At 60.6% G+C, this 57,671-nt stretch carries 45 protein-coding genes (2 of these 45 cut by a window edge); 31 read left to right on the top strand and 14 right to left on the bottom strand.

The window, feature by feature from the left end:
- On the bottom strand, positions 1–96 hold the start of the coding sequence (gene mscL, locus ACYVGC_RS10860; protein ID WP_460583852.1) for an MscL family protein. The gene continues 336 nt to the left of window position 1, outside the view; only the first 96 of its 432 coding nucleotides appear in the window; the start codon lies at positions 94–96; its stop codon lies off the left edge, out of view.
- A 267-nt stretch (positions 97–363) separates the two neighbouring features.
- Here mscL and ACYVGC_RS10855 point away from each other — a divergent pair, with 267 nt between their 5' ends.
- The 15 genes from ACYVGC_RS10855 (at position 364) to ACYVGC_RS10785 (ending at position 26,238) form a co-directional block, all read left to right on the top strand.
- On the top strand, positions 364–1,158 hold the full coding sequence (locus ACYVGC_RS10855) for an enoyl-CoA hydratase/isomerase family protein (protein WP_460583851.1): 795 nt from the start codon (positions 364–366) through the stop codon (positions 1,156–1,158).
- Positions 1,159–1,249: 91 nt separating this feature from the next.
- Positions 1,250–2,764, top strand: a complete 1,515-nt coding sequence (locus ACYVGC_RS10850) for a lipopolysaccharide biosynthesis protein (RefSeq protein WP_460583850.1) — start codon at positions 1,250–1,252, stop codon at positions 2,762–2,764.
- Between the two features lie 462 nt (positions 2,765–3,226).
- A complete protein-coding gene (locus tag ACYVGC_RS10845; protein WP_460583849.1) occupies positions 3,227–3,529 on the top strand; it encodes a Sec-independent protein translocase subunit TatA/TatB in 303 nt (100 codons plus the stop codon).
- A 42-nt stretch (positions 3,530–3,571) separates the two neighbouring features.
- On the top strand, positions 3,572–4,063 hold the full coding sequence (locus ACYVGC_RS10840) for a Sec-independent protein translocase subunit TatA/TatB (protein ID WP_460583848.1): 492 nt from the start codon (positions 3,572–3,574) through the stop codon (positions 4,061–4,063).
- Positions 4,064–4,075: 12 nt separating this feature from the next.
- A complete protein-coding gene (gene gatA / locus ACYVGC_RS10835) occupies positions 4,076–5,512 on the top strand; it encodes an amidase (RefSeq protein ID WP_460583847.1) in 1,437 nt (478 codons plus the stop codon).
- Between the two features lie 115 nt (positions 5,513–5,627).
- On the top strand, positions 5,628–7,841 hold the full coding sequence (locus tag ACYVGC_RS10830; protein ID WP_460583846.1) for a lytic transglycosylase domain-containing protein: 2,214 nt from the start codon (positions 5,628–5,630) through the stop codon (positions 7,839–7,841).
- Positions 7,842–8,000: 159 nt separating this feature from the next.
- Positions 8,001–10,262, top strand: coding sequence for an NADP-dependent malic enzyme (locus tag ACYVGC_RS10825; RefSeq protein WP_460583845.1), 2,262 nt, complete (start codon positions 8,001–8,003; stop codon positions 10,260–10,262).
- A gap of 674 nt (positions 10,263–10,936) precedes the next feature.
- Positions 10,937–11,104, top strand: a complete 168-nt coding sequence (locus tag ACYVGC_RS10820; RefSeq protein ID WP_460583844.1) for a hypothetical protein — start codon at positions 10,937–10,939, stop codon at positions 11,102–11,104.
- Positions 11,105–11,215: 111 nt separating this feature from the next.
- Entirely contained in the window at positions 11,216–11,743 is a 528-nt protein-coding gene (locus ACYVGC_RS10815; protein ID WP_460583843.1) for a Riean_0653 family protein, read from the top strand.
- Between the two features lie 27 nt (positions 11,744–11,770).
- On the top strand, positions 11,771–13,474 hold the full coding sequence (locus tag ACYVGC_RS10810) for a lipase family protein (protein WP_460583842.1): 1,704 nt from the start codon (positions 11,771–11,773) through the stop codon (positions 13,472–13,474).
- Positions 13,475–13,872: 398 nt separating this feature from the next.
- The gene (locus tag ACYVGC_RS10805; RefSeq protein WP_460583841.1) at positions 13,873–14,964 is read left to right on the top strand and encodes a T9SS type A sorting domain-containing protein; all 1,092 of its coding nucleotides are present in this window, start codon (positions 13,873–13,875) and stop codon (positions 14,962–14,964) included.
- 275 nt (positions 14,965–15,239) lie between these two features.
- The gene (gene ruvA, locus ACYVGC_RS10800; protein ID WP_283566107.1) at positions 15,240–15,845 is read left to right on the top strand and encodes a Holliday junction branch migration protein RuvA; all 606 of its coding nucleotides are present in this window, start codon (positions 15,240–15,242) and stop codon (positions 15,843–15,845) included.
- Between the two features lie 183 nt (positions 15,846–16,028).
- Positions 16,029–23,828 (top strand): T9SS outer membrane translocon Sov/SprA, encoded by a 7,800-nt coding sequence (sov, locus tag ACYVGC_RS10795; RefSeq protein ID WP_460583840.1) that lies wholly within the window; start codon positions 16,029–16,031, stop codon positions 23,826–23,828.
- A gap of 156 nt (positions 23,829–23,984) precedes the next feature.
- A complete protein-coding gene (gene gcvH, locus ACYVGC_RS10790) occupies positions 23,985–24,365 on the top strand; it encodes a glycine cleavage system protein H (protein WP_460583839.1) in 381 nt (126 codons plus the stop codon).
- A gap of 151 nt (positions 24,366–24,516) precedes the next feature.
- Positions 24,517–26,238 carry a VanZ family protein gene (locus ACYVGC_RS10785; protein ID WP_460583838.1) on the top strand — a complete coding sequence of 574 codons (1,722 nt, stop codon included), beginning with the start codon at positions 24,517–24,519 and terminating at the stop codon, positions 26,236–26,238.
- 157 nt (positions 26,239–26,395) lie between these two features.
- Here the strand turns inward: ACYVGC_RS10785 and ACYVGC_RS10780 are convergent, their stop codons facing one another.
- On the bottom strand, positions 26,396–26,938 hold the full coding sequence (locus ACYVGC_RS10780) for a hypothetical protein (protein WP_460583837.1): 543 nt from the start codon (positions 26,936–26,938) through the stop codon (positions 26,396–26,398).
- A 323-nt stretch (positions 26,939–27,261) separates the two neighbouring features.
- Positions 27,262–28,170 (bottom strand): YicC family protein, encoded by a 909-nt coding sequence (locus ACYVGC_RS10775; protein ID WP_460583836.1) that lies wholly within the window; start codon positions 28,168–28,170, stop codon positions 27,262–27,264.
- Between the two features lie 541 nt (positions 28,171–28,711).
- Here ACYVGC_RS10775 and ACYVGC_RS10770 point away from each other — a divergent pair.
- From ACYVGC_RS10770 to ACYVGC_RS10750, 5 genes are all read left to right on the top strand, one after another.
- Complete coding sequence (locus ACYVGC_RS10770) at positions 28,712–32,140, top strand: TonB-dependent receptor (protein WP_460583835.1); 3,429 nt, start codon at positions 28,712–28,714, stop codon at positions 32,138–32,140.
- 86 nt (positions 32,141–32,226) lie between these two features.
- A complete protein-coding gene (locus tag ACYVGC_RS10765; protein WP_460583834.1) occupies positions 32,227–33,465 on the top strand; it encodes a glycosyltransferase in 1,239 nt (412 codons plus the stop codon).
- Complete coding sequence (locus tag ACYVGC_RS10760; protein WP_460583833.1) at positions 33,462–34,058, top strand: hypothetical protein; 597 nt, start codon at positions 33,462–33,464, stop codon at positions 34,056–34,058. Before ACYVGC_RS10765 ends, ACYVGC_RS10760 begins: the two co-directional genes overlap by 4 nt.
- A 217-nt stretch (positions 34,059–34,275) precedes the next feature.
- Positions 34,276–35,094 carry an alpha/beta fold hydrolase gene (locus ACYVGC_RS10755; protein WP_460583832.1) on the top strand — a complete coding sequence of 273 codons (819 nt, stop codon included), beginning with the start codon at positions 34,276–34,278 and terminating at the stop codon, positions 35,092–35,094.
- Positions 35,095–35,150: 56 nt separating this feature from the next.
- Positions 35,151–35,855 (top strand): SAM-dependent methyltransferase, encoded by a 705-nt coding sequence (locus tag ACYVGC_RS10750; RefSeq protein ID WP_460583831.1) that lies wholly within the window; start codon positions 35,151–35,153, stop codon positions 35,853–35,855.
- A 78-nt stretch (positions 35,856–35,933) separates the two neighbouring features.
- Here ACYVGC_RS10750 and ACYVGC_RS10745 read toward each other — a convergent pair whose 3' ends face one another.
- On the bottom strand, positions 35,934–36,656 hold the full coding sequence (locus tag ACYVGC_RS10745) for a head GIN domain-containing protein (RefSeq protein ID WP_460583830.1): 723 nt from the start codon (positions 36,654–36,656) through the stop codon (positions 35,934–35,936).
- Between the two features lie 71 nt (positions 36,657–36,727).
- Positions 36,728–37,429 carry a head GIN domain-containing protein gene (locus tag ACYVGC_RS10740; protein ID WP_460583829.1) on the bottom strand — a complete coding sequence of 234 codons (702 nt, stop codon included), beginning with the start codon at positions 37,427–37,429 and terminating at the stop codon, positions 36,728–36,730.
- A 262-nt stretch (positions 37,430–37,691) separates the two neighbouring features.
- On the opposite strand from ACYVGC_RS10740, the gene ACYVGC_RS10735 reads away from it, so the two are divergent.
- On the top strand, positions 37,692–38,078 hold the full coding sequence (locus ACYVGC_RS10735) for a hypothetical protein (RefSeq protein ID WP_460583828.1): 387 nt from the start codon (positions 37,692–37,694) through the stop codon (positions 38,076–38,078).
- Between the two features lie 31 nt (positions 38,079–38,109).
- On the opposite strand, the gene ACYVGC_RS10730 is transcribed toward ACYVGC_RS10735, so the two are convergent.
- Positions 38,110–38,808, bottom strand: coding sequence for a sugar transferase (locus ACYVGC_RS10730; protein ID WP_460583827.1), 699 nt, complete (start codon positions 38,806–38,808; stop codon positions 38,110–38,112).
- Between the two features lie 65 nt (positions 38,809–38,873).
- Between ACYVGC_RS10730 and ispE the strand changes: the two genes are divergently transcribed.
- Positions 38,874–39,698, top strand: coding sequence for a 4-(cytidine 5'-diphospho)-2-C-methyl-D-erythritol kinase (gene ispE, locus ACYVGC_RS10725; RefSeq protein ID WP_460583826.1), 825 nt, complete (start codon positions 38,874–38,876; stop codon positions 39,696–39,698).
- Positions 39,699–39,705: 7 nt separating this feature from the next.
- Here the strand turns inward: ispE and ACYVGC_RS10720 are convergent, their stop codons facing one another.
- From ACYVGC_RS10720 to tgt, 4 genes are all read right to left on the bottom strand, one after another.
- Positions 39,706–40,638, bottom strand: a complete 933-nt coding sequence (locus tag ACYVGC_RS10720) for a DMT family transporter (RefSeq protein WP_460583825.1) — start codon at positions 40,636–40,638, stop codon at positions 39,706–39,708.
- Between the two features lie 114 nt (positions 40,639–40,752).
- Positions 40,753–41,832 (bottom strand): LptF/LptG family permease, encoded by a 1,080-nt coding sequence (locus ACYVGC_RS10715; protein ID WP_460583824.1) that lies wholly within the window; start codon positions 41,830–41,832, stop codon positions 40,753–40,755.
- A 154-nt stretch (positions 41,833–41,986) separates the two neighbouring features.
- Entirely contained in the window at positions 41,987–42,271 is a 285-nt protein-coding gene (locus ACYVGC_RS10710; RefSeq protein WP_460583823.1) for a GIY-YIG nuclease family protein, read from the bottom strand.
- 130 nt (positions 42,272–42,401) lie between these two features.
- The gene (tgt, locus tag ACYVGC_RS10705; protein WP_460583822.1) at positions 42,402–43,532 is read right to left on the bottom strand and encodes a tRNA guanosine(34) transglycosylase Tgt; all 1,131 of its coding nucleotides are present in this window, start codon (positions 43,530–43,532) and stop codon (positions 42,402–42,404) included.
- A gap of 42 nt (positions 43,533–43,574) precedes the next feature.
- On the opposite strand from tgt, the gene ACYVGC_RS10700 reads away from it, so the two are divergent.
- From ACYVGC_RS10700 to rsmG, 3 genes are all read left to right on the top strand, one after another.
- On the top strand, positions 43,575–44,732 hold the full coding sequence (locus ACYVGC_RS10700; protein ID WP_460583821.1) for a glycosyltransferase: 1,158 nt from the start codon (positions 43,575–43,577) through the stop codon (positions 44,730–44,732).
- On the top strand, positions 44,723–45,346 hold the full coding sequence (locus ACYVGC_RS10695) for an RNA polymerase sigma factor (RefSeq protein WP_283566074.1): 624 nt from the start codon (positions 44,723–44,725) through the stop codon (positions 45,344–45,346). The genes ACYVGC_RS10700 and ACYVGC_RS10695 overlap by 10 nt, the downstream gene beginning before the upstream one ends.
- A gap of 145 nt (positions 45,347–45,491) precedes the next feature.
- On the top strand, positions 45,492–46,106 hold the full coding sequence (gene rsmG / locus ACYVGC_RS10690; protein ID WP_460583820.1) for a 16S rRNA (guanine(527)-N(7))-methyltransferase RsmG: 615 nt from the start codon (positions 45,492–45,494) through the stop codon (positions 46,104–46,106).
- Between the two features lie 361 nt (positions 46,107–46,467).
- Here rsmG and ACYVGC_RS10685 read toward each other — a convergent pair whose 3' ends face one another.
- Positions 46,468–47,268, bottom strand: coding sequence for a mechanosensitive ion channel family protein (locus ACYVGC_RS10685; RefSeq protein ID WP_460583819.1), 801 nt, complete (start codon positions 47,266–47,268; stop codon positions 46,468–46,470).
- Positions 47,269–47,573: 305 nt separating this feature from the next.
- Between ACYVGC_RS10685 and ACYVGC_RS10680 the strand changes: the two genes are divergently transcribed.
- Entirely contained in the window at positions 47,574–48,983 is a 1,410-nt protein-coding gene (locus ACYVGC_RS10680) for an ArnT family glycosyltransferase (RefSeq protein WP_460583818.1), read from the top strand.
- A gap of 21 nt (positions 48,984–49,004) precedes the next feature.
- On the opposite strand, the gene ACYVGC_RS10675 is transcribed toward ACYVGC_RS10680, so the two are convergent.
- Positions 49,005–51,065 (bottom strand): peptidylprolyl isomerase, encoded by a 2,061-nt coding sequence (locus tag ACYVGC_RS10675; RefSeq protein ID WP_460583817.1) that lies wholly within the window; start codon positions 51,063–51,065, stop codon positions 49,005–49,007.
- A gap of 66 nt (positions 51,066–51,131) precedes the next feature.
- Between ACYVGC_RS10675 and ACYVGC_RS10670 the strand changes: the two genes are divergently transcribed.
- Together ACYVGC_RS10670 and ACYVGC_RS10665 are read left to right on the top strand one after the other, a co-directional pair.
- Positions 51,132–52,379, top strand: coding sequence for an S-adenosylmethionine:tRNA ribosyltransferase-isomerase (locus ACYVGC_RS10670; RefSeq protein WP_460583816.1), 1,248 nt, complete (start codon positions 51,132–51,134; stop codon positions 52,377–52,379).
- Between the two features lie 128 nt (positions 52,380–52,507).
- Positions 52,508–52,786 carry a hypothetical protein gene (locus ACYVGC_RS10665; protein WP_460583815.1) on the top strand — a complete coding sequence of 93 codons (279 nt, stop codon included), beginning with the start codon at positions 52,508–52,510 and terminating at the stop codon, positions 52,784–52,786.
- Positions 52,787–52,867: 81 nt separating this feature from the next.
- Here ACYVGC_RS10665 and ACYVGC_RS10660 read toward each other — a convergent pair whose 3' ends face one another.
- On the bottom strand, positions 52,868–53,116 hold the full coding sequence (locus tag ACYVGC_RS10660; RefSeq protein WP_460583814.1) for a hypothetical protein: 249 nt from the start codon (positions 53,114–53,116) through the stop codon (positions 52,868–52,870).
- Between the two features lie 232 nt (positions 53,117–53,348).
- Here ACYVGC_RS10660 and ACYVGC_RS10655 point away from each other — a divergent pair, with 232 nt between their 5' ends.
- From ACYVGC_RS10655 to ACYVGC_RS10645, 3 genes are all read left to right on the top strand, one after another.
- On the top strand, positions 53,349–54,665 hold the full coding sequence (locus ACYVGC_RS10655) for an ammonium transporter (RefSeq protein WP_460583813.1): 1,317 nt from the start codon (positions 53,349–53,351) through the stop codon (positions 54,663–54,665).
- 36 nt (positions 54,666–54,701) lie between these two features.
- Complete coding sequence (locus tag ACYVGC_RS10650) at positions 54,702–55,400, top strand: acetyltransferase (RefSeq protein ID WP_460583812.1); 699 nt, start codon at positions 54,702–54,704, stop codon at positions 55,398–55,400.
- 74 nt (positions 55,401–55,474) lie between these two features.
- Complete coding sequence (locus ACYVGC_RS10645) at positions 55,475–56,611, top strand: DegT/DnrJ/EryC1/StrS family aminotransferase (protein WP_460583811.1); 1,137 nt, start codon at positions 55,475–55,477, stop codon at positions 56,609–56,611.
- A 105-nt stretch (positions 56,612–56,716) separates the two neighbouring features.
- Here the strand turns inward: ACYVGC_RS10645 and ACYVGC_RS10640 are convergent, their stop codons facing one another.
- Positions 56,717–57,671, bottom strand: partial view of an alkaline phosphatase gene (locus ACYVGC_RS10640; protein WP_460583810.1) — the end only. It continues 1,121 nt past the right edge of the window; 955 of the gene's 2,076 nt are visible here — the last part of the coding sequence; its start codon lies beyond the right edge, outside the window; its stop codon occupies positions 56,717–56,719.

Below are 57,671 nucleotides of genomic sequence, written 5' to 3'. Positions count from 1 at the left end.
AATTTTGCCGAAGGCCCCGCCAATAATTACGCCGACTGCCAAGTCGAGAACATTTCCCTTGGAAATAAACTCCTTGAATTCAGAGACAAAGCCCATAGTGAGTATGTGAAAAAGTATAGAATAGGGTGTGATGAGAGTAGACGATGAACTTAGGTCCTGCCAAGCCGTGCTTTCGATTTACACGGTCAGGCTATCCTAAGTGACTGTTACAAAGTTTGATGTAATATGCTAGCATTTTTTTATTTTTCGTCCAAAAGGTCAATTTAAAACCTGAATGTGGCTACTAAGCGGTTTAAATATCGCAGGCTACCGGCGGGCGTACCTTTGGCAACCGGCTTTCTTGCCCACCCTTTCCTGCTCGCAATGGCTACTTCGTTCGAAAACCTACTCTATGACCTGGATGCTGCTTCCGGCATTCTGACCATCACCCTCAACCGGCCTACCAAGCTCAATGCGCTGAACGCGGCGACTATTGCTGAGTTGGGCCAAGCTATTGACCAGGCGAGGGCCGATGAGGCCGTGCGGGGTATCCTACTCACGGGTAGCGGCGAAAAAGCCTTCGTGGCCGGGGCTGATATTGCAGAGCTGGCTGCCCTTGATGGCCCCGGTGCCCAGGACGCCGCCGCGCGGGGCCAAGCGGTGTTCCGCCGCTTCGAAACCAGCCCCAAGCCCGTAGTGGCGGCCGTAAATGGCTTCGCCTTGGGCGGTGGCTGCGAGCTAGCCATGGCCTGCCACCTGCGCGTGGCTTCCGAAAATGCTCGTTTCGGCCAGCCCGAAGTGAACCTAGGCTTGCTGCCCGGCTACGGGGGCACCCAGCGCCTGGTGCAGCTGGTGGGTAAGGGCAAGGCCTTGGAACTGCTACTCACGGCCGACCAGGTGAAGGCCGACGAAGCCCTGCGCCTGGGACTAGCCAACCATGTGGTGCCTCAAGGCGAGCTTATCATTTTTTGCAAATCTTTGCTAATCAAGATTATAAGCAAAGCTCCAATTGCCATCGGGCTCACCATAGACTGCGTCAATACCTTCTTCGAGGAGGGTGGTACGGCCGGCTTTACGGCCGAAGCAGCTGCTTTTGGGAAAGCCTTCGGTACGGCCGACTTTAAGGAAGGCACAGCGGCTTTTCTGGAGAAGCGCCCGGCAGTATTTACAGGAAATTAAGAGTAATGAGCTAGTAATCGACAAACAGTCAGCCTTTAACCGCCTGTTTATCAATTGCTAGCTCGTAGTTTTTAATTTAGAATTGAGCTAAATGAGTATTGCAAAGAAGCTGGCTTCCCAAACTGCCATCTACGGCGTTAGTAGCATTGTGGGGCGGGTGCTGAGCTACCTGCTGGTGCCGATATATACGGGCCACTTCGCAGCGGCCGAGTACGGTATCGTGACGGGGTTGTATGCCTACGTGTCGTTTCTAAACGTGGTATTTACCTACGGGCTCGAAACCACTTTTTTTCGCTTTGCCAACCGGCCGGGCGAAGACCGCCGCGAACTCTACAACCGCACCCTGAGCTTGCTACTGCTCAGCAGCGTGGCGCTTACGGCCTTGCTTATGCTGCTGGCCCGGCCCCTGCTGGCGCTGTTGCACCTGCCACCCGGCCACGAGGAGTACGCTTTGTGGATAGCCCTGATTTTGGGGCTCGATGCGGTGGCAGCACTACCATTTGCCCGCCTGCGGCTGGAAAACAAGGCCCGCAAATTTGCCGCTATTCGCCTCACTAACATATTGTTGTACGTGGGGCTCAATCTGTTTTTTGTGGTGCTGTGCCCGGCGGTGGTGCAGAGCGCGGCCGGTAGCCTGCTGGCTTCGCTGAAGCCGTTGGTGGCCGTAGTGTACAACCCCAGCCTGGGGGTAGGCTACGTGTTTTTGGCTAACTTGGCGGCCTCGGCGCTTACGCTGCTTTTGCTGGGCCACGAACTACTGGACTTTCGCTTTCGGTGGCCTAATCTCAACTTTTTGCGGCCGTTGCTGGCCTACGCCTTGCCCCTGATGCTGATGGGCCTGGCGGGCATGGTAAACGAAACGCTCGACCGCATCTTGCTCCCGGCCTGGCTGCCGCAGGGCTTCTACCCCGGCCAGAGCCGGCTGGCGGCGGTGGGCGTGTACGGGGCGTGCTACAAGCTCAGCATCTTTATGTCGCTGATAATTCAGGCATTTCGCTACGCGGCAGAGCCGTTTTTCTTTTCCCAAAGCACCGAGAAAAACTCACCGGCTACGTTTGCCTTGGTGCTCAAATGGTTTACGCTGTGCTGCGCGTTTATTTTTGTCGGTATCAGCCTGAATTTGAGCTGGATAGGGCCGCTTTTTTTGCGGCGGCCCGAGTATCTGGCGGGGTTGGGCGTGGTGCCTATCTTGCTGCTGGCTAACCTGTTTTTGGGGGTATACTATAATTTATCGGTCTGGTTTAAGCTCACCGACAAGACGTATTTTGGCACCTACATTGGGGCGGCGGGAGCGGTGCTCACCATTGCCCTCAACTTTGTGCTGATTCCGATAATGGGCTACTTGGGCAGCGCCTGGGCCACGCTAGCCTGCTACTTCCTGATGGCAGCGCTGTGCTGGTGGCTGGGCGAGCGGCACTTCCCGGTGCCTTACCCGGTGAAGCGGCTACTGCTGTGGCTACTGGGTGCGGTGCTGCTAGTGGGGCTGGGCCAGGCCGGTGGACAGCGGCTGCCCCAAGCAGTTGGCTACGCGCTGGGGCTGGGCCTGCCACTGGCCTACGCCGGGTTAATATATGCGGTAGAAGGCCGACGTAAAATGGCGGTATAAGGCAGAAAAAAAGCATCGAACAGAATTCGATGCCTTTCTGAGCTATGAAAACAAACTTAGCCAACTTCCTCTACCCCGGCAACCTGCACGAGCAGTATTGCCTGGGTTAAGGCTGCTAACCGATGCAAAGGTGCATCAGGTATGGGGTAAGTGCCAACGATTTTTCGCTGAATGCACAGCTTATGGGTCTTAACAGTGCCTTAACCTCGCTAATGCAGAATTGGTAATTTCGGAAAAGGGCATCAAAATCTGAAAATCCGGGTTTATCTCTTTGCGCTTGCACTAGACGCCTTAGCGGCGTTAGGCAGCAATAACGATACCTTTGCCCGTCCAAAGCTGCGGCTATTACGTATCTTCGTTCTCATCACCCTATGCGGCTGCCAGGCCGTTCTACCCATGCTACTAACCACGCTTTTTCTGTTTCTCGGTAACCCCAGAACCATCATATTCATCATTTTCGTTTTGGTACTATTCTTCGGAGCCAAGCGGATTCCGGAGTTGTTCCGGGGTGTGGGGCAGGGCGTACGTGAGTTTAAGGATGCTACTAATAACGTGGAGCAGCCGGCCAACCCGAACCACAACCAGCAGCCGGGCTACAACCAGCCCAATGGCTTTCCTAATCAGCAGGGCTACCCCAACCAGCAGAATCAGGCTTATAATAACCAGCAGGCATATCCCCAGCAGCCCCAGCCCTACAATCAGCCCCAACCGGGTCAGATTCCGCCAACTCCGTATAACAACCCTACTAATACGCCGGCCAGCTAGGTAGCCCGCACGTTTTATTTCTCGCTTTTATTTTTCGTACTCATGCAATCTTCCCTGCTTTTTCTAGGCGACATCGGCGGCTCCGAGCTGATTTTGATAATGGTCGTTATTCTTATATTCTTCGGTGCCAACAAGATACCTGAATTGGCACGGGGCCTGGGTAAGGGCATTCGCGAGTTTAAGGATGCCAGCAGTGAGATTCGGAACGAGTTTGAGCGCGCTGGCCAGCCCAACGCCAACCAGAACTACAATCCTAACCAAGCTTACAATCCGAACCAAGGCCAGGGCTACAACCCAAACCAGGGTCAGGGTTACAACCCGAACCAGCCGCAAAACCAAGACTACTCGCAGCAGCCGGCCCCGTACCAGCCCGCGCCCACTTCGGGCGACTATGTGGCCCCAGTAGCTGACTATACTGCGCCGGCTGCCGTAGATTTGCCCACGGCGGCCCAGCCCACTTTCCACCAGAGCACACCCATTCCGCCCACCACGGATGGCGTACCCGGTACGCGGCCCCGCCTCGACCAGCCATAAACCGACCAAGATTTGAAACCTCTTTTTTCTTCCCTTTCGGAAATTCAGCGCGAGCTGGCGGCGGGCACCACGTCCTGCCGCCAGCTCGTTGAGTATTACCTCGATAACATTGAGCAGCGCAACGCCGAACTCAATGTTTTCCTGGAAATATGGGCCGATGAGGCTCGCCAGCAAGCCATTGCCGTGGACGAAAAGATGGCCCAGGGCACGGCGGGTAAACTTGCCGGCATGGTCATTGGCCTCAAGGATGTACTGGCCTACCAAGGCCATGCCCTGCAAAGCAGCAGCCGCATTCTCGACGGGTTTAAGTCGCTCTTCACCGGCACGGCCGTGCAGCGACTACTGGCGGAAGACGCCATTTTCATTGGCCGCCAAAACTGCGACGAGTTTGCCATGGGCGGCTCGAACGAAAACTCGGCTTTTGGGCCGGTGCGCAACGCTCAGGACCCCAGCCGGGTGCCGGGCGGGTCATCGGGCGGGTCGGCCGTGGCGGTGCAGGCCGATATGTGCCTGGCTTCCATTGGCTCCGATACGGGCGGCTCGGTGCGGCAACCAGCGGCGTTTTGTGGCGTGGTAGGGCTAAAGCCCACCTACTCGCGCATTTCGCGCTACGGGCTGGTGGCGTTCGCCTCGTCGTTTGACCAGATTGGGCCGATTACGCACTCGGTGGAGGATGCTGCCCGCTTGCTGGAGGTGATGGCTGGGGCCGATAACTTTGACAGTACGGCTAGTCGGCAACCGGTGCCAGCTTACAGCGAATTACTGGCCCCGGCCGCGCAATACCGCATTGGCTACCTCGCCAACGCGATTGACCGCGACGGCTTGCAGCCCGAGGTGCACACGGCTCTGGAAAACACGCTGGCTACGCTGCGTAGCCATGGGCACGTAGTGGAAGCCGTGGACTTCCCGCTGCTGGAGGAGATGATTCCAACGTATTACATCCTCACCACGGCTGAAGCCAGCTCCAACCTGTCGCGCTTCGATGGCGTGAAATATGGTTTCCGGGCGCCTGATGTAACGGACCTGGAATCGCTCTATAAAAAGACGCGGGCGCAGGGTTTCGGCCCCGAGGTGCAGCGGCGTATCATGCTGGGTACCTTTGTGTTGAGTGCTAGCTACTACGATGCGTACTATACTAAGGCCCAACGCGTGCGCCGGCTAATCAAGGAGAAAACCGATGAACTGCTGCGCCAGTACGATTTCCTGGTGCTGCCCACCACGCCCACCACGGCATTTAAGATTGGTGAGAAACAAGACCCAGTTTCTATGTACCTGGCCGACATTTTCACGGTGCAGGCTTCGTTGGCCGGCGTGCCCGCCATTTCGATACCCGCCGGGGTTGATAAGGAGGGAATGCCCATTGGCTTGCAGATTATGAGCGGCGCTTTCCGGGAGGCTGATTTACTGGCTTTTGCCAACACATTGACCTTGGCGGAGGCAGCCAACTAGGTTAGCAGCGGCTTTAGCATTGGGCGAGGCGCGCAACGGTACCGGCTACGCAGCCGTACTGTTGCGCGCCTCGTTTCGTTTAGATTGTTCAGTAATTGCGATTTACCTTAGCCATATGAAAGCTTTACACCAACTACCGGCCTCTTCAACTCCCTCGCGCAAGCCGCGACTGGTGCGGCGGCTGTTGGTGTTGGCCCTGACTTTGGGGAGCCTGCCGGCCGTGGCTCAGCGCGGGCACCACCGCCGCGAGGCAACCCCGCAGCCTAATCTCATTCCGGGCGATACTATTCAGCAAGTAGTGGAACTGCCGGCGGCTACGCTCGACTCGCTAGCTGCCGAACCGCTGACCGAGCCCGCCGTGGACTCGGCCCGGCTGGTGTGGCTGCAAACGCCGGCCACGCTGTATGAAACCGTAGGGGACCGCATGGGCTGCATCGAAACGCAGGCCCCGCACCAGTTCAACGCCGCGGTGCTAGCCTACGTGCGGCTGTTTACCGAGCGGCAGCGCGGCTATACGCAGCGCGTGCTGGAGCGCGAGCAGTTTTACTTTCCTACGTTTGAGAAGTACCTGGCGCAGTACAACTTACCTGCTGAGCTGAAGTATCTGGCCGTAGTAGAATCAGCGCTGATACCCACGGCCAAGTCGCCGGTGGGAGCTGTGGGTCTGTGGCAGTTTATGCCCCCCACCGCCGGCGACCTGCGCCTCAAGCGCGATGAGTGGGTGGATGAGCGGATGCACCCCGAAAAAGCGACTGAGGCGGCCTGCAAGCACCTGCGCTACCTCTACGGCGTGTTTCACGACTGGGAGCTGGTGCTGGCCGCCTACAACTGGGGCGCGGGCAACATGCAGCGCGTGATGCGCAAAACCGGCAAGAAGAATTTCTGGGAGCTGTACCCGCACCTGCCGGCCGAGACGCGCAATTACGTGCCCACCTTCACGGCCATCATGTACGCCATGAAGTATGCGCCCGCGCACAGCCTCAACGACCCCACGCTGCGCTACCAGATATACGAGCAGCTCGATACGCTGGGCGTGCGTGGCCAGGCTTTTGACCTGCGCCGCCTCAGCCGCGCCCTGGGCTACACCGACTCACTCACCATGGGCCGCTACAACCCCGAGGTGCGCCACGGCAGCCTGCCCGCCGGCTACCGGCCCTACGTGCTGCGCTACCCCAGCACCGCCCGCGAGCGCCTGGCCGACGTAGACCGCGCCACGCTACTAGCTTACTGCCAGCCGCTGAGCGACTTACCCCAGGAACTGCCCACGCGGCTGGTGGGGCTACCCGGTGCGGCTTGGCCCACACCAGGCGGCGCGCTGGCGGCGGGCAGTGCGCAGCCAGCCACCGGCAACGCGGCCCCGCGCTACCGGCGCGTGTACTACACCGTGCGCCGCGGCCAGACTATTGCCACGGTAGCCGAAAAATTTGATGTGAGCCCGGCCCAAGTGCGGCGCTGGAACGAGCTGCCCAAGCAAGCCACCGTGAAGCCCGGCCGCGAACTGCTGGTACTCGTACCAATACCGCCAACGGCGGCTCCCGCAGCTACGGTAGCCGTAGCCATGCCCGCAATACCGCGCCACGCCGCGCCCGCCGACAGCGCCTTGGTGGCCCTGGCCAATGCCAACGCCCGCTACGCCCGCGAGGCCCAGGCCAGCGCCTTGCGCGAAGCCGACCAGGCCAAGGAATTGCTGCGCGCCCAGCGGCAGCAGGCTGCCCGCGTGGCGGCCCAGCAGCAGCGGACCATTTTCCAGGCAGCGGCGCTGGCTAAGGCTGCCGCGAAGGAGGAAAAAGCGGCGCAACTGGCGGCGACCGCAAACGCCGCTGCCGTTGTAGAAGATGTTGCTATTAGTACTGACTCTGTTCGTGCTGCCGAGCCGGTGCAGCGACGCCGAAGCAAGCCTTTGCCTATCAATACATTGGCTTTTCAGGAGGCTACTAAGGCGGGAGCGGCTGGGTCAAAGGGCGAAACTTACACCGTGCGGTTTGGCGACAACCTGAGCGCGCTGGCCCACGACCGCGGCACCACCGTGGCGCAGGTGCAGGAGTGGAACCACCTGGCCTCTGAAACCCTGGTGGCCGGCCAGCGGCTGCGCTTTAGCGCGCCCACCCCCGATGCGGTAGCCACCCACGCGCCGCGCCCCCGCGCCGCCGAGCGGGAGCGGGCCGAGCAGCTGCATTTCAGCACGCACACGGTGCAGCCCGGCGACACGCTCTACAACATCTCGCAACGCTTCAAGGTGAGCGTGCAGGAGCTGCAGCGCCTCAACCACCTGCCTTCGGATAAGGTGAAGCTCAAGCTGGGCCAGAAGCTAGTGGTGCAGGCCAGCTAGCAGCGACGCTGAGTAACCTGAAAAAGGTTATTCCATAAAGTACTTGTAGTCAATATAATAAAGATATTGGCAAAGCTGAAAACGGGGGTCCGCAAGGGGTAATCCGGCTTTTTAGCCGGAACTTGCCGCTTCGCGCCAGACAACCAGCTGCCAATTCCCATGCTCAAAATCAACAGAGAAGACGCCCTCGCTTACCACGAACAAAGCCCCCAGGGCAAAATCGAAGTGGTGCCCACCAAGCCCGTAAGCACCCAGCTCGACCTAGCGCTGGCCTACTCGCCGGGCGTGGCCGAGCCGTGCAAGGAAATCGCCAAAAACCCCGACGACGTGTACAAGTACACCGCCAAGGGCAACCTGGTGGCCGTTATCTCGAACGGTACGGCGGTATTGGGCCTGGGCAACATTGGCCCCGCCGCCAGCAAGCCCGTGATGGAGGGCAAAGGCGTGTTGTTCAAGAAGTTCGCGGGCATCGACTGCTTCGATATTGAGATTGACGCCACCGACCCCGACGAGTTTATTCGCATCGTGAAGGCGCTGGAGCCCACGTTTGGCGGTATCAACCTGGAGGACATTAAGGCTCCCGAGTGCTTCCGCATCGAAACGGAGCTGCGGAAGCTGATGAACATTCCGCTGATGCACGACGACCAGCACGGCACGGCCATCATTACGGCGGCGGCGCTGCTGAATGCGCTGGAAGTGGTAGGCAAAAAAATCAGTGAAATCAAGCTGGTGGTGAGCGGAGCGGGCGCGGCGGCCATCTCCTGCCTGCGGCTGTACCTGTCACTGGGTTTACAGAAAGAAAACCTGCTGGTCTTTGATAAAGACGGCATTATTAACCCCACCCGTACCGACCTGGCCGACATGCAGATGCAGTTTGCCACCGAGCAGGCAGTTACTACGATGCGCGAGGCGCTGACCGGGGCCGACGTGTTCCTGGGCCTGTCGGCGGCCAACGTGCTGCCCGCCGAGTTTCTTTTGGGCATGGCCGATAACCCCATCGTGTTTGCCCTGGCCAACCCCGACCCCGAAATTGCCTACGACGTGGCCATGGGCACCCGGCCCGACCTCATCATGGCCACCGGCCGCTCGGACCACCCCAACCAGGTGAACAACGTGCTCGGCTTTCCCTACATTTTTCGGGGCGCGCTCGACGTGCGGGCCACCGAGATAAATGAGGCCATGAAGCTGGCCGCCGTGCACGCCCTGGCCGAGCTGAGCAAGGAGGCCGTGCCCGATATCGTGAACAACGCCTACGGCGACAACACGCTGGCTTTTGGTCGCAACTACCTCATCCCCAAGCCCCTGGACCCACGGCTAATTACCAGCATTTCGCCGGCCGTGGCGCGGGCCGCCATGGAAAGCGGCGTAGCCCGCAAGCCCATCGAAGACTGGACGGCCTATGAAGACGAGCTACGCGCCCGCCTGGGCCTCGACCGCAAGCTGATGAACCGCATCACCTCGGCGGCCCGCACCGCCCCCAAGCGCGTGGTGTTTGCCGAGGCCGACAACTACAAGATTCTCAAGGCCGCGCAGCTCGTGCGCGACGAGGGTATCGCGCACCCGATTTTGCTGGGGCAGCACGCCCGCATTCAGGCCATCGCCACGGCGAACAACCTCGACCTGGAAGGCTGCGAGATAATTGATATTCTAGAGGATAGTGAGCGGCGCAACGAGTACGCCGAACTGCTGTATCAGAAGCGGCAGCGCCGAGGCACCACCCTCTACGAGGGCAAGCGCCTGCTGCGCGAGCGCAACTACTACGCGGCCATGATGGTGGAAACCGGCGCGGCCGACGCCTGCATCACCGGCCTCACCAAAGACTACGGCAAGAGCCTCATTCCGGCGCTGCAAGTAATCGGGCCGGCCGAGGGCGTGCGGCGCGTGTCGTCGATGTACATTATCCAGCACAAGAAAGGCCCGTATTTCTTCGCCGATACCACGGTAAATATCGACCCCACGGCCGAGGAAATGGTGGAGATTATCGGCCTAACGGCGCAGGCGGTGCGCTTTTTCGATGCCGAGCCGCGGGTAGCCGTTATCAGCTACTCCAACTTTGGCTCAAACAGCGGGGTGCTGCCCGACAAAACCCGCCGCGCCACCGAGTTGGCCAAGCAACGCTACCCCGACCTACTGCTCGACGGCGAAATGCAGGCCAACGTGGCCCTCAACCCGCAGCTGCTGCAAGAAAACTACGGCTTCTCGCCGCTGGCCGAAAAAGGCGCCAACACCCTGATTTTCCCCAACGTAGAGTCGGGCAACATTGCTTACAAAGTAATGCAGGAAATTGGCGGGGCCGAGGTAATCGGGCCGGTGCTGATGGGCATGCGCAAGCCGGTGCACATTTTGCAGCTCGGCGCCAGCGTGCGCGACATCGTGAACATGACCGCCATTGCGGTGGTCGAAGCCCAGCGCGGTAGCTAGGGATAGCCAGGACCACGGCGAAAGCCTTATTTACCCTATTGTTTGATTAGCAAGCACTTAAAAGCCCGGTCTGTCGACCGGGCTTTTTTTGTTGGCCAAATGGTAGTGAAGCAAGCCAGGCGGCTTTGGAGAGTGAAACGCACGAAGCCTAGCAAGCCCAGACTCAACAGTAAATAATATTGGTTTAACTATTTGTAAATCAATAATTTATAAATCAAATCGCATCTTTCGCACAGTCATAAGCCGACTAAATTTTATAGCAGCTCTAAAGTCCTGATTTCAACAACCTTTTTCGGTAGTGGTGGGGTTGCCAAAGGCGTTTTTAAGCTTCTTAGAGTACGGTTAATAAGAATTATAAAGTCAGGTTTCAGCATATTTAGGATTGCGCTGACCAATCTCATATTCTACGTTTGCTTTTGCTAGTCATTCAGCACGTTGAGAATATTAGCTGGCTTTACTACTTGATTACCAGCGTAAAGCAACTTAGACGCTACGGTTGGTCGCTGCTAAGGATAAAAAAATATGGCACCCAAATTCAGTGGGGGTGCTACTCTTTTTGTGCATTCCTTAAACCATTAACTATTCCTCCACCATGCGCCTACCCTCTACCTGCCTTACACAGGGCCGCTTCGATAAAAACGCTAATCCTGCCTCCACCTTTTCCCTTTTCCCGCATGAAACACCTCTTTACCTACCTACTGAGCCTGCTGCTTTTGGCCCACGCCGCCCGTGCCCAAAGCACCGACCCCGTGCGCCAAAAGCTCAACAACCTATTTGCCGACTTTGATAAAAGCCAGGTGCCCACCGGCCGCCTCCTCGAAGCCGCCGTGCCCCTGGCCTAACTGCGTGGGCTCGGTAAATTAATTATTATTAACTGATTTTCAGAGAGATACTATTTAGTTTCACTGAAAAATCATTTCATTTGATAATCGATACTCTTTTACTTTTCCATCATGAAACATTTCCTAACGCTAGTACTGCCCCTGGCTCTCCTGCTTGGCTGCAAAAAGAATGACCCTGACCCCGCTAGCCAACTGCCCCCCGCTACCCAAACCGGGGCTAATCAAGTAGGCTGCCTGATTAATGGCCAACCGTGGGCGCCCGTCGGTGGCGGCACATCCAAAAACTTCTTCATTGATTACGACCCCACACTAGGAAGTGGAATATTTGCTCTATCAGCTTACCGATATACTGGGAAAGCTACAGGGGACGAGTATTTAGTAATTTTTGCTAATCCTTTTAAGAGCGCAGGTTCCTATAATCTTGGTGACCCACTTATTACTAGGGCAAGCTTTGATAATCTAAAAGTGGGATGCAATTACAATAGTCGAGATGCAGGCACCTACTGTCGCGGCACCCTTACTATCACCCGGCTGGATACGCAGGCTCGCATCATCTCCGGCACCTTCAATTTCACTATTGCTACGCCCGGCTGCGACACGCTCAAGGTCACCCAAGGCCGCTTTGACAAGCAACTCTAACCCTTTTCACCTTTTTCCTTTTCCCGCATGAAACACTTCTTCTTTTTGGCCCTGCTCCTGCTCACACAGCTAGGGCTGGCCCAGGCGCAAACTCCCGATGGCATGCGGGTGCAGCTCAACCAGGTCTTTGCTAATGTTGATAAAAGCCAGGTGCCCAGCGGCTACCTCGACGAATATGGTGAGCAGCTGCTAGGGCTGCACCCCTACAACGGCGTGCTCACCGACAGCAACCGCACAGATATGGAAGTGTTCCGCTACCTGCGGGCCACCATCTTTTCGGCGCGCGTCACGGGTATCGATACGCTGCCGGGCTTGCCCGAACTGAACCGCCGCCTCGATGCCCGGCGACAGAACGTGGCGGGCGCGCCCAACCCCATCGCGGTGCAGTACATGAGCTACGACCGCATCCGGCCCGATGCGCTCCAATACAACCTGCTGCAAGTACAAAACAACCAGGTATTTGACGTAGCCGGCCGCTCGCAAAGCCCCTACCAGGCCGCCACGCTCTTTGCGGCGGCTCCACTCTACGCCGTGTCTCGCACGGGTACCGCTTCGTTTGTGTTTGCCCGCAACCTCTACCTGACCAATAATCCCAGCAAGAGCCTAATCGGGCTTTACCTGGATTTTGACGATGGCCAGGGCTACGTGCCGGCCGCCTGGGACCAGCCCATTACGGCCACCTACACTAGCCCCGGCCACAAGCACATTCGGGTCAGAGTAGCATATAGTAATTTCGGCGTAATCTCACCTGACCCTGAGCCGCCAACTCCTGGCCCTGAGCTACCTACCCAACGCGTGGGCATTGCTCCTATCTCGCTTGGCTTCAGCCTCGAAAGTCACTTCGACCTGAATGTATTGGAGGGCGCGGCTACGGCTGCCCGCTATGCCCCCACCAACGATATCGTCAGGACCTTTACCTCGCCCACCAATGCCCACAGCGGGGCACTCGTGTCGGTGCGCTACGGCCAGGGGCATACCAGCCTGGTCAAGCCGCTCATCATGGTGGAGCAATACAATATCGCCTCCATTCTGGAAGAAGAGGCCCCGGAACTGCTACCGTGCGATAATGGGAACAATACGATTCAAAGCTTTTTAGACAGAATTAATCTTGTTGATTTTGATGGGAACAGAGGCAACTTCAACGATGCCCTGCACGACATCGGCCAATATGACCTTGTATACATCGACTTCAAGCGCAACACGGATGACCTGCGGCGCAACGCAGTGCTGTTTCAGGAAGTGGTGCGCTGGGTGAACGACCTAAAGGCGCAGGCAGGCAGCACGCAGCAAAACGTGGTAATGGGCCAGTCGATGGGCGGGTTGATTTCGCGTTATGGCCTGGCCCAGATGGTGCGCAACCATGAAGACCCGCAGACCCGCCTGCTGGTGCTGCACGACAGCCCCCAGCGCGGAGCCTACAACCCGGTCGGCACGCAATCGCTCACGCGGGCCTGCGACGTACCAGGTATTCTGGGTATCTGGCGGGTGGCAGACATTAGCTCTTCGGCCAAGGCGGCGCTCCGGGTATTGAATGAACCCGGCTCGCAGCAGCTCTCCATCCTCAATGCCTATGACCCACGGGGCGGCATCCGGCCCGACCCATTTTTGAATGGTCAGTATCGGCAAGTGGTAGATTTTTCTCCCACCGACCCCGTGCAGCCAGTCTATTCCATCATCGCCACCAGCGACGGCTCGCAGTGCGGGCGGCCTCAGAATACCCCACAGGCGTGACTATCGCTACCACTAACGTTGATTTGTTTCTGCGGCCATTGTCTTATTTACCTGGTCCTCTGGGCTGGTTAAGTAATTTCAATATCAAAGGTGATGGGGCTGCTTATGGGTTGCCCGCCTATGGACAACAGGCCGTGGTGAGTCGGCTGCGCGTGTATTTGCAGTATAACCTCTGCATCGGATTTGGGCCATTTAAAGCGTGCATTCCACTTGTTGACATAAATTTTATCAACGAATCGGCCACTTCACCACCCAATACCTTACCCTATGAAACGCTGCCGGGTGGATATGTTAATCCGCACGAAAATCAAGCCTGCTCTCCGCCAACTGACTACTACGTTCCTTTCCTGTTTAGAGCTTATACCAGTACCTCGCTCTATGATGGCAACCTCTGCTTTGTGCCCACCTACAGTGCTTTAGATGTAGAAACCGTAACATCAGCCACTGCTTACGCCCGGTATGTTAATAACGTTACTGATAGTCCAAGTCCCTCGCGGGTACTAAGCTACATAGCTCAGGAAAATGTCAATGGCACTGGCACCCAGTTCAACCAACCACACCTTCGCTTCACGGCTCGCAACAGCGAGTGGATATACAACCAAATGCAGGGCCTGCCCCCGGCCAGCAACTACTGCTCCACAGAGTGCCTGCCGCTGACCATCAACTCTTCCCTGCCTACCGGCCAGCGCCTGTGCGCCGGCAACTCCATCACGCTCACTATTCCGGGCCTGGCGACCGGCACGATGGTTAACTGGACCACTGCCCCTGCGGGCTTTTTCACCACTACCTCGGGCTCGGGGCCTACGTTTACCACAACGGCCACCGCGGGCGGAGCCGGCACCGGCACTATTACGGCTACTGTCGGGCCGTGCAATAACACGGTGTCCGTGAACGTGCCCGTGGGGGCGGGCGAGCCCAGTGGCCGCTACGTAGTTGGGGCTTACTTCAGCGGCGCTGGCACGCCCTTGCAAACTAATAACCCAGCGGGACCCGACAAGGTGAATATTATTGTGGATGCGCCCTATAATTTCACTTTTACGGCTAGCCCGTCTTCCGTATCCGTCACGGCGTTGGGCGGCGGCCAGGCTTCGTTCTACATGCCGGCCGGTGGGGGCGGCGTCACCATTACGGCCACGGCTATCAATGCTACCAGCGGCTGCGGGGTGGTGGGACACTGGACCTTCTTTCCGGCTCCCTACCACATGGTTGTTACGCCCAACCCCGCCAGCACGGAACTGACGGTTTGGACCACTGACCCAGCTAGTTCCGCAGCGCCAGCAGCCCGCACGGCGGCGGCCATGTCCTCAACGGCCGACCCGGTGCCTTTCGATGCCGACCTGTACAATGCGTTCGGCAAGAAGGTGAAGACCAAGCGTAGCGAACGGGGCAAGGCCGTGCTCGACGTGCGCGACCTGCCAGCAGGGCTCTACGTGATGCGCGTCGGCCAAGGAAAAAACGCACTGAGTGAGAACATTCAGATTACGCACTAGCCAAGTGTAAGCAGCGTTATTCAACCGGTGCTTCGGCTAAGGAGGCCCGCTACCCCCAAAGTAGCGGGCCTCCTTGGTTACTATTACTAATTATGGGCCTGCCTTTATTTTAGCCTTGCCTCAAATGATGACCAAACAAAAGAAAAGCTGATTACCAACGGCCCAGCGCGCCGCCCGTGGCAGCAACATGGCTTTCTCATTAAGCCGGGCCGGAGTAGATTTGAAGTAGCAAGCGGAAACACTCACCTGAAAATTTCGCTACGCTCACTGCTTTTATGATTGCATACCTCGACGGTAAACTTGCCTATAAAGACCCTACCCAGGCCATTATTGACACCAATGGTGTGGGCTACGAGGTAAAAATTTCGCTGGCCACCTACTCTAAGCTGCCCATTGAACTGGAGAAAGTGAAGGTATACACGTACCAGCACGTGAAGGAAGACGGCCAAACGCTCTACGGCTTCCTCGACCCCAATGAGAAGGCGCTGTTCCTGCACCTGATATCGGTATCGGGCATTGGGCCGGGCACGGGCATTAACATGGTGAGCAGCATGGGCGTGGGCGAAATCCGCCAAGCCATTGTGAATGAGGACGTGCGGGCCATCCAGAGTATCAAGGGCGTGGGGCCTAAAACCGCCCAGCGCGTGATACTGGAGCTGAAGGACAAGCTGCGCAAAGACGAACTGCTGGCCAAAGCTGGGGTGGACACCGTGCCGCTGGCCCGCCAGCACAATACGCAGCGCCAAGAGGCGTTGCAAGCATTAGTCATGCTGGGGTTTGCCCGTGCCGCCGCTGAGAAAAATCTGGACCAGATTCAGCATAAGCATGGCAACGACCTGAGCGTGGAAGAACTCATTAAGTTTGCCCTGAAGTCACACTAGGCAGCGGCGGGCAAGGAGGGCGGGCACCGGCGGCTATGCAGCGGGCGGGCCCTACCTTCTGGTTCTGTTGTGCGCCCGGTGGGCTGCCTGCTAACGTGCGCCTACCCAGTGGGGTAGCTGCTTTGCTTTTCCTGCTTAAATCCGGCTCCCCGTGTTGCCACGGCTGCCGCACCTGCTATCTGCTTGAAGTCTCTACTGTCTGCTGGTTCTAAAATCGTTACTCCTGGGGCGCTGCTGGCAGCGGCCATGGTATCGTCGGTGCTGATGGCGGCCGTGTGGGCGGCCCCGGCGGGGGCAGCCGGCCGCCGCTATCCGGCTGCGTGGTCTACGTGGGTTGCCCGGCTGGGGTTACCGCAACAAGGCGTGCCTGGCCAAACTACCCCCGGCGATACCGGCCGCTACCGGCCCAGCCGCCGCCCGCGCCTGCGCACCGTGCGCGACCGCCAGGGCAGCCGCTTTTCGCCCACCGGCCGGCGCTCGCCGCTCATTTTGCCGCTGCCTAAGACCGTGCAGCTGAAGGTGACGCCCGACGACAGCCTCAAAAACTATGATGTGCGCGAAACCGTGGGCGGCAACGTGGACTACCGCAGCCCCACCGTGATTTCGCAGGAGGAGCTGCTCAAGTTTCAGGAGCGGCAGGCCATCAACGACTACTACCGCCAGAAGGCGATGGGTGGCGTGGCCGGCGCGCCCACCGCGCCGGGCAGCGCCCAGGCCCAGCGCCTGATTCCGAAAATATACCTCGGGCCCATTGCCGACCGCATTTTTGGCGGCTCCTACATTGATATCCGGCCCGCGGGCTCACTCACGCTCAAGGCGGGGGCCAAGTACAACGTGAACCGCAACCCCGCCCTCACGCTGCGCCAGCAGAGCGTGGGCGACTTCATTTTTGAGCAAAACATGAACCTGAGCCTGAGCGGCCAGGTGGGTACCAAGCTCAAGCTCACGTTCAACTACGACACCAAGGCGGCGTTCGACTTCGACAACCAGATGAAGTTTGACTACGCCGGGCAGCCCACCGACATCCTGCGCAAGCTGGACCTGGGCAATGTGAGCATGCCCCTGAACAACTCGCTGATAACGGGCGGCTCCAACCTGTTCGGCATCAAGACGCAGCTGCAATTTGGGCGGCTGGGTGTGACGGCGGTGGCCGCCACGCTGCGCGGCTCGCAAGACGAGGTGCGGGTACAGAACGGCGCCCAGAGCCGCACGTTTGAGCTGAAAGCCAGCCAGTACGAGCGCGACCGGCACTACTTTTTGTCGCAGTTTTTCCGCGACCGCTACGACCAGGCCCTGCGCGGGCTGCCCACGGTGCAGAGTGGCTTCGAGATTCGGCGCCTCGAGGTGTGGGTGACCAACGATAACCGCACCACCGACAACCTGCGCAACGTGGTGTCGCTGATGGACCTGGGCGAGCCGCGCCTGGACCGCCTCTACCGGCCGCAGTTTTACAACCCCAGCAGCGGGGCCAATGCCTCGACCCCAGCCAAAAACCAGGTCAACTACCTCTACCAGTCGCTGACGGGCGGCGGCGGCGCGGCGCGCGATAACTTACAGGTGGAAAGCTACTTAGCCAACCTACCCACGCCCGGCGGTACCGTGCCGATGGTGAAAAGCTTGGACTACGAGCGCCTGCGCGCCCGCAAGCTCGACCCGCGCGAGTACACCTTCAACGCCCAGCTTGGCTACGTGAACCTGAACACGGCCCTGCTGCCCGACCAGGTGCTGGCCGTGAGCTACGAGTACCTCTACAACGGCAAGCCCTACACCGTGGGCGAAACCCAGACTGAGTACCAGGGGGCCCAGGCCGACCAGGTTATCTTCCTGAAGATGCTGAAGGCCACCAACCCCGGCGTGAACACGGCCGACCCCGGCGTGAACCCCAGCAACCCTAACCTGCTGACCCGCAACACGCCAACCTGGGATTTGATGATGAAAAACATCTATCCTCTGAACACCTCGCAGATAAACCGCGACAACTTCCAGCTCCAGCTCATCTACAAGGATGACATCACGGGGGTGGACCTGATTTCGCTGAAGGAGGGCGTGCGGGTGCAGAATGTGCCGCTGATTCAGGTGCTGGGGCTGGACCGGGTGAATGCCAACAACGACCGCAACGCCGACGGCAACTTCGACTTTTTCCCGGGTATCACCATTGACCCCGAGCTGGGCAAAATCATTTTCCCCAGCGTGCAGCCGTTTGGCTCGTACCTGGCCGCGCAGTTTGATACGCTGGGCGTCAATGCCGCTAATGAGCGGGCGCTGGCTCAGAAGTACGTGTACCGCGCCCTGTACAACCAGACGCAGAGCGACGCCCAGCAGCAGCAGGTGAAGGACAAGTTTTTCCTGCGCGGCCGCTACCAGGGCACCAGCACCGACGAGATTACGCTGCCCGGCATTGGGGTGGCGCAGGGTTCGGTGAAGGTGTATGCGGGTAGCACCTTGCTGACCGAAGGCGTTGACTACCAAGTATTTTACGACCAGGCCAAGGTCAAGATTCTCAACCCGGCCTACCTCAACTCGGCCAATGAGCTGCGGGTGGCTTTTGAGAAAAACGCCCTGGTGCAGGTGCAGCCGCGCAAGCTGGTGGGCACCCGCCTGGACTACGCCCTCAACAAGGACGTGATTCTGGGGGCCACGGCCATGCACATCCTGGAAAACCAGGCCCCCGGCATCAACCGCGTGAATATCGGCGACGAGCCGGCCAACAACACCATTCTGGGGGCCGATATCAGCCTGCGCAAAGACAGCCGCGTGCTCACCAAGCTGGTGGACCGCCTCCCCTTTTTGGCGACTAAGGAAATATCGACGGTGGCCTTCACTGGCGAGGTGGCCAAGCTCATTGCGGGCCGCTCGCAGCTGGGCCGCGGCGAAAACGGCGTGAGCTACCTCGACGACTTCGAGAACGCCCGCACGCCCTACACGCTGGGCGGGCTGGCCGCTATTCCGGCGTGGCGGCTGGCGGCTACGCCCTCCCCCATTTTGGGCAGCACCAGCAACGGCCTCGACAACGGCTACCGCCGCGCCAAGCTGGCCTGGTACACCGTCGACCAGAGCTACTACACCAACGGCCCCAACGTGCCGGCCGGCATTGCGGCCGCTACGCTCCAAAACCACTACACGCGGGGCATTCCGCGCAACGAGGTGTTCCCCAACAAGGACCTGGGCGCTACCGGCAACGGCTTCGAGTACACCTTCGACATGGCATACTACCCCGAGGAGCGGGGCCCGTACAACTACACGCCTAATATTCAGGCCAATGGCCGCTTGTTTTCGCCGGGGGCGGGCCTGCCCGACAACAAATTTGCCGGCATTTCGCGGGGCATCACCTTTGATACCGACTTCGACAACTCCAACGTGGAGTACCTGGAATTTTGGCTGCTCGACCCCTTTATTACGGGGGCCAACAGCCTGACGAGCGCCCTCAATGCCGACCCTACCAACCCGCGCCAATATACCGACGACACCAAGGGCGGCGACCTCATCCTCAACCTGGGCAACGTGAGCGAGGACGTGCTGCGCGACCAGGGCCAGCACGAGTTTGAGAACGGCCTGCCGCTGCCCGGCGACCCGGCCGGCAGCACCAACCAGACGGTGTGGGGCAACGTGACGACGCAGCAGTTTTTGCTTGATGCCTTTAATGCCGCGCCCGGCGCGCGCGCCAGCCAGGATATTGGCCTCGACGGCCTGACCGATACCCAGGAGCAGCTGTTTTTCAATGCCATTCCGGGCTACGGCGCGTTGGCCGACCCCTCAAACGACGACTTCCGCCACCACCTCGACCCGAGCTTTAACGCCAACAACACCCAGATTCTGGGGCGCTACAAAGACTACGACAATTACGACGGCAACTCGCCCGAAAACTCGCAGCTCAGCTCCACGGCCTACCCCGACAAGGAGGACCTGAACCGCGACAACGTGATTCAGACCACCGAGCAGTATTACGAGTACCCCATCCACCTGGTGCCCGGCCAGCTGAATATCGGCCAGAACTACATCACCGATAAGGTGACCACCCAGGTGGTGCCTACCGGCACGGGCGCGGGCTCCAGCAACGGCGAGCCCGTGACCTGGTATCAGTTCCGCATTCCCATTCGCACGCCGCAGCGGGTGGAAGGCAATGGCGGCCAGCCCTTTGGCTTCAAGAACATTCGCTTTATGCGCATGTACATGACCAACTGGCAGCAGCCGGTGGTGCTGCGCCTGGTGCAGCCCCAGTTTGTGGCCAACCAGTGGCGCCAGTACCTGAGCCGCATCGTGGACCCCAACATTCAGGTGCCCGGCATCGGCACGGCTACCGATGCTGATGCGTTTGCCATTTCGACGGTGAGCGTGGAGGAAAACGGCCCCTCGGTGGCTACCACCACCGGCACCATCCCCTACGTGGTGCCGCCCAACATCACCCGCGATGTAGAGTATGGCTCCACGGCCGTGTCGCGCCAGCAAAACGAGCAGAGCCTGCGCCTGACCGTAACTAACCTGCGCGATGGCTACGCCAAGGCTGGCTATAAGAATTTAACTACCAATCTGTTGCGCTACAAGCGTCTGCGGATGTACTTCCACGCCGAATCGACCGACCCGCGCATCCGCACGGGCGATGCGCGTGCCTTTATTCGCATCGGTACCGACTACAGCCAGAATTACTACGAGTACTCGCTGCCGCTCACGTTCACCCTGGCGGGCAGCGCCGACGCGGCCACCCAGCTCGGCGTGTGGCCTGAAGCCAATAATATCGACGTGGCCCTGCAGGACTTTATCGATGCTAAAGCCGCCCGCAACCTGGCCATTACCAATCGGGTGCCAGGCGTGAGCTACACCGTGGCTTACCCCTACCCGCTGGCCAACGGCGCGGTTATAAACATCCTCGGCAACCCCGACTTTTCGCAGGTGCAGGGCGCGATGATTGGCATCCTGAACCCCGCCAAAACGCTGACCGACGTGAACGACGACGGCAGCCCCAAAACCGTGACGCTGTGGGCCGATGAGCTGCGGGTGTTTGACTTCGACAGCCAGGGTGGCTGGGCCGCCAACGCCCGCCTCAACGTGAAGCTGGCCGACCTGGCCAACATCACGGCCACCGGCTCGTTTATCGGCGTGGGCTTCGGGGGCTTGCAGGACAAGGCCCAGCAGCGCTCGACCAGCGACGTGCTGCGCGGCGACCTCAACGCCACGGTGGCGGCCGAGAAGTTCTTGCCCACCCAGCTGCGCCTGAAGGTGCCCGTGCTGGTGCAGGCCGGCCGCCAAACCATTACGCCGCAGTATGACCCCCTCGACCCCGACACCAAGCTGGAGCAGAGCCTGCTGAAGTTTCAGAACAACCCCGGCGCGGCCGCCGAATACAAAAAGCTGGTGGTGGACCGCACCACCACGCGCAGCATTTCGGTGCTGAACGTGCGCAAGGACCGTGCCCCCACCCAAACCAAGCAGCACCCCTGGGACATTGAGAACGTGGCCGTGAGCTACGCCATCACCGAGCGCCTGCACACCGACATCAACACCCAGCGCGACTACACGCAGTCGTACACCGCGGCCCTAGCCTACCTCTACCAAACGCAGCCGCGCAACTACACGCCCTTCGCCAGCTTCAAGGCCCTGGATAATCCGTACCTCAAAATTTTCCAGCAAATCAACTTTACGCCTCTGCCCTCGCGCTTCTCGTTCCGCACCGACCTCGACCGGCGCTACAACGAGCGCTTTTTGCAGCGCGTAACCGAGCCCGGTAGCCTGCCCACCACGGCCGGCATTGCGGGCGTATTCTACAAGTCATTCTATATCAGCCGAATATATGACTTGAAGTGGGACCTCACCAAGGCGCTCATCCTGGACTACACGGCCACCAACCGGGGCGTGATTGACGAGGGCGTGGGCCAGAGCGTGGGCAATGACGCCGTTGCCATCGCCAACCGGGCCGAACAGTGGAATAACCTCAAGCGCGGCGGCCGCACCACCAACTTCAACCAGAACATCGCCCTCACCTACCGCCTGCCGCTCGACAAGTTCCCGCTCACCGACTGGCTGTCGGCCGACACGCGCTACTCGGCGCACTACAGCTGGCAGGCGGCCTCCACGGCGCTCGGTATTCCGTTCCCGGACCCGAAGCTGTCTCAGGATTCGGTGCTGCGCCTGGGCAATACCATTCAGAACAACGCGGAACTCAGCGCCAACGGCAAGATTGACCTGGTGAAGCTGTACAATAAAGTTAAGTTCCTCAATATCATCAACAACGCGCCGCCGCCCCTACCCCGGCCGCAGCCCGCGGTTGTTGACCACAACAACCCCAACGCTACCCGCCCCACCCCAATAGCGCCCGACACGGCCAAGAAAGACCCGTTGCGCTTCGTGAAGGCCGTGCTGCGCGCCGTGATGACGGCCCGCAGCCTCAACTTCACCTACGCCCGCTCCAATGGTACGCTGCTACCAGGCTACTTGCCCAGCACCCAGTTTTTTGGCCTGAATAACCGGCAGGCGCTGGGCGGCCTGGCCCCAGGCATTCCGTTTATTCTGGGCCAGCAGTACGAGCCCACCGCCCTGTATAATATGGCCAGCGCCAACGGCTGGTACACCGACCAGAGCCAGTATCTGAACACACCGCTTTCCAATATTCTCACCGAAAACCTCACGGCCCGCACCACGCTGGAGCCGTTCCGGGGCTTCAACATTCAGCTTGATTTGCTGCGGCAGAAAGTGCGCAACAGCGAGGCCTACTACCGCCGGGCCATTGACACGCTTAATCCTTTTTATCAGCAGTACGGCACATTAACGCCCTACGGAGATGGAAACCTAAACCGCCTGGCTCCCACCCAGGCGCTGGGCACTGGCTCCTACACCGTGAGCACCGTTACCATCCAAACCCTGTTTGGCGACCTCGGGGCCAACGGCGAAACCAGCAAGGCCTTCGAGCGCTTCGTGCAAAACCGGGCCATTGTGCAGCAGCGCTTGCAGGCAAGCGGGCGCCCCATCGGCATTCAGGATGTAGTAACCACACCTGCCTCGAACAATACTCCCGCAGTATATACCCGCCGGGCCACCAACCTCTACAGCTATAACTCGCAGGACGTGCTGCTGCAAAGCTTCCTCGATGCCTACCACGGCAAGTCGTCGGACGGCTACGAGGCCAAGAGCTTCAACCCCTTTGCGGTGATTCCGCTGCCCAACTGGCGCATTGACTACAACGGCTTCTCCGACCTGCCGGGCATCCGCGACGTGTTCCGCTCGTTCACACTCAACCACGCTTACACGTCGCGCTACAACATGGGCGGCTACACCACCTCTACCAATTACAGCGACCAGCCGGTATTTGGCCTCGATGCGCCGCCCGCGCAGCCGGGACAGCCGCAGGGGCCGGTGCCGTTCACATCCAACTCTACTGGCCAGATTGTTCCCTACTACGTTATCGGACAAGTGAGCATAATCGAGAGTTTGACGCCACTCATAGGGGTTAACTTTCAGACGGTGAACAATGTAACCGGCCGAGTGCAGTACAATACCAACCGCGCCGTGGCCCTCAACATCACCAATGCCCAGGTAACCGAGCTGCACACCACCGAGCTAATTATCGGCCTGGGCTACGCGGCCACCGGCCTGCGGCTGCCCTTCCGGGTGGGCGGCGAGCAGCGCGTGCTGAAAAACAACCTCACCGCCCGCATGGACTTGAGCATCCGCGACAACTCCACTATCCAGCGCAGCATCCTGGGCTCGGTAGACCCCACCCCGGCCACCACTAGCGGCGTAGTACCTAACACCACGCCGCCAATAGTAGCGCTACCCTCGCCCGCCGTGCAGGGCATTGTGGGCACCGCCACCAGCCAGATTACCAATGGCTCGCTGCAGATGCAGTTGCGCCCTACCATCGACTACCTGCTCAACGCCCGCCTCAACCTCCAGTTCTACTTCAGCCAGACCATCACCCAGCCCCGCGTGAGCAACGCCTTCCGCAACGCCACCACCGAGGGCGGCCTGCAACTGCGCTACAGCTTGCAATAGGTAAGTGTAGGGTAGGCTCTAGCTTGCCGCCGCCGCCCGGGAGATACTACCCGCAGATTATCCCTCCCAAAACAGGCGGCATACCACGCGCGCCACCGTATTTTTGCCCCACCTCCCCACCGCGGCAAGCTGAAGCTTACCCTACATTTTTTCCAGATGACTATCCCCGCCACCCTGCACTACACCAAAGACCACGAATGGATTAGCCTGGACGGCGACACGGCCACCATCGGCATCACCGACCACGCGCAGCGCGAGCTGGGCGACATCGTGTACGTGGACATCGACACCCTCGACAAGGAAGTAACTCAGCACGATGTGTTTGGCACCGTGGAGGCCGTTAAAACGGTTTCCGACCTGTTTAGCCCCATCAGCGGCACCGTGCTGGAAGTAAACGCCAAGCTCGCCGACTCGCCCGAAACCGTAAACGCTGACCCCTACGGCGAGGGCTGGATTATTAAAATGAAAGTATCCAACCAAAGCGAAATCGCCGGCCTGCTGTCGGCCGCAGCCTACGGCGAATTGATTGGGGCGTAACACCCTCACCTGGATTTCTCGCTGATTAAGAACGTCATACTGAGCTTGCCGAAGCATCTTGCGCGCACCGTTGGACTACTAACCCAACAATGCGCGCGCGATGTTTCGGCAAGCTCAGCATGACGTTCTTTTGTTATTTATCAATCTGATTATGAGGTTTTTAACTACGCGATTCTACGGCATCCTCACCCTGCTATGGGTGGCCATCATGCTGGTGCTCATGCTCACCCCAGCCCAGGAAATGCCACATACGCCGGAGTGGAAATTTCTGTCGTTCGACACGGCAGCCCACGCGGGCGTGTTTGCGGTGCTGGCCGGGCTGGCGTGGCTTTGGGCGCGGCGGCAGGCGGGGCGGGGCGGCCGCGCCGCCTGGTTGGTGCTGGCTGGCTGCGTCGTATTCGGGACCCTCATCGAAGTACTGCAATACGCTATGCACGCCGGCCGCCACGCCGAATGGACCGACCTGCTCGGCGACAGCCTCGGGGCCGCGCTGGGCCTGGGTTTGGTAATGGCGGTGGCTGGCCGGGCCGGGCGAGGCACAGCCACGCTGGCCGTGGCTGTGCTGCTGCTGCCCGGCCATAGCCAGGCACAGGCCGCACCCGACCTGGCCCGCGCCCGCCGCACCATTGAAGAGTTAGCTTCCGAGAAAATGCACGGCCGCGGCTACGTGCAGCAGGGCGAGCACCTGGCCGCCGCCTACCTGCGCGGCCGGCTGCGACAGTTGGGCCTGGCGCCACTGGCCCCCGATTACACCCAGCCCTTCACGCTGAATGTGAACACATTTCCGGGGGCGGTAAGCCTTAAGCTGGCATTGTCAAAACTAGCTCCTACGTCCATCATTCCGCGGGAAGTGACGCTGCGGCCGGGTATTGATTTCATCGCCGCGCCCGCTTGTCCTTCGGTTGGGCCCAAGACTTATCACTTAACTTATCCTGACACGCTGGTTTACCAGAATGCGTTATCTGCCAGCTCGGAGGTGCTTTCGGGCCGGCTCGACCCGGCTTATGGGAATGCGCTGCTAGTGCGAGCCCAAGACGAGGTACTACTTCGCCAACCAACCAATGCTGGCTTAGCCGCCTGCTACTCGGAATACCCGCACATTAACATCGTACCCAAACTCACGGCTTCTTTGGCGGCCGGGCAGGAAAAGCACGCGCAACTGGAAGTACTGGCTACTAGCCTACCCGTCTGGGCTACGAGCACTCAGGCATTGGTTACGCTACAAGTCGATGCCCAGCTCATCCGCAACTACCCCACCCAAAACCTGGCGGCAATCATAAAAGGCAAAATCCAGCCCGATAGCTTCCTGGTAATTTCGGCCCACTACGACCACCTAGGCATAATGGGCCGCCGCACCTACTTCCCCGGCGCCAACGACAATGCGAGCGGCGTGGCCCTGCTGCTGGAACTGGCCGCCCACTACGCCCGGCCCGAGAACCGGCCGGCCTGCTCAGTGGTATTTCTGCTGTTTGGGGCCGAGGAAGCGGGGTTGGTAGGCTCCACCTACTTTGTGCGGCACCCGCTGGTGCCGCTCGCCAACATCAAGTTTCTGCTGAACCTCGACTTGCTGGGCACCGGCGAAGAGGGCGCGACCGTGGTAAATGGCCGCGTGTACGAAGCCGCCTTTCACCGCCTCACGGCCCTCAACGACGCGCACCATTACCTTCCGCGCCTCACCGCCCGCGGCCGCGCCGCCAACTCCGACCACTTCCCATTTTCGGAGGCGGGCGTGCCCGCTTTTTTTATGTACACCCGTGGCGGCAGCACTGCCTACCACGACGTGAACGACCGGCCGGCCGCCCTGTCGCTGGCCGGCTTTGCCGGCGCGTATGGTCTGGCGCGCGACTTCTTAGATGGTCTGGGTGCCCGTTAACCAAACACCCCTAAAACGCAAAAAACCCCGGCCTAATGGCCGGGGTCTTCCGCGTCTGGCGCTGCCGGGGCAGCTGATAACATAAAGTAATAATAGTGTAATTTTTAATCGCTAACTAATTCAGCCACTGGCTAATTCACGAACAATAGAACACGAGTTAACCGTTGGCTTTCAGCGAATTGAGGATGCGCTTAGCGAGGGGCTCCCACTCGGGCTTCTGGCGGTCGGCGCAGTTGAAGGTGCAGATGAGCAACTTGCCCTGCACGTCGGTGAAAAACACCAGCGTATACACTTCGTGACCCATTTCGGGTTTCATGAACTCCATGAAGCCCACCTTGCGGTTGCCCACTTCCTTCACGCCTTCGCTGAACCAGGTCGCCTTGTTGTACTGCTTGTGGTAGGCCTTGGCGAAGTTGTCCTGGTACACCTGCACCATGTCCTGGTCGGCGTCGTTGTCGGAGTAGTTGAAGGCTAGCGACACCAGGTTATTGTTGGTAAACACCACGCTGGGGCGGCTGCTGGCGTGGGCGTAGGTAAAGTCCATCTGCTGCTCGGTCATCACCTCGAAGCCTTTGGGAATCAGCACTTCTACGCGCTCACTGAGCACGCGTTTTTTCACCAGTTCAATCTCGGAAGTCGGGCGAGCGGCCATCAGCAAGCTAGCGCAGCTGGTAAGCAGGAAGAGTAGGAGTGTCTTCATGAGAAAATGATAACTGGATTTATGAAGTAAAAGAAAGTATTGCTGTCGTTTCGGGAACTAAGATACATACAAAATGTAAACGTTGTTCCAAAAACATTTCTATGAGTGTTTTCGCCTTAAAAATGCTATTTATCAGTTGGCTTTTTTGTTTAATGCCTTGTAAACAAGCATTTTATTGCCCCATACTTAAACTAAAGCCTATTATTTAATGTACAGACAGGATTTAAAAATAATTCTTATTTCTTTTATAAGTACAAAAAAGCCAAAGAATGATGCAGCATTTTTTTTATTTCTTTACGTAGTTGCCACCCGTTCGGATTGCCTTAAAGAATATTATTGAGCTGCTCCTTGATTTTTTCCAGTTCTTCCTTCATGCCTACCACCAGGTGTTGCACGGTGGCATCGTTGGCTTTGGAGCCGATGGTATTGATTTCGCGGCCGATTTCCTGCGCCAGGAAGCCCAGCTTCTTGCCAGCGGCTTCATCGGGCTGCCGGGTGGCTAGCTCGAAGTAGTCGAGGTGAGCAGCCAAGCGCACCTTCTCTTCCGCAATGTCCAGTTTCTCAATATAATAGAGCACTTCCTGCTCGAAGCGGATAGCGTTGAACTGCTCGTGCTGCGTGAGCTCGGCCAGGTGGGCCGTGAGGCGCTGGCGCACATGGGCCACGCGCTGGGGGTCGTGCAGCTCCACGGCAGCCAGCTGCTGCCGGATGGTGGCCACGTAGCCCAGTATCTCGTGCTCCAGAGTGCGGCCTTCGTCGTGGCGAAACTGCTGCATGGCGGCCAGTGCCTCGGTGAGTAGGGGCTGGAGGTCGGCCCAGGTGGGCTCATCGGTGCCAGCTTCGGCCTGGCTGGCCTGGGCAGCCTCGGAGGCGGTGGGCACTACGCCGGGCAGGCGCAGGGCCGCCAGCAGCGTGGCCTCCGTCACGGGCAAGCCGAGGCCCTGGGCAATGCCCTGCAACTCGTGAAAAGCGGCGCGCAGGGCGGGCTGGTTGAGCGTGGGCGCGGCGGCCGTGCTGGCCGGGCGGCTGTAATCGAAGTTAAAATTGACCTTACCGCGCAGCAGGGCTTTGGTGATTTGCTGGCGAATTTCCAGTTCATGGGCTTGCAGGAAGCGCGGCAGGCGGATGGTAAGGTCGAGGGTTTTGGAATTGAGCGAGCGTAGCTCGGCCGTGGCAGTGTAGCGGTCGGTTTCGCGGTGGGCCTGGCCGAAGCCGGTCATGGAGAGCAACATAAAGTACTGGTAAGCCGGCCTAGCCAGCTGCAAGAGTGTAACAAAGGAACTACGAAGGGCACGCGCTAAAAGCATAGAACGGCCCAACCGCGAGCAACACCCGACGAGCAGGCCCGGAAACCGCCTGAATGCGCGGCAACAACCTCAGGCAAATGACGGCAAAGATGGGAGAACAGTAACTGTTGCCGGGCCGGCAAGGTTGGGCGGGCGGGCAGGCAGAGGTGCAATTCGGGGGCATGTTGGTAACAGGCACCGCGCAAGCCGCGCCGCTACGGCCCCCGGGCTGCCGATTGGCTTGGAAGCGGCTGGCACTATCACCGGGCAAACCACCCAGGCGGGGCGCTTGGTGGTGGCCTTGTGAGGCCTCGCTTAGCGCTTGGCTAGCTGATTTTTAGGCCGTTCGCTTGCTTGCCGGGTAAACGGCTTATTACGGTAGTGTTACGAAGAATGCTGATTGCCAATGATTTGATAATCGGGCACCTGACCATAGGGTGCAGAAGCTGGGGGACCTTTGCGTTCGCATTGGCCTAACCCCCTTTTTATGCGCACTCTTACTATTAACCGGACCGCTTCGCGGCTGGCAATTTTATTCATCTTGTTGCTGCTAGCGAAGTTCGCTTCGGCCCAGGTTACGACCTCGGCCATCAGCGGCAAAATCATTTCTGATAAAAACGAGGAGCTGATTGGTGTGACGGTGGTGGCTACCAACGTGCCCACCGGCACCAAGCGCGGCACCGCCACCGAGCCCGACGGCCGCTTTACCATTCCCAACCTGGCCCCCGGCGGGCCTTACTCGGTTACGATTACCTATGTGGGGTATAAAGAACAGGTAATCAACAACATATTTCTAACGCTGGGCAACACCACCAAGCTCAACCTGACCCTCGCCGCCGAGGCCCAGGCCCTGAACGAAGTAGTGGTAGTGGGCAGCAACCAGGCCACCAAAACCGGCGCCGGCACCAACGTGGGCCGCGAGGCTTTGCAGCAGCTGCCCACCATTTCGCGCAGCATTCAGGACTTCACCCGCCTCGACCCGCGCAACTCGGGTAACTCGTTTGCGGGCAGCTCGTTCCGCTACAACAACATCACCCTTGATGGCGCTGTGAACAACGACGCCATTGGTTTTTCGCCCTCCCTGGGCGGGCAAGGCGGCACCAGCGGCCTGCCGGGCGGCTCGGCCCGCTCCAACCCCATCTCGCTCGACGCTATTCAGGAAATTCAGGCCTCGGTGGCGCCGTATGATGTGAAGCTGGGCAACTTCACGGGTGGCTCGATTAACGCCGTGACGCGCTCGGGCACCAACGACTTCCACGGTTCCCTCTACGGCTTTGGGCGCAACCAGGGCATCACGGGCAAGAGCGTGGACGGCGCCGATTCCAAAATCGGCTCGGCTTACCACGACTACCAGACGGGCTTCCGCCTGGGTGGGCCGATTATTAAGAACAAGCTGTTCTTCTTCGTGAACGGCGAGATTGCCCGCCGCACCGAGCCCCAGTTTTACGGCGCGGGCGCGCCCGGCTCCACCGTGACCACCGACCTGGCCCAAGCCATTGCCACCAAGCTGCAAACCACCTACGGCTACAACGTGGGCGACTACGGCGACTACAACATCTACGCCAACAGCAACAAGGTTTTTGGCCGTATCGACTGGAACCTGAACGACAAGACCAGCATTGCGCTGCGCCACAACTACATCAAGGCCGAAGCCACCAACCTGGAGCGCTCGGGCAGCTTGTTTAAGTTTGGCTCGCAAGACTTTACGCAGAACAACATCCAGAACTCGACGGTGCTGGAGGTGAAGTCGAACTTTTCGAGCCGCTTTGCCAACAACCTGATTCTGGGCTACACCAACATCCACGACTACCGCAACCTGCTGGGCGGGCAGGCCAACCTGTTTCCGTCGGTGCAGATAAACGGGGTGGGCACCACCATGGGCACGCTCGGCACGAGCAGCTACTACGCCGGCCCCAACCAGATTTTGCTGGGCTCGGACCGCGAGGCCAGCATTTTTAACACCCGCCAGAAAACGTACGAACTCACCGACAACTTCACGTTTTACACCGGCGCGCACGCCTTCACGCTGGGCACGCACAACGAGTTCTACCACATCGACTACGGCTTCATCAACTCCTGGAACGGCCGCATCGAGTACAACAACGTGAACGACTTTCTGGCCGACCGGCCCAACCGCATCCGGGGCACGTATAACAATGGTACTGTGGGCGATAACTCGTACCAGTACAACTACAACAACCCGTCGGCCGCGTTCAACATCAACTTCTACAGCGCCTACTTGCAGGACGAGTGGACCATCAGCGACCGCCTGAAAATCACGCCCGGTATTCGCTTCGACATTGCCTCGCTGCCCACCAAGCCGGCCCTGAACTCGGCCCTGGTGAACAACCCGCTCAACGACGCCCGCACCCTCAACCAGACGTACGCCCACACCGCCTGGCAGCAGCTGGATAACGGCTACCTGGGCCAATTGCAGGTGTCGCCACGCCTGGGCTTCAACTACGACGTGAAGGGTGATGGCTCGGTAGTGTTGCGCGGCGGCACGGGCATCTTCACCGGCCGGGTGCCGTTTGCCTGGTTTGGCTACGCCTACTACAACAACGGCGTAAACTTCAACTCGGTGGATGTGAACAATATCCGTACTTCGACCGACCCGTTGGTGAACAAGCCATACTTGCTGAACTCGGACCCCAACCAGATTTACAGCCAGCTCCAGCCTTCGGCCTACAACCCCAACAACCTGAAGGCCGGCACTACGGAAGTGAACCTGATTGACAACAACTTCAAGATGCCGCAGGTGTGGCGCTCGTCGCTGGCCCTCGATTTCAAGCTGCCCACCGGCACCCGCTTCTCGGTGGAGGGCCTGTACACGAAGACCATCTACGACGTGAAGTTTGAGAACATCAACCTGGCCGACAACGTGACCTACTTCGACGGCGGCCCCAAACTCAACCCCACCACTACCACCGGCCCCAACCTGAGCCCCCGCTACACGGCCGCCGCGTTTGGCACCCGCGTCAACTCGAACTTCTCCAACGCCTTTTTCCTCACCAACACCAGCCAGGGCTACCGCTACCAGCTCACCGGCTCGGTGGGCCAGAGCGTGGCCAACCTGCTCGACGTGAACGCCGCCTACACCTACGGCCAGAGCCGCGACATCAGCAACGGCATCCGCAACTCGCCCCAGAGCAACTGGGAGCTGAACCCCGCCCTGAACGTGAACGACCCGGCCTTGTCGTACTCCAACTTCGACCTGCGCCACCGCGTGGTAGCTAGCATCAACCTGCACAAATCGACCCGCGACGGCCGCTTTACGGGCTACTTCACCTCGGTGCTGACCTACGCCAGCGGCTCGCCCTTTACCTGGGTCTACAACAACAACTTCATGGGCAACGGCCAGCAGAACGTGCAGCTCGCCTACATCCCGTCGTCGACGGCTGATGTGGTACTCGTGTCGCGGGCCAGCAGCACGGCCGCCTACACCTTGGAAAACAACGGCCCGCAGTACGCCGCCCTCAACAGCTTCCTCAGCAACGACCCCTACCTGAGCACCCGCCGCGGCCAGTACGCCGAGCGCAACGGCGGCCGCACGCCCTGGAACAACCAGGCCGACATCCGCCTGATGGTGGAGGCCAAGCTGGGCAAGCTCGACGCCAACGCCGCTGGCGTAACGCCCACCGGCCACAGCATCCAGGTATCGCTCGACATCGTGAACTTCGGCAACTTCCTGAACAGCAGCTGGGGCCGCCAGTACTTCGTGCCCAACACCTTCAACTCGACCCTGGGCACCGGCCTGACGCAGGTAGCCTACGCCGACGGGGCGGGCAACATCGCCACCGCCTACAGCGCCACCTTCAACCGCCCGGCCTTCACGTTCAGCCAGCCGGCCACCTACTCCATCGACCAGCTGGCTTCGCGCTGGCAGGGCCAGTTGGGCGTGCGGTACTCGTTCTAAACATCTTTCACATTGTGGCCATTAGTTGGTCGCTTTGCTAAAGCTCGCCCTGCCTGGGGCGAGCTTTACTTTTGTAAGGTGGTGACGTGCTTGTGTCGCTCAGCCATTTCTCTTCAGCCAAAATCCCATTGCGCATCCTGCACCTGCCCAAGTGGTACCCACACCGCTACGACGACCAGGACGGCGACTTCGTGGCCCGGCACATCGCGGCCATTGCCAAGCAGCCGGGCATTACTTCAGCGGTGGTGTTTGCGGCCGTGGCGCGCGGGCCCTTACCGACCCTTATTGCGGAGGACCACAACCTGCGCGGCCCGATGCCCACCTGGCGCTACTACTACCGCGCCCGCCCCACCGGCCTGGCCCCGCTCGATAAGGTGCTGAAGCTACTGCTGTGGCTGTGGTGCCAGCGGCGGGGGCTGCGGGCGGTGCGCCGCCACTGGGCCGGCCAGCGGCCCGACGTGGTGCACACGCACATCCTGTTTCGGCCCGCCGCGCTGGCGTGGTGGCTGCGGCGGTGGCACGGCATCCCATACTTGATTACCGAGCACTGGACTATTTTTCAGCCCGCCAATGCGGGGCAGCTGGGTTGGGTGCGGCGCGGGCTGGCGGGTTTTCTGGTGCGGCAGGCCGCCGCCTACACGCCCGTGTCGGACGACTTGCGGCGGGCGCTGGCGGCGCTGGGCGGCACCAATGCCCACACCGTTATCATTCCTAATGTAGTTGACACTGAGCTATTTCACCCCTCCCCTACCCCGGTGGTGCGCCACGGGCTGCTTAACGTGGCCGCCTTCAACGAGCAGGCCAAGAACCTGAGTGGCTTGCTGCGCACCGTGGCCCGGTTGCGCACCGCGTACCCCAGCCTACCGGGCCTGCACCTGCGCATTGCGGGCTACGGCCCGGCGGAGGCGGCCATGCATCAGTTAGCCAATGAGTTAGGCCTGCTGGCCGCTGGCACGGTGGAGTTTTTGGGTAAGCTTACCCTGGCCCAGGTAGCCGCCGAAATGCGCCAGGCCACGGGCTTCGTGCTGTTTTCCAACTACGAAAACCTGCCTTGCGTGCTCATCGAAGCGCAGGCCAGCGGACTGCCCGCCGTGGCTACCCGCGTGAATGGCGTGCCCGAGTTGCTACCCGCCGATGGCACGGCCGGCCTGCTGGTGCCCGCCCAGGACGAAGTAGCTCTTGGTGAGTCTATTATCACGTTGCTCACCGCCTCTGCCGGGCACTTCAGTGAGGCGGGACTGCGAGCGCGGGCGGTGGCTCAATTCAGCTACCCGGCGGTGGGGCGGGCGTTTGCGGCGGTGTATGCCCGTATTTTGGGGCAATGAATCTTCTTCGCACGCTGCTCGAAGCCGCCGTCACGATGGTGGTATTGCTGGGTCTGGCGCGCTGGGCGCTGGGGCTTTTCGGCAAAAAAACTACCGTGTACCGCGCCACTCCGGCCCGGCAGCTGGCCCTGCTCACCTGGCCACTGCTGGCAGTGGGCACTGGCCTGGCCACCGCCGCGCCGGGTTTGGTGGCCACCACTTCGGTTGAGCACTGGCTGGCTTGGGGGCTGCTGCTGGCGGTGCTGGCGCTGGCCGCGCCCGCGCTGCTGCTGCACCTGCGCTACTACACGCTCAACGCGGCCACCACGCTGGTATTTGACCCACTCGAAGGACGATTGCAAGTGGCTTTGGATGAACTACTTGCCTACGACCCCGCCCGCCAGGGCTGGCCCGGCCCCGAAGCCGTGGAGTGGAGCCGCTGCCGCTGGCCCGGCGTATTCTGGCGGCCCTATGAGTACCTGCGCCTACCCTTGCCCCAGGGCGACATCATTCTTACTTCCTTAGTAATCAAAGACATGCACACCCTGGTGCGCTACCTGCGCCACTTCGGCATAGTGGTAGTGGAGCGCCGCCGTGGCTGGGCCTGGGTGTGAGTTGAATGGGGATATTGGATGTTGAGCTTGGCGTCGGGCTATGTCAGCACGTCATGCTGAACGCAGTGAAGCATCTCTACTGCTTCATTTGAGCCGTTCAACGAAGCGGTAGAGATGCTTCACTGCGTTCAGCATGACGTGCTGACGAAAACCTAAATGGCTGCTTGCTTTCCTTATTATTCATCATTCTTCATTCAAAATTCTTAATTCATTACCAATGCCTCTTTTACATTTTATTGAGCAAGGCGCGCCTACTGCCCCGCCGCTCGTCATTTTGCACGGCCTGTTTGGCACCCTCGACAACTGGCAGACGCTGGGCCGCCGCTGGGCCGAGGAAGCCGGGCTGCGGGTTATCTCCGTTGATTTGCGCAACCACGGGCGCTCGTTTCACTCGCCCGAACACAGCTACGCGCTAATGGCGCAGGATATACTAGCGGTACTCGACCACCTGGCCCTCGACCCCGCCCGCCTCACGGTACTGGGCCACAGCATGGGCGGCAAGGTGGCCATGTGCCTGGCCCTGGGCTACCCCGCGCGCCTGGCCCAGCTCATTGTGATGGACATTGCCCCGCGCTTTTCCGACATGGAGCACCAGGACGATATTATTGCCGGCTTGCAGGCCGTGGACCTGGCCAGCATCCAAACCCGGCAGCAGGCCGAGGCGGCGCTCACACCCCTTATTCCGCAGCCCGGCGTGCGGCAGTTTTTGCTCAAAAACCTGTACCGCACCGACGATAATGCCTTTGCCTGGCGCATCAACCTGCCCGCGCTGGTAGCCAACCTGGCGGCCGTGGGCGAGGAAATCACCTCGGCCCAGCCGTTTCTCAAGCCCACGCTATTCGTGCGCGGCGGCAAGTCCAACTACATCACGCCCGACGATAAGCTGCACGGTATCCCGGCCCTGTTTCCCAACTCACAGGTAGCCACCGTGGCCGACGCCGGCCACTGGCTGCACGCCGAAAAGCCCGACGAGGTATTTGACCTGGTGAAGAGCTTTGTGCTCATGAGCAGCACGCCAGCAACCGGACGTCCGTAATAGCTCGCTGAGGTGCCGCGCACTCCTCCCTGTTAATTGCTCACTGTTAGTTACCTATGCTTTATTTAATTCCGACCCCGCTGGCCGAGGACACCACGCCGCAGGTGCTGCCGCCGCAAGTAGTGGCTGCCGTAGCCCGGCTAACCTATTTCCTGGTCGAAAACCTGCGCACCGCCCGGCGCTTCGTGAAGGAGGTGGCCCCGCACCGCGTTATCGAGGAAATTCGCTTCGTGCTGATTGACAAGGACAGCACGCCCGCCCAGGTGAAAGCGGCGCTGGAGCCCCTGGTAAAAGAAAAGCTGGAGGCCGGCGTGCTCTCCGAGGCGGGCTGCCCCGGCATTGCCGACCCCGGCGCGGCCCTGGCTCAGGAGGCACACCGCCTGGGGCTGCCGGTGCGCCCGCTGGTGGGGCCGTCGTCCATTTTACTGGCTCTCATGGGCTCGGGGCTCAATGGGCAGCGGTTTGCGTTTCACGGGTACTTGCCCATTGAGAAGGGAGCCCGCATTGCGGCCATCAAGTCGCTGGAAAAAGAAGCTTTTCAGCGCGACCAAAGCCAGCTGTGCATTGAAACCCCTTACCGCAACGACCAATTATTCAGTGACTTGCTCGCGCAACTGGCACCCGGCACCCGCCTATGCGTAGCCACCGACCTCACTGCGCCCACCGAGTACCTGCGCACCTTATCGGTGGCCGATTGGCGCCGCCTGCCCGAGCTGCCCACCCTGCATAAGCGCCCGGCAGTATTTGCCTGGGGCAAATAGTAAATGAGTAGGTGAGTAAATGAGTACTGTCGTTCCAGCGATTGTGCGACATCACTCATTTACTCACCTACTCATTTACTATTTGCCACTGCTTATGCTGCCGCCGCTGCTCACGGTTTTGGTGAGCTCGGGCGAGCCGATGTAGCGGACGTTGGCGCCGCCGGTGGCTTCGGCCATCAGCACTTCGCGCACGGCCAGCTTGGCGGTGCTGCCGCTGGCGGCTTCTATCTGGCTGCGGTTGGTTTGCAGGCCGCTACCGTCGAAGGTGGAGCCGCTGCTGAGGCGCAGGTCGAAGCGCGGAGCCTGGCCGCTGAGGGCTACGGTGCTGCCGCTGCTTTGGCGCACGATGAGCACGCCCACGTTGATATCGGCCCGCAGGCTGGCCCCCGATGACACATCGAGTTGAAAATCGGGGGCGGCGTAGGCACCGGTGGCCGTTACGCTGGCCCCGCTGTTGGCCAGCAGGGAAGTGAGCTGGTCGGCCGTGATGGCTACGCGCAGCTTCTTATCGAGCCTGGCCAGCTTCTTATCCTTGCGCTCACGGTCACTCTCGTCCAGGTCTTCGTACTGAATGCTGAGCACGCCGGCCACCACTTTCACCATGATATGGTCGCGCAGGTCGGCCGTGAGGGCACTCACTTCCACCCGCTGCGCAGGGCCGCCGGTGAGCACCAGCGACACGCCCGTGCTCACGTTGATGGCGTGAAACTTCTCAACGGCGCGCACCTGGGGTTCGGTTTGGGCCAGGGCCGGGGCGGCGACCAATAGCCCCAACAGGGCCGACAACACATACTTTTTCATACCAAAACGCGGGAAAGTGAACAGCTAAAGCCTTACGCCCACAAAGAAATGGGGTTTTGGGCCAGCTACCGCTACTTGCCGCTCACGCTGCCGCCGCTGCTGGTGCGCTTGGTGAGCGCGGGGGCACCGTAGTAGCGCACGCTGCCGCCGCTGCTGGCTTCGGCCACGAGGTCTTCCTTCACGGCGATGCGCACCGAGCTGCCGCTGCTGGCCTCGGCCCGGCAATGGTCGGCGTGCAGCTTTTCGCCGTCAAACGTGGAGCCGCTGCTGCTTTCCAGGTCGAGGCGGGCGGCGCGGCCGCTGAGGTCGATGGTGCTGCCGCTGCTCTGGTGCACGGTGAGGGCCGCGGTGGCCAGGTCGGCCTTCACCGATGCGCCCGACGATACATCGAGCCGAAATTCCTGGGGGGCCGCAAAGCTGCCGCTGGTGCGCACCGTGGAGCCGCTGTTGGCCGTGAGGGCCCGGAGCTGGTCGGCCGTGACGCTGGCGCGCAGCTGCTTGTTGGTGCGGTCGCGGTTATAGCGGTCGTCGGGGTTTTTGTAGCGCAGCGTGAGTACGCCGTTTTCCACGGTGGTTTCGATGCGGTCGCGGTACTCGGCGGCGCTGGCGCTCACCTCCACCCGCTGCGCCGAGCCCGCCGTGAGCGTCAGCTCGATGCCCGTGCCCACATTAATGGCGGTGAACGCGGCTACCGGGCGCACTTGGGCAGTTTGGGCCAGGGCGGGCACCAGGGCCAGCAGCCACAATAAGGCAGCGAAGGGGAGATTTTTCATGGTAGGTACTGAAAGAATAGGGAGTTGATGCGGTGGGTACCGGGCCCACTGGCCGTTCGTTACGGGCAGCTTCAAAAATACTACCTATTAACCCATAACAAGCAATAAACCAGTTAGATGTGCATTAAATACCCTACTCACGCAGCCCGAAACGATTGGGGTGGGCGAGGCCGACCAGGTATTTATACCTAGCATGTTTATGCTATTGCGCACTAGCTACTTAGCAACGGACCTTTGCCCCACACGCTACCTCTTTCTGACTATGAACAAGCTTGCTTACTTGCCGCAGGGCGCGGCCCTTCTCTGCCTGCTGCTGCTGGCCCACCAGAGCCACAGTACGCCCCCGGTGCTGGGGCGCCCGGCGGCGGCGCCCACCCACCTGGCCAGCGAGGCCACCGCCCCGCTGGTGCTGGTGCCCAACGGTACGCCCGGGTGGCTGTCGCTGGCTGGCGTGCTGCCCACCACGGCCCCGCTCACGGCCGACGTGCTGGGCGCAGGCACCAGCCCGGTAGCCAGCCACACCTGGCGGGGGCTACCGGGCGGCCGCGTGCACTTAGCGCTTAACCTGCGCAGCCTGCCCGCGGGGGCGTACCGGTTGCGCCTGAGCCAGAACGGCCAGCAGTGGCAATTGCCCCTGGCTGTGAAATAAAGCCGCGCGGCCTTGTCGTAGCAAAGCCTTGCTAGCCACCGATGCCATCCTTTGGCGGCGCACTGCCGCGAAAGGGTGGCATTGTGGCTTCGCCGGCGGCCGCAATGCCGCGCCGGCCCAGCACCCGCCCCGCCGTGCGCCATAAGATGCGCAGGTCGAGCCCCAGGCTTTCGTGGTCCACGTACCACACATCGAAGGCAAATTTTTCTTCCCAACTAATGGCGTTGCGGCCATTTACCTGCGCCCAGCCCGTGAGGCCGGGCCGCACCAGATGCCGCCGGGCCTGGGCGGGCGAGTACAGGGGCAGGTATTGCGGCAGCAACGGCCGGGGCCCCACCAGGCTCATGTCGCCGCGCACAATATTCCAGAGCTGCGGCAGCTCATCGAGCGAAGTGGCTCGCAGCCAAGTGCCTACCGGCGGCAGGCGCCGGGCGTCGGGCAGCAGCTGGCCGGTGGCTGGGTCGCGGGCGCTGGTCATGGTTTGCAGCTTATACAAGCCAAACAGTCGCCCACCCAGCCCCGGTCGCTGCTGCCTGAACAGCCAGGCACCGCCATTCTGGTAGGCCGCCAGGGCCGCGCCCACCGCCAGCAGCGGGGCGGTGAGCACCACCAGCGGCAGGGCCACGGCCAGGTCGAGCAGGCGCTTGCCAGGGTACATTTTTTCAGTGAGCAGTGAGCAATGAGCAATGAGCAGTTCAGCCGTGAGGCGGTAATCTGCTTTTCTTTGCACGAAGAAAGGGGCTACCCGGCTGATACCGCACTGCTCACTGCTCATTGCTCATTGCTCCTTAAAGCTTGCTCACCTTCCCCAACGCCAAGCTCAACCTAGGCCTTTACGTAACGGCCCGGCGGCCCGACGGCTACCACGAGCTGGAAACCGTGTTTTTGCCCCTGCCCTGGGCCGACGTGCTAGAGGTGCTGCCCGCCCCCAAGGGGCAGGCGGGCACCGACCTCACGCTCACCGGCCGGCCTATTCCCGGCGATGTAGCTACCAACCTGTGCCTCAAGGCCTATCAGCTTTTAAAAGCCGATTTCCCTGACTTGCCGGCCGCGCAGCTGCACTTGCACAAAATAGTGCCCATCGGCGCGGGCCTGGGCGGCGGCTCGGCCGATGCGGCATTTGCGTTGCGAGCCATCGGCGAGGTATTCAGGCTGGGGGTATCGACGGAAGCGCTGGAGGGCTACGCCCGCCAGTTGGGGGCCGACTGCGCCTTTTTCATCCAGAATACGCCCCGGCTGGCGCATGGTAAAGGCGACGTTTTTGAGCCTATCGAGTTGAATTTGAAAGGCGTAGCCTGCGTAGTGGTTTATCCGGGGCTGCACATCAGCACGGCGCAGGCCTTTGCGGGCATTGTGCCGCAAGCGCCAGCCCAGCCCCTGCGGGCGGCCCTCGCGCAGCCCCTGGCTACTTGGCGTGATACAGTGCTAAATGACTTCGAAACCTCGCTGGCTCCTACGCACCCCGTGCTGGCGGCCATCAAGCAGCAGCTCTACGACGCGGGCGCGGCCTATGCCAGCCTATCTGGCTCGGGTTCAGCAGTTTATGGATTATTCCCTGATGCAGCAGCCCCTACCCTGCCGTGGCCCAGCGAGTACTTAGTGTGGCAGGGTAACCTATGAGGGCTAGCTAAATCACTACGTCGGCGGCGGCAGCCAGGCGGGCACGGCGCTGGTTCCAGCGGTCGAGCACGGGGTGCACCAGTACGCTGGCCAGAATGAGCACCGTGCCCACGTAAAAGCCGCCCGACATGCGCTCCTGCCCGAAGCCCGGCACGCGCAGCACAAACATGATTTGCGCCAGCACAATGCCATAAACCGGCTCCAGGTTGATGGTTAGATTCACGACAAAGGCCGAAATCCGCTTCATCAATTCCACCGAGGTAGAGAAGGCGTACACCGTGCACACGCCAGCCAGCAGTAGCAGCCACAGCCAGTCGAACCCGTGCCAGGCCAGCTGCAAACCCTGCCCCTGCGTGAAATACCGGCTGTAAATAGGGAAGAACAGCACGATGCTCAGGCAGGCCCCCAGCATCTCATAAAACGTGAGCCGCGTGGGCGCGTGCCGCTTCACCAGCTGCGAATTGAGCACGCTAAACAGCGCCGACAACCCCGCCGAGGCCACCGCCACCAGCAGCCCGGTGAGCTGCGTCAGCTCGGCCTGCGAAATCAAGTACAACCCCAGCATGGCTAGCAAACCCAGGCCCACCTCGTAGGGCCGCACGCGCCGCCACAACAGCAGCGGCTCCAGCAGCGAGGTCCACAGGGCCAGCGTGGCCAGCCCAGCCAGGCACACGCTCACCGATGACAGGCGCGCGGCCAGGAAAAACGTAATCCAGTGCGCGGCCACCAGCGCGCCCACGCCCAGCAGCTTCAGGGCTTCGGCGGGGGCCACGCGCCAGCCGGTGCGCCGCGCCAGCAGCAGCCCCGCCAGCCCCGTGCTGGCCAGCAGCGTGCGCCAAAACACCAGCTCCACCGGCGGCACCGTCAGCAATTTGCCCAAGATGGCCGTGAAGCCCCACAGCAGGACGATAAAATGCAGTTTGAGGTAGTCTTTTAACACAGTTTGTCATCCTGAGCACAGCGAAGGACCTTATCACGCCCGCGCCGTTACGGTTACTAAATTTGACGCTAGGTAGCCGTGATAAGATGCTTCCTTCGTCAGCATGACAACGGGCTATTTAGGCACCACCCGGTACAAAAACAGCCCGATGGTCGAAAACACGGCCCCCGGTATCCAGGCGGCCACAATGGGCGGCACGCTGCCCACCGAGGCCAGGTTGCGCGAGAGCATCACGAATATGATGAACACGAAGGCTAGCACGAAGCCCAGCGCAATTTGCCCACCCACGCCGGCGCGGCTCTTGCGGGCGCTCAGCACCACGCCGATGAGGGTCAGAATAATGGTGTCGAAGGGGTAAGCGTAGCGCTCGTATTTAACGCTTAGGTACTGGGCCGTGTCGTTGGCCCCGCGCAGTATCTTGTTGTCAATCAGGTCGGCCAGCTCGGGCGATGTGAGCGTTTCGGCCAGGCGGTAGGTGCTCGAAAAGTCCTTGGGGTAGAGGTTGAGCGTGGTGTCGCGGGCGGGCAGGCTGAGGAGGGTTTCATTGGTTTGGCCATGAAAGGTGCGCACCGATTGGGTGGTCATTTTCCAGGCCTGCTTCACCGAGTCCCAGGTGATGGCATCGGCCGTGAGGCGGCGGCGCAGGATGGTGCTGTCGATGGTTTCGAGGGCAAAGCGGTAGCCGATGTTGTGCGTGGCATCGTAGCTCTCCAGGTAGGCGTAGGTGCGCGGCCCGATTTTGACGTGGATATTGCGGCCCTCGTACTTCCAGGGTTCCTGCACGTGCAGATTCTCAAACTTCACGATTTCCTTGGTGCCCTTCGGGATAATCCAGCTGATGAGGCCAAACGTGAGCGCCCCGATAATGGCCGCCCCCATGGTGTAGGGCAGCAGCAGCCGCTCGAAGCTCATGCCGCTCGACAGCATGGCCACCAGCTCGGTGCGCGCCGCCAGCCGCGACGTCACAAACACCACCGCAATAAAAATGGTAATGGGCGCCAGCAGATTAGCAAAATACGGAAACAGGTACACGTAGTAGTGCGTGAGTACGTGCCAGAACGTGAGGTTGTGGTGCAGAAAATCGTCGTTCTTCTCCGTATAGTCAATCACGCAAATCACCGACACGAGCATCAGCACCGTGAAAAAAAACGCGGTGAGAAACTTGCTGATGATGTATTTATCGAGGATTTTCATTTAGTTGAGGGCCGGTCAAAATCGTTGTCATTGCGAGCACCGCGAAGCAATCGCACCAGAACGAAACCCGTGCCGCTTGTTAGTGCCAGTCAAAATCGTTGTCATTGCGAGCACCGCGAAGCAATCGCACCTGAACGAAACCCGTGCCGCTTGTTTAGTATTCCACCATCAAGTCTTGCCAGGTAGGATTCAGCTCGTTGATTAACGCCAGTTTTTTCGCTCGCGAACCTGCTTTTAACTGCTTTTCGCGCTCAATGGCTTGCTTGACATCGGGCGATTGTTCGAAATAAACCAGCTTTGTCACGTTGTATTTTTTGGTAAATCCTTCCTGCGCGCCCGCTTTGTGTTGGCTCACCCGGCGCTCCAAATTGTTCGTGACCCCGATGTAGAGCACCGTATGGTAAGGATTAGTGAGAATGTAAACGTAGTAAGTGTTCATACGGGGTCGTTCGGGTGCGATTGCTTCGCTGCGCTCGCAATGACGGGCGGCGTGGGCGGCGCGGGCATCGTGCGGGTGCGATTGCCGCGTTGCGCTCGCAATGACAGGCGGCGCGGGCGGCCCAGACTACTTACAACCGGCGCATCAGCTTCTCCACCATCACATCCTTCCACAGCCCAAACGTGCCGGCCACGATTTGCTTGCGCGCCTCCTTCACCAGCCAGAGGTAAAAGGTGAGGTTGTGCATAGAAGCAATCTGCGCACCCAGCATTTCCTTGGCTTGCAGCAGGTGGCGCATGTAGGCCTTGGTATAGAACGTGCTGGCGTAGCCGCCCAGCTCCTCGTCGATGGGCGAAAAGTCATCGGCCCACTTCTTATTGGTCACGTTGATAATGCCTTGCGTAGTGAAGAGCATACCGTTGCGGGCGTTGCGGGTCGGCAGCACGCAGTCGAACATGTCGATACCTAACGAAATGTTTTCCAATATGTTAGCCGGCGTGCCCACGCCCATGAGGTAGCGCGGCTTATCCTTGGGCAAGATGTCGCAGACCAGCTCCGTCATCTCGTACATGAGCTCGGCGGGCTCGCCCACGCTCAGGCCACCGATGGCGTTGCCGGCGCGGCCCTGCGCGGCGATAAACTCGGCCGACTGCACCCGCAGGTCCTTAAAGGTGCTGCCTTGCACGATGGGAAACAGCGTTTGCTCGTAGCCGTAGAGCGGCTCGGTGCTGTCGAGGCGCGTGATGCAGCGCTTCAGCCAGCGGTGCGTCATGTCCAAGGAGCGGCGGGCGTAGTCGTACTCGCAGGGCCAGGGCGTGCATTCGTCAAAAGCCATGATGATATCGGCCCCGATGCGGCGCTGAATATCCATCACGCCCTCGGGCGAAAACAGGTGCTTGCTGCCGTCGATGTGCGAGCGAAACGTGACGCCCTCTTCCTTAATCTTGCGGGTACCGCTGAGCGAAAAAACCTGGTAGCCACCACTATCGGTGAGAATTGGCCCGTCCCAACCGTTGAACTTGTGCAGGCCGCCAGCGGCTTGCAGCACGTCGAGGCCCGGGCGCAGGAAAAGGTGATACGTGTTGCCGAGGATAATCTGGGCCTGCACGTCGGCCTTCAGCTCGCGCTGGCCCACGCCCTTCACGGTGCCGGCCGTGCCCACGGGCATAAAAATGGGCGTCTCGATGGTGCCGTGCGCCGTGGTGAGGCGGCCGGCGCGGGCCTTGGTGCCGGGGTCTTGCGCTTGGAGGTCAAAAGTCATTCCTACAAAATTACCGCCGGCTTACCTTTGTGGGCCCGTCCCGTGTTGTTACCCCCGCTCCCCCACTTTCCGCCTGCCCTGCTTTTGCTGCCGCTGCTGCTGGTGCAGGCGTGGTTTTGGCTGCGTTATTTCCGGCCCTTTGTGCGCCGGCCGGCCGAGGCCACCGCCACGGAGCCGGGGCCGGATACCGAGCCGGTGTCCATTATCCTGTGCGCCCACAACGAGCTCGCCAACCTGCGCGAGCTGGTGCCGCTGCTGCTGCGCCAAGAGTACCCGGCCGGGTTTGAGCTGGTGCTTATCGACGACCGCAGCCAGGATGATACCTATCTTTTTACCCAGCAGCTCAGCCAGTATTACCCCGGCCGCTTCCGGCTCGTGACCGTGACGCGCACGCCGGCCGGCTTCTCACCCAAAAAATATGCGCTCACGCTGGGCATAAAAGCGGCCCGCCACGAGCGCCTGCTGTTTACCGATGCCGATTGCCGGCCTGTCAGCCCCGACTGGCTGCGGCTGATGCAGCGCGGCTTCACCGAGCAAAAAGGGGCCGGCATGGTGCTCGGCTTCTCGGGCTACGCCGAAGCGCCGGGCCTGCTCAACCAGCTTATTCGCTACGAAACGCTGCTCACCGGCGCGCAATACCTGGGCCTGGCCTGGGCCGGCCGGCCCTACATGGGCGTGGGCCGTAACCTGGCCTATACCAAGGCTACCTTTCACAGCACCAAGGGGTTTGCTAGCCACATTCGGCGGCTGAGTGGCGACGACGACCTGCTGGTGCAAGACGCGGTAGCCGCCGGCGCGCGCGCCGCCGTAGTAGCTGACCCTGAAGCCCAAACCCTGAGTGAGCCTGCCAATACCTGGGCCGCCTGGTGGCGCCAGAAGCGGCGGCACCTCTCGGCCGGGGGCCGCTACCGGGCCGCCGACCGCCGCCGCCTGGCCCTGTTTATGGGTAGCAACGTGCTATTTTATTTGGGCACGCCGGTCGTTCTGGCAGTTGGATTGAGCCGGGAAAACTTGGTATCTTTGGGAATAATCTGGTTGGCGCGAACATTGTTGGTGCTGGCAGCTTACGTACCGCTTGCGCGCCGCCTGCGCACCGCGCTACCCCCGCTGGCCCTGCCAGTGCTCGATTTTTTCTACTTTGCCTTTTACTGCGCCTGGGGCCTCTCCCTGGTCCGGCGCCGCCCGCTCCAATGGAAGTAAATCCCGCCGATATCCAGAAGCAATTTTCGACTAAAGCCAAGCACGACTTTAAGCTGATTCGCGCCGCCGTGGACCACGGCGACGAGAAGGCCTACGCCGAGCTGATGCACATCTACAAAAAGCCCGTGTTTCACGTGGTACTCAAGATGGTGCGCAACCCCGACGATGCCGAGGACCTCACCATCGAGGCCTTTGCCAAGGCGTTTAAGAACCTGCACAAATTCAACCCCGAGTTTGCGTTCAGCACTTGGCTCTTCCGCATTGCCACCAACAATTGCATCGACTTTATTCGCAAGAATAAAATCAAGACAATGAGCATCGACTCGGCCGTGAAAATGGGCGATGGCGACGAGATTCAGCTCGAATTCAGAGACAACGACCTCAACCCGGCCGACACCACTATTAAGAACCAGAAAATCGAAATTATGCGCCACGTGGTGTCGCGCCTGCCCGATAAATACCAGCGCCTCGTGAGCCTGCGCTACTTCGACGAGCTGAGCTACGAGGAAATCGCCACCGAGCTCAAAGCTCCGCTCGGCACCGTGAAAGCCCAGCTGCACCGCGCCCGCGAACTGCTCTATGACATGGTGAAAGACAAAAAGGAGTTCATTTAATTCAGCCCAATTAAAACCGTTTGTCATTGCCAGCCTGCGAAGCAATCGCACCAGAACGAGCTACCTAGCACGAGCCACTAAAAGCCCGACCGCTACTCGTTCTGGTGCGATTGCTTCGCAGGCTGGCAATGACAATTTTTATTATATGTCACTGCTTACCAAGTACTTCCCCAACCTTACCAAGCACCAGCTAGCGCAGTTTGCGCGCCTCGAAACTGAGTTCAAAGCCTGGAACGCGCAGATAAACCTGGTGGCCCGCACCGATACCGATAACTTGCTGGAGCGCCATATTCTGCACTCGCTGGGCATTGCCAAAGTGGTGCAGTTTCCGGCAGGCAGTTCCGTGCTTGATGTGGGCACCGGCGGCGGCCTGCCAGGCCTGCCGCTAGCCATCCTATTTCCCGAAGTGAAATTTCACCTCGTCGATAGCATCGGCAAAAAGATTCGGGCCGTGCAGTTCATGGCCGCCGACCTGGGCCTAAGTAATGTAACGGCCGACCAGATTCGGGCCGAGGATGTGCGCGAGAAGTTCGACTTCGTGGTGAGCCGCGCCGTGGCCCGCCTAGCCACCTTCCACCCCTGGATTATGCATAGCTACAAAAAACACCCCGCGCCGGGCGCGGGCCTCTATTACCTCAAAGGCGGCGACCTCACCGAAGAAATCGCCGAAAGCGGCCTCGTAGCGCGAGTAGAGAACCTACCCGACTTCTACGAGGAAGAATTTTTCGAGACGAAAAAGGTAGTAGTAGTGCCGGTGTAAACTCAGTACCAACATAGTAGCAAGCCAACTGATGTATGCAGCGGTCCTAAGTTTTCTACTGATAGCGAGCCGTGGAAACGCTCCATTTGCTTCCAGCGATTCACTTAAGCAATGCGCGGTGCATCACGTGATGTTGCAGTCAACAACAGTCCCTATTAAGTACGGTCTGCCGGACATTGACATAAGCTACATAAAAGCTGAGCAAAAATTGTTTCCTAATAGTAATAACGCGATACTAGGCGGCTGTGTAGTCGGTGCAGTCACTCAAGAGAGATTATTGTATTGTGAGCAATGCCGAACTGCCAGACAGCAATGGCTAGCTAAACATAAACCCCGAAAATAACACCTGCATGACGTTCAGCTATTTTTCCATCTGCTGCTTCGCAAACAGCTGTTGTAGCTTCTCAATCAATCGGTTGCGCAGGGCATCCTCCTGGCCAGGCTGGGTGTAGGCGCGAAAGGCCACCATCATGGTAGCACCCGGTTTTAGGCTAATGAGCACCACCTGTGGCGTAGGCTCGGCCAGCACCTGCTCGTCTTGCGCGAGGAGTGGCACGGCCTGCTGGCGCAGGGCATCGAGGTCGGTGGCGCTGTCCAACTCCAGCTGAATTTCGACCTGCGCCCGTTGCGGATGCGCCTTGTTGGTAATAACGCCGTTGGAGGTAGCACCATTGGGCAAGATAATGGTGTCGCCCTGGGGCGTAAGCAGCAGCGTGTTGAATATCTGAATGGCTAACACGGTACCGCTTTTGCCCTGACTTTCAATAACATCACCCACGGTGAAAGGCTTGAAAATCAGGATAAGTACCCCACCCGCAAAGTTGGCCAGCGTGCCCTGCAAGGCTAGGCCCACAGCCAGGCCCGCCGCCCCCAGAATGGCTACAAACGAAGTCGTTTCGAAGCCCGCCATGCCCGCCGCCGAAATGAGCAGCAGCACCTTGAGCGCGATGCTGAACATACTGCCCAGAAACGAGCGGAGCGAGACGTCGAAATGCGCGATGGCCGCCGCTACCAGCCGGCTGGCCCAGCCAATGACCCACCAGCCCACTACCAGCAGCAACAGCGCCGACAGTAGCCGGGGCAGGTAGAGCACCACCAGGCTCGTCAGGCGTTCGGTGTAAATGGTTAACTGAGAGAGCGAAAGCACGTCGGGCAAGGGCATAGGGCAAACAGGACTAGCGTGGGCAAGCTAGTACTTACGGCAGATAAGGATTTTAGGGTCGGGTAGTAGGGAACCGCGTTTGCCCGTGGCACCGCGGAATTAATATTGTCACTTAACAGAAAATTTAAGTTAACTGCATTATTGAGTAATATAGTTTTAAAATTCTCATTCCCTGCCTTTATCATTACCTTGCGGACATGAATTTGAGTAGCATTTTACAGGCGCAACGGCTTCCCCGCTGGTTTTGGCCGGTGGTGATAGGACTGAATTTTTTGTTGCACGCCCCTTTTTTCCAGTTGCCGCCCATGAGCCTGCACGTATGGCGGCAGTGCAACACGATGGCCGTGGCGCGTAATTTTTACGAGGAAAGCATGAACATCTTAGCGCCGCGTGTGGACCGGCGCAACACTACGGATGGGGTAACGGGCATGCAATTTCCTTCCTATGAGTATCTAGTAGCTATTGGCTATCAAGTAGTTGGCTTTCATGAGGCGCTACCACGCCTTATCAACTGGGTGATTTATATGCTAGGAGTGGTGGCGTTCTACCACCTGGCCAAGCAGGTGAGCGGTAGCGTGTGGCTGGGCGCGGTAGGCGCGTGGGGCTTGGCGTGGAGCCCCGAAGTGTATTACCACGGCGTGAATGCCCTGCCCGATATTTTAGCGCTCACGGCCTCCCTAGCAGGCCTACTATGGTTTGGACGCTGGCGCGAAAACAAGCGCGTTACTACCTTAGTAATCAGCTTATTATTTGTTACCCTGGCCGGCCTCACCAAGCTGCAATTTTTGGTAATTGGCTTCCCGATTGCCGTTTTTGTGCTGCGCGATTTGCTTCAGCGGCGCTACTCGGGGCTACAAGTGGCGCAGCTGGTGGGCTATGCCGTGGTGTCGGTGGGTGTCACGTTGGCTTGGTATGCGTATGCGCTCCGGCTCATTGCCAGCTCGGGGCTGGCCGATTTTGGCCTCGAAATCCGGCCGGCCCCCGACCTGGCTACTGGCTGGTTTATCCTCAAGCGCAACCTGATATCGGACCTGCCCGAAGTCATTTTGGGTTACGGCTCGCTGGTGTTGTTTGTGGTGGGGCTGTGGCGCTTAGTGCGCCGGGCGCCCATGCAGCACCCGTGGTTTGGGCCGGGGCTGGCCTGGGGCGCGGGGCTACTGGCCTACTACTTTATCGAGTTAAACCAAATGCGCAGCCATGCCTACTACCTGTTGCCGCTGCTGCCCGTGCTGCTGCTGCTGGCGGCGTGGGGCGGCGCGTGGCTGCGCCGGTTTCCGCGGGCCCGCCCCCTGCTGGTGGTTGCGCTGCTGATTCAGCCGCTGTGGGCCGTGGCGCGCATTGACTGGGGGCGGTGGGTCAACCATAGCCCCGATGTAGCCCCGGAGCTGTTCGACCCCGCCACCCGTGCAGCGCTGGCAGCGGCCACCCCGCCCGGCGCGCGCTGCGTGGTAGGGCCCGACGATTCGGGGTGCATCAGCTTCTATTTCTTACATAAAAAAGGCTTTGGCTTCGACGAGCCGGGGCAGTTGGCAGCCAGCACTTATAGCGGCAATACCTACCTGGCCGATTGCGTGGCCGGTGGGGCCCGTTACCTCTACACCACCGATACGCTGGGCCTGAGTGACCCCAAACTACAGCCTAACCTAGCTCGCGAGGTGAAGCGCGTAGGCAGGTTTCGCGTGTGGGCCTTGCAGGCTGCCCCAGCGCAACACTGAGGCGGCCGCACTACCATATCCTTATTTGCTGAGCGTGGCGGTCAGGATTTTATCCCCGATTTCGAGCTGCTGCACCACGTCTATGCCCTGCACCACTTGGGCAAAAATGGTGTAGCGGCCGTCGAGGTGCGGGGTGGGCTGGTGGGTGAAAAAGAACTGGCAGCTCTCCGTATCCTTACCGGCCGAGGCCAGGCCCACCGCACCCGCGCCGTAGTGGAGCTGCGCCAATTCGGAGCGCAGGTTGTAGGGCGTGCTGCCCGAGCCATCGCCACGCGGGTCGCCGCCCTGGGCTACGAAATCGGGCACTACCCGGTGAAAATAGAGCCCGTCGTAGAAATGCTGGTTCAGCAAACTCACGAAGCTGGCTACCGAGCCGGGCGCTTCCACAATTTTCAACTCCAACACAATCAACCCCTTACTGGTAGTCATGCGCACGCGTTGGCCCACCGGAACGGTTTGCACCAGGGCCCAGTCGATGGGGTGCTGGCTGGCGGGGCCCACGGGGGCCGGCGTGGGCGTAGGGGCCTTGGCGAGCTTATCGAGGGCCTGCTGCAAGCCCAGCCACGCCTCAATTTCGCGGGGCAGGGTCAGCTTGCTTTGGGCCTGGCGCAGGGCGGCCAGGTCTTCAGGCTGGGGCGCGGGCACCACGGCCGGGTTGGCAAAAGCCTCGGCGGCCGTGCCGAGCTGGGCCACGTCGCCGCCGGCCAGCGCCCGGCGTAGCGCCGCCGTAAAATCGGCCTGCCGGGCGGCGGGGAAGCTTTTGTTGCCCCGCAGGCTCACCAGCGCAGCTAGCGCCGTACCGGGCACAATGGCCGGGCTAGTGGTGAGGGCTGCTTCTTTGGCCAAGAAATCAAGCTGCGCCAGGTCTTCGCTAAGCGCAGTGAGCAGGGCAGCTTTTTCATACTGATTTTTAGTAGCTTGGTAGCGCTGCCGAATGGTATCGGCAAAGGCCGGGCGCTGCCGGGCGGGGGCGTGGCGCAGGGCCGCTTGCAGCAGCGTGGAGCGAGTGCGCCAGTGCGTGGCCACCCGCGCCGAATACCGGATGCCTTCCACGTAGCGCGCCCAATCCAGCACGTTGTCGGCGGTGGAAGTGTCGTGGGTGGTTTTCAGAAACCACTCGGCCGCGGTGAGCGACTCCTGCGGCAGCCGCGCCCCTAGCACCCGGCCGGCGCAGCGCACCCGCAGGCTGTCGGCCGCTCGCGTTTTGAGCGTACGCACTACCTCATTGGGCTTATTACCTGGCCGTTGCGTAGCCGATACCACCATGATGGCGTTGGTGGGCAGCGCCCGCACCGCCGCAATGCGCACCCGGTAGTCGGCATCCTGGCTGGCCGCTTTTAGCAGGGCTGCCAGCGCGGCCGGCCGCGCCACCCGGCCCAGGGCCGACGCACAATTCTCCCGCACAAAGTAGTTGGGGTCGCTCGCCAGTAGCCTCACCAAAGCGGGTAGCGCTACTTGCGCCAGCGTCGAATCCTGGCCCCGCATGCGGGTGAGGGCAGCCGAGGCGCCAGTCCGCGCCAATAGCGGCGCGCCAGGCTGCGCCAGCAAAGTCACGGCGTGTCGCACCACTTCGGGCGTGGCCAGGCCGCGCAGGCTGGCCCGGTACAGCGCCCAGGCCTGGCCGGGCGCGGCGGCCGAGTCGGGCACCGGCAGCTTCACCTTCCACAACGTATTGATTGACTGCTTGGTAACGCAGCGACCAAGGGCCTCATACGTGGCGTAGCGGGCGGGAGCGTTGGCTTCGGGCTGGGCCAAGCGCTGGGTTAGGGCGGGCACGGCCGTGCTGTCGCCGGTTTGGCCCAGGGCGTAGGCGGCCGCGCGGCGCACGGCGGGGCGGGCGTCGTGCAGCAGCGGTAGGAGGGCGGGCACGGCTTTTTTGTCCTGCACCGAAGCCAGGGCCTCGGCGGCGGCGGCGCGGTAGAGGGCGTTTTTATTGGTGAGGAAGGGCAGCAGCACGGCCGTTTGGCGGCCATCTTGGGCAGTGGCGATGCGGCGGCGCGTGGCATCGGCGTAGGGATGGGCGGGTGGCGCGGCGGCCGCGAGCAGCGGCAGCGCAGCAAAAAGCAGGGAGAGCGGGCGCATAGGGCACGAAGTTGAAGCCGCAAGTAACGCGGGCGGCCCGACCTTTGCCGCTTCAAGCTGCCTCCCATGCCCGCCCCTACCGACCCGCACCAGCTGCGCATCCAGGATTTTCACTACGAGCTGCCGGCCGACCGCATCGCGCCCGAGCCCCTGGCCGACCGCGCCGCCAGCCGCCTGCTGGTGAGTCGCCACGGTGCGCTCACCGACAAAACGTTTCGCGACTTGCCCGGCGAGCTGCCGCCCGGCAGCCTGCTCATTTTCAACGATACCCGCGTGGTGCGCGCCCGGCTGCTGACGCAGCGGCCCACGGGCGGCGTGGTCGAGCTGTTTTGCCTGGAGCCCGTGGCCCCGCACCGCACCCTGGAGCTGGCTTTACAGCAAACCGCCGCCTGCACCTGGCGCTGCCTGGTGGGCAACGGCCGCCGCTGGAAAAGCGGCCCGGTAAGCCTGGAGTTTCAGTTTGCCGGCCAGCCCGCCACCCTCACCGCCGTGCGCCAGGCTCACGAGGCCAGCGGCGAGAGCCTCATTGACTTCAGTTGGACGCCCAGCTCGCTGCCGTTTGCTGAGGTGCTGCGGGCGGCTGGCCACCTGCCCCTGCCGCCCTACCTGCACCGCCCCGACACCGCCACCGACGCCGTGCGCTACCAAACCGTGTATGCCGCCCACGAGGGCGCGGTGGCCGCCCCCACCGCCGGCCTGCACTTCACCCCCGAGTTACTGACCGAGCTAGCCGACCGCGGTATTGCTACTGGCCAGGTTACGCTACACGTAGGGGCTGGCACCTTCCAGCCCGTAAAGGCCGACACGATGGCCGAGCACCCCATGCACGCCGAGCCTATCATTGTGCAGGCCAGCCTATTGCGGCAGCTGCTGACGCACCGGCCGCAGCCGGTTATTGCTGTGGGCACCACCAGCCTGCGCACCCTCGAAAGCCTCTACTGGCTGGGCGCGGCCCTGGCCCGCCAACCGGCCGACTCAGCCGCCGGGCTGCGCGTGAGCCAATGGCAGCCCTACGCCGAGCTACTGCCCGGCGAGGAAGAAGTTACGCCCGAAGCCGCCCTGCAAGCCCTATTGGCGCACCTGGAGGCCACCGGCTCGGCGGCCATTGAGGCCAGCACGCAGCTGCTCATTGCGCCTGGCTACCACTTCCGGCTGGTGCAGGGGCTGATTACCAATTTTCACCAGCCCGAAAGCACGCTGCTCCTCTTAGTATCGGCGCTGCTGGGGCCCGGCTGGTGCACCGTGTACGACCACGCCCTGCGCCACGGCTACCGCTTTTTAAGCTACGGCGACTCGTCGTTGCTTTTGCCCTGATTGACCCGGTAACCGACCAGCTAAGTCAGTTTTGGCACGGGCTTTGAAAAGATGACTGCGTGGTTGCGCAACTCAGTTGAAGCTGCCGCGTAAAACAACCCGAAAATACCTTTCCTCAATTTTCAGTCATGAAAAAAGTAATCCTGCTCCTCGTCACCTGCGCCTTCGCTACCACCGCATTCGCCCAAACCACCCCCGAAACTGAGGTGAAAGTGCGCGACAATGGCACCAAGAAAGTAGTCACCAAAACCGGCAAAACCAACGTGGGCGCTGCCCTCGAAAACACGGCTGATGCCGCTGGCAACGTAGCCAAAAAAACCGGTCGCAAAATCAAGAGCGGCACCCAAAAGGCTGGCCGCAAGGCAAAAACCAGCACCAAAGAGATGGAAGCTAAGTCGGCCGAGTAATTTCGCTGCTTGCTATAAAACAAAAGCCCTGGCCTCGGTCAGGGCTTTTTTGCGTTTGGTGCGCAGTAGGCAGCGGCAAGGTTACGGCGCTTTTTGAATGGGGGCTGGCTGCTCGCGTAGCTCGTGCAGCACCTTCTCAATCACGCTTTGGCCCACCACGCTCACGCCGGCGTTGAGGGTAGCCAGGGCCACGGTGCCGGCGGCTATCCACTTGGCGGGCGGGCTACCCTGCGTTTTAAGCGTGTTAGCCCACCCTACCAGGCACGCGCCCGCGCCGATGAGTAGGAGGCCGCCGGGGGCCAGCAGCAGCCATTTTTTCTTGTGTGTCATAGGAATTGATGCGCAATGGGATGAACGTAAGCTTGCCGATTGAATACTTTGCCAAGCGCATCAGGGTTTTACCAGGCAGCAATCGGCATTACTTAAAATCAATGAGTACAAAACAAATTTTTAATTAAATTAGCTGCAATGCCCCTAATATCGAGGGTCATTATAGTAAAAATTATCATAAACTAACGATAACCCCTATCTTCGCTTAGGTCATTTCGCTATTTTATTGATTATGTCTCGCAAACAACTACTCGCCCGCCCTGCGCTGGCATTGCTCGTGGTACTGGCCTTGGCGGCCGCCTTTGTGCCCCACCACCACCCCGATGCCGCCACCGGCGCGCTCAAAGCCGCCGACATAGCCTGGATGCTCGTTTCGACGGCGCTGGTACTGCTGATGACGCCGGGCCTGGCCTTCTTCTACGGCGGCATGGTCAACCGGGGCAACATCATCTCCACCATGCTCCAGAGCTTTATCTCGCTGGGGGTCATCTCGTTGCTGTGGTATGTGGTGGGCTTCTCGCTGGCGTTTGGCGATGACATCGGGGGCGTAATCGGTGACCCGCGCACGTTTTTCATGTTCAACAACGTGGGCACCGCGCCGCACCCTACGCTGGGGGCGGGGCTGCCGCTAGTGCTGTTTGCGGCGTTTCAGCTCAAGTTTGCCATCATTACGCCAGCGCTTATTACGGGCGGCTTTGCCGAGCGCATCCGGTTTTGGGGCTACCTGATTTTCATCTGCCTCTTTAGCTTGCTCATTTACTGCCCGTTAGCGCACTGGGCCTGGCACCCCAACGGCTTTTTGGCCCAGTGGGGCGTACTCGACTTTGCGGGTGGCACGGTGGTGCACATTTCGGCGGGCTTTGCGGCGCTGGCGGGCGCGCTGGCCATTGGCCGCCGCCGCTCGCACCTCGATGGGCACGCCCACGCGCCGGTCAACATTCCGTTCGTTATTCTGGGCACCGGTTTGCTATGGTTCGGCTGGTTTGGCTTCAATGCCGGCTCGGCTATGGGGGCCAATGCCCAGGCGGTGCAGGCCTTCGTAACTACCCACTTTGCCTCGGCCGCCGCCATGCTCACTTGGATGGTGCTGGAAGCTGCCCGCGGGCAGCGGCCCTCGGCCATGGGCGCGGCCGTGGGGGCCGTGGTGGGCTTGGTGGCCATTACGCCGGCGGCGGGCTTTGTGGCCTACGGGCCGGCCATTGCCATCGGCATTCTGGCGTCGGGCGTGAGCTTCGGGGCCGTTATTCTGAAGAACCGCACCACGCTTGACGATACGCTCGACGTGTTTCCGTGCCACGGCGTGGGCGGCATCGTGGGGATGCTGGCCACCGCGCTCTTCGCCCAAAAGGGTGGTTTATTCACGGGCGGTGGGCCCACGCTACTCTATTACCACCTGCTTACGCTGCTGGTAGTGGGCGTGTTCACGTTCGGCGGCTCGTGGCTTTTGTACCGGGTCACTAACTTTATCGTGCCCATTCGGGTAAACGCCGAGAACGAAACCCACGGCCTCGACACCAGCCAGCACGGCGAAACCATGCTGGCCGCCTAATACTTGCCCGGCAGCGCGCCCGGTGCGCTGCTCCCCATGACGCAATTATTTTTCTCGGAATACGACGCTGACCCCGACCTTCCTACCACGCCCCAGCCCCTGGTTATTGTGGGCGCGGGGGGCCTGGGCCGCGAAATAGCCCTGCTCGTCGCCCAGCTTGTTCGGGCCGGAGTCAACTGGGAACTGCGTGGCTTCTACGACGACCGTGCCCCCGCCATACCCACCGTGGGCGACCTGCCCTACCTCGGCACCGTAGCCGACCTCAATGCTACGGCCACGCCACTGGCCGTGGCAGTAGCCGTGGGCAGCAGCGCCAGCCGCGCCACCGTGGTGGCCCGGCTCACCTCGGCCCAGCTCTCGTTTCCGGCGCTGGTGCACCCGCAGGTGGCGCTGCTCCCCGGGCAGCGCGTGGCCCTGGGCGCGGGCTGCCTCATCCAGCGCGGCTGTATCCTCACCTGTGACATTACACTGGGTCGCTTCGTGCTACTTAACCTCGGCTGTACTGTGGGTCATGATGTTGTGCTAGAAGACTTTTGCTCGCTGATGCCCCACGCCAACGTGGGCGGCGCAGCTCACCTGGAAGCGGGCGTGTACCTGGGCACCAACGCCACCGTTATCCACCAAATTCACATTGGGGCCGCTACCACCGTGGGGGCCGGGGCCGTAGTGGTGCGCGACCTACCCGCCCATTGCACCGCCGTGGGCGTACCCGCGAGGGCAATTAATAATGAGTAATGAATAGGGAGCAATTCGCTTGTTCCTCAGCCTGTTACTCAATATTCATTGCTCATTATTAACTGCTCACTACGTTGGACCGCATTTACCTTTCGCCGCCGCACCTGGGCCGCCACGAGCTCAACTACCTGCATAAAGCGGTAGAAGACAATTGGGTAGCGCCCATCGGTCCCAACCTCGATGGCTTTGAGGCCGACATTTGCGCGGCCGTGGGCGTGCCCTACTGCGTAGCCCTCAACTCGGGCACCGCCGCCCTGCATCTGGGGCTGCTGCTGCTGGGCGTGGGGCCGGGCGATGAGGTGCTGTGCCCCTCCTTCACGTTTGTGGCCACGGCCAATGCCATTCTATACTGCGGGGCCAGCCCCGTCTTCGTTGATAGCGAGCCCGTTACCTGGAACATGTGCCCCCAGCGCCTGCGCGAGGCCATTGCCGACCGCATCAGGGTGGGCAAAAAGCCCAAGGCCCTGCTTTTAGTGCACCTCTACGGTATGCCCGCTCAACTCACTGAAATTCTGGCCATTGCTAAAGAATTCGGGATTCCCATTCTGGAAGATGCCGCCGAGGCGCTGGGGGCCAGCTGGCAACAGCAGCCGCTGGGCAGCTTTGGGCAAGTGGGCGTGTTTTCGTTTAACGGCAATAAAATTCTGACGACCAGCGGCGGCGGCGCGCTGGTAACCCATAGCCAAGAGCTAGCCGCGCGGGCGCGCTTCCTGGCCACCCAGGCCAAGGAGGCGGCCCCGCACTACCAACACTCGGAAATGGGCTTCAACTATCGGTTATCCAACCTATTAGCCGGCATTGGCCGGGGCCAGATGGAACTACTGGCCGACCGCGTGAAGCGCCGCCGCGAGATTTTCAACTGGTACCGCGAGCACCTGGCGGGCATGCCCAGCCTCGCGCTGGCTCCCGCCACCGAGCCCGCCGGCAGCCGCGCCAACCGCTGGCTCACCACGCTGCTCCTCGACCCAGCCGAGACTACCGCCACGCCCGAAGCCCTGCGCCAGCACCTTGAAACGCGCAACATCGAGAGCCGCCCGCTCTGGAAACCCATGCACTTGCAGCCGCTTTTTGCCGATGCGCCCATGTATGGCGGCGCGGTGTGCGCGGGCCTTTTTGCCCACGGCCTGTGCCTGCCCAGCGGCACCGCCATGGGCGACGAGGAGCTGCACCGCGTGGCCAAGGCCGTGCGCGAAGGAATGCAAGTAGGGTAAGCTTTAGCTTGCCGCTTGGCCGCCGTAGCCGCCAACACGGCAAGCTAAAGCTTACCCTACATCCTCAGCAGCGCGGCAAGCTAAAGCTTACCCTACCCTACACGTTTACAGCTTGATAGTTTTCTTGGAAACTACCTGGCCGCTCATGGTCACGGTGGCTATGTAAAGCCCAGTTTTCAGGCGCGAGCCATCCACGGCAAGCACGTGCGCGCCGGGCGCAAACGACTTGCCGGCTTCCACGGTCTGCACTTTCTGGCCCATCTCATTGAACAGCTCCACGGTAACGGGGCCGGCGGTGGGCAGCGTAAAGCTCACCTGAAACTGGTTCTCGAACGGCACCGGGCTGAGCTGCAGGCCATCGAGCGGGGCCTGCGGGGCGTTGCCGCCGCGCACGCTGAGCGTAGACGCAAACAGCGAGAGGTTCATGAAATCGGCCATCAGCGGGGTGATGGAGGTATTATCGAGCAAGCCGCGGCCGGTGAGTTGTTTGGCGTGCGTATCGGTATTGTCTTCGGCGGCTACCCACACGTCTTGGGGGGTGTGGTTGCCCACATTGCCGGTCTGGTTGGTGCCGTTGCCGTTGGTAAGGGGGTTGGAGGCGTAGGCCACCACAATGCGGCGGCCGGTGGCCGAGGCGGGTTGCGGGTAGTCTTTGCCCTGGAAGGTATTCATTACATAGTCCGGGAACCAGCCATTGGCCCCGCCGTCGCCGCGCACCAAGTTGGTGGGCGTGGCGTAGCCCGCCTCGGCGGCTACCGATTTCCCAATCTGACCCGAGTAGGTTCGGATTTTGGTGGTGTTGCGGTTGGCATCGGCCTCATCGTGCAGGCCCGTTACGGCAAAGCCGCCGCACTCGTGGTCGGACGTGCTGAAGATGAGCGTTTTGCCATTAGCCGGCGCGGCCAGCAGCGAGCGCCCTTCGGCCACGGCGTAGTCGAAGGCCATCACCTCCTTAATCATGTAGTCGGAGCCGTACACGTTGCTGGTGCGGGCCGTGGTGAGCGTGGCCGTTACGCCGGCATCGCCGGTGCCCACGTAGGTGGGGCGGTCGGCGTCCACC

This window comes from Hymenobacter arcticus (assembly GCF_054779975.1).
The sequence above is the reverse complement of the archived record's forward strand: the minus strand, read 5'-3'. Positions and strand labels throughout refer to the sequence as shown.

What these genes read in the sequence shown, in the direction of transcription:
- ACYVGC_RS10825 (WP_460583845.1), top strand. Translation starts at nt 8,001, where the DNA reads ATGCTCAAAATCAACAGAGAAGACGCCCTCGCTTACCACGAACAAAGC.
- ACYVGC_RS10695 (WP_283566074.1), top strand. Translation starts at nt 44,723, where the DNA reads ATGGAAGTAAATCCCGCCGATATCCAGAAGCAATTTTCGACTAAAGCC.
- ACYVGC_RS10685 (WP_460583819.1), bottom strand. Translation starts at nt 47,268, where the DNA reads ATGCCCTTGCCCGACGTGCTTTCGCTCTCTCAGTTAACCATTTACACC.
- rsmG (WP_460583820.1), top strand. Translation starts at nt 45,492, where the DNA reads ATGTCACTGCTTACCAAGTACTTCCCCAACCTTACCAAGCACCAGCTA.
- ACYVGC_RS10830 (WP_460583846.1), top strand. Translation starts at nt 5,628, where the DNA reads ATGAAAGCTTTACACCAACTACCGGCCTCTTCAACTCCCTCGCGCAAG.
- ACYVGC_RS10850 (WP_460583850.1), top strand. Translation starts at nt 1,250, where the DNA reads ATGAGTATTGCAAAGAAGCTGGCTTCCCAAACTGCCATCTACGGCGTT.
- ACYVGC_RS10650 (WP_460583812.1), top strand. Translation starts at nt 54,702, where the DNA reads ATGACGCAATTATTTTTCTCGGAATACGACGCTGACCCCGACCTTCCT.
- ACYVGC_RS10810 (WP_460583842.1), top strand. Translation starts at nt 11,771, where the DNA reads ATGAAACACTTCTTCTTTTTGGCCCTGCTCCTGCTCACACAGCTAGGG.
- ACYVGC_RS10780 (WP_460583837.1), bottom strand. Translation starts at nt 26,938, where the DNA reads ATGAAGACACTCCTACTCTTCCTGCTTACCAGCTGCGCTAGCTTGCTG.
- ACYVGC_RS10820 (WP_460583844.1), top strand. Translation starts at nt 10,937, where the DNA reads ATGAAACACCTCTTTACCTACCTACTGAGCCTGCTGCTTTTGGCCCAC.
- ACYVGC_RS10735 (WP_460583828.1), top strand. Translation starts at nt 37,692, where the DNA reads ATGAACAAGCTTGCTTACTTGCCGCAGGGCGCGGCCCTTCTCTGCCTG.
- ACYVGC_RS10665 (WP_460583815.1), top strand. Translation starts at nt 52,508, where the DNA reads ATGAAAAAAGTAATCCTGCTCCTCGTCACCTGCGCCTTCGCTACCACC.
- ACYVGC_RS10710 (WP_460583823.1), bottom strand. Translation starts at nt 42,271, where the DNA reads ATGAACACTTACTACGTTTACATTCTCACTAATCCTTACCATACGGTG.
- ACYVGC_RS10745 (WP_460583830.1), bottom strand. Translation starts at nt 36,656, where the DNA reads ATGAAAAAGTATGTGTTGTCGGCCCTGTTGGGGCTATTGGTCGCCGCC.
- ACYVGC_RS10775 (WP_460583836.1), bottom strand. Translation starts at nt 28,170, where the DNA reads ATGTTGCTCTCCATGACCGGCTTCGGCCAGGCCCACCGCGAAACCGAC.
- ACYVGC_RS10740 (WP_460583829.1), bottom strand. Translation starts at nt 37,429, where the DNA reads ATGAAAAATCTCCCCTTCGCTGCCTTATTGTGGCTGCTGGCCCTGGTG.
- ACYVGC_RS10785 (WP_460583838.1), top strand. Translation starts at nt 24,517, where the DNA reads ATGAGGTTTTTAACTACGCGATTCTACGGCATCCTCACCCTGCTATGG.
- ACYVGC_RS10770 (WP_460583835.1), top strand. Translation starts at nt 28,712, where the DNA reads ATGCGCACTCTTACTATTAACCGGACCGCTTCGCGGCTGGCAATTTTA.
- ACYVGC_RS10750 (WP_460583831.1), top strand. Translation starts at nt 35,151, where the DNA reads ATGCTTTATTTAATTCCGACCCCGCTGGCCGAGGACACCACGCCGCAG.
- ACYVGC_RS10840 (WP_460583848.1), top strand. Translation starts at nt 3,572, where the DNA reads ATGCAATCTTCCCTGCTTTTTCTAGGCGACATCGGCGGCTCCGAGCTG.
- ruvA (WP_283566107.1), top strand. Translation starts at nt 15,240, where the DNA reads ATGATTGCATACCTCGACGGTAAACTTGCCTATAAAGACCCTACCCAG.
- ACYVGC_RS10675 (WP_460583817.1), bottom strand. Translation starts at nt 51,065, where the DNA reads ATGCGCCCGCTCTCCCTGCTTTTTGCTGCGCTGCCGCTGCTCGCGGCC.
- ACYVGC_RS10755 (WP_460583832.1), top strand. Translation starts at nt 34,276, where the DNA reads ATGCCTCTTTTACATTTTATTGAGCAAGGCGCGCCTACTGCCCCGCCG.
- ACYVGC_RS10855 (WP_460583851.1), top strand. Translation starts at nt 364, where the DNA reads ATGGCTACTTCGTTCGAAAACCTACTCTATGACCTGGATGCTGCTTCC.
- ACYVGC_RS10760 (WP_460583833.1), top strand. Translation starts at nt 33,462, where the DNA reads ATGAATCTTCTTCGCACGCTGCTCGAAGCCGCCGTCACGATGGTGGTA.
- ACYVGC_RS10660 (WP_460583814.1), bottom strand. Translation starts at nt 53,116, where the DNA reads ATGACACACAAGAAAAAATGGCTGCTGCTGGCCCCCGGCGGCCTCCTA.
- ACYVGC_RS10815 (WP_460583843.1), top strand. Translation starts at nt 11,216, where the DNA reads ATGAAACATTTCCTAACGCTAGTACTGCCCCTGGCTCTCCTGCTTGGC.
- ACYVGC_RS10670 (WP_460583816.1), top strand. Translation starts at nt 51,132, where the DNA reads ATGCCCGCCCCTACCGACCCGCACCAGCTGCGCATCCAGGATTTTCAC.
- gcvH (WP_460583839.1), top strand. Translation starts at nt 23,985, where the DNA reads ATGACTATCCCCGCCACCCTGCACTACACCAAAGACCACGAATGGATT.
- ACYVGC_RS10680 (WP_460583818.1), top strand. Translation starts at nt 47,574, where the DNA reads ATGAGCCTGCACGTATGGCGGCAGTGCAACACGATGGCCGTGGCGCGT.
- ACYVGC_RS10715 (WP_460583824.1), bottom strand. Translation starts at nt 41,832, where the DNA reads ATGAAAATCCTCGATAAATACATCATCAGCAAGTTTCTCACCGCGTTT.
- tgt (WP_460583822.1), bottom strand. Translation starts at nt 43,532, where the DNA reads ATGACTTTTGACCTCCAAGCGCAAGACCCCGGCACCAAGGCCCGCGCC.
- ACYVGC_RS10655 (WP_460583813.1), top strand. Translation starts at nt 53,349, where the DNA reads ATGTCTCGCAAACAACTACTCGCCCGCCCTGCGCTGGCATTGCTCGTG.